The organism is Candidatus Dactylopiibacterium carminicum (assembly GCF_014736495.1).
Taxonomy (GTDB): Bacteria; Pseudomonadota; Gammaproteobacteria; order Burkholderiales; family Rhodocyclaceae; genus Uliginosibacterium; species Uliginosibacterium carminicum.
The window spans coordinates 1-56447 of record NZ_MDUX01000013.1 but is presented as its reverse complement, the minus strand read 5'-3'; the positions used below and the strand labels follow the sequence as shown (position 1 = coordinate 56447).

55 protein-coding genes, 1 pseudogene and 1 riboswitch (1 of these 57 running past the window's edge) are annotated in these 56447 nt (G+C 61.3%); of the genes and pseudogenes, 18 read left to right on the top strand and 38 right to left on the bottom strand.

What is annotated here, in order from left to right; translation table 11 throughout:
* The 10 genes from lexA to BGI27_RS05900 form a co-directional block, all read right to left on the bottom strand.
* A protein-coding gene (lexA, locus tag BGI27_RS05945) for a transcriptional repressor LexA (protein WP_095523978.1) crosses the window boundary here: on the bottom strand, positions 1-638 show its 5' portion. 1 nt of this gene lie to the left of the window's left edge; only the first 638 of its 639 coding nucleotides appear in the window; the start codon lies at positions 636-638; only part of the stop codon is in view: it crosses the left edge, with 2 bases visible at positions 1-2.
* 248 nt (positions 639-886) lie between these two features.
* Complete coding sequence (locus BGI27_RS05940; RefSeq protein WP_095523977.1) at positions 887-1327, bottom strand: hypothetical protein; 441 nt, start codon at positions 1325-1327, stop codon at positions 887-889.
* 10 nt (positions 1328-1337) lie between these two features.
* The gene (flgL, locus tag BGI27_RS05935; RefSeq protein WP_095523976.1) at positions 1338-2555 is read right to left on the bottom strand and encodes a flagellar hook-associated protein FlgL; all 1218 of its coding nucleotides are present in this window, start codon (positions 2553-2555) and stop codon (positions 1338-1340) included.
* Between the two features lie 4 nt (positions 2556-2559).
* Positions 2560-4740: a flagellar hook-associated protein FlgK gene (gene flgK, locus BGI27_RS05930; RefSeq protein WP_095523975.1), complete on the bottom strand. Its 2181-nt coding sequence runs from the start codon at positions 4738-4740 to the stop codon at positions 2560-2562.
* A gap of 201 nt (positions 4741-4941) precedes the next feature.
* Positions 4942-5823: a class I SAM-dependent methyltransferase gene (locus tag BGI27_RS05925; protein ID WP_095523974.1), complete on the bottom strand. Its 882-nt coding sequence runs from the start codon at positions 5821-5823 to the stop codon at positions 4942-4944.
* 19 nt (positions 5824-5842) lie between these two features.
* Positions 5843-6544, bottom strand: a complete 702-nt coding sequence (gene dnaQ, locus BGI27_RS05920; protein ID WP_095523973.1) for a DNA polymerase III subunit epsilon — start codon at positions 6542-6544, stop codon at positions 5843-5845.
* The gene (tpiA, locus tag BGI27_RS05915; RefSeq protein ID WP_223871628.1) at positions 6544-7356 is read right to left on the bottom strand and encodes a triose-phosphate isomerase; all 813 of its coding nucleotides are present in this window, start codon (positions 7354-7356) and stop codon (positions 6544-6546) included. The genes dnaQ and tpiA overlap by 1 nt, the downstream gene beginning before the upstream one ends.
* A gap of 54 nt (positions 7357-7410) precedes the next feature.
* Complete coding sequence (gene radA, locus BGI27_RS05910) at positions 7411-8775, bottom strand: DNA repair protein RadA (RefSeq protein WP_095523971.1); 1365 nt, start codon at positions 8773-8775, stop codon at positions 7411-7413.
* Complete coding sequence (gene alr / locus BGI27_RS05905) at positions 8775-9842, bottom strand: alanine racemase (protein WP_095523970.1); 1068 nt, start codon at positions 9840-9842, stop codon at positions 8775-8777. The genes radA and alr overlap by 1 nt, the downstream gene beginning before the upstream one ends.
* Positions 9839-10798 (bottom strand): LysR family transcriptional regulator, encoded by a 960-nt coding sequence (locus BGI27_RS05900; RefSeq protein ID WP_095523969.1) that lies wholly within the window; start codon positions 10796-10798, stop codon positions 9839-9841. Before BGI27_RS05900 ends, alr begins: the two co-directional genes overlap by 4 nt.
* 181 nt (positions 10799-10979) lie before the next feature.
* On the opposite strand from BGI27_RS05900, the gene lplT reads away from it, so the two are divergent.
* Positions 10980-12242: a lysophospholipid transporter LplT gene (gene lplT / locus BGI27_RS05895; RefSeq protein WP_095523968.1), complete on the top strand. Its 1263-nt coding sequence runs from the start codon at positions 10980-10982 to the stop codon at positions 12240-12242.
* Here the strand turns inward: lplT and BGI27_RS05890 are convergent.
* The 11 genes from BGI27_RS05890 to hisB form a co-directional block, all read right to left on the bottom strand.
* Positions 12194-13372 (bottom strand): MFS transporter, encoded by a 1179-nt coding sequence (locus tag BGI27_RS05890; RefSeq protein ID WP_095523967.1) that lies wholly within the window; start codon positions 13370-13372, stop codon positions 12194-12196. The two genes, lplT and BGI27_RS05890, sit on opposite strands and share 49 nt — an antisense overlap.
* A gap of 22 nt (positions 13373-13394) precedes the next feature.
* On the bottom strand, positions 13395-14117 hold the full coding sequence (tatC, locus tag BGI27_RS05885; protein WP_095523966.1) for a twin-arginine translocase subunit TatC: 723 nt from the start codon (positions 14115-14117) through the stop codon (positions 13395-13397).
* A 5-nt stretch (positions 14118-14122) separates the two neighbouring features.
* Positions 14123-14605 carry a Sec-independent protein translocase protein TatB gene (gene tatB / locus BGI27_RS05880; RefSeq protein WP_095523965.1) on the bottom strand — a complete coding sequence of 161 codons (483 nt, stop codon included), beginning with the start codon at positions 14603-14605 and terminating at the stop codon, positions 14123-14125.
* 85 nt (positions 14606-14690) lie between these two features.
* Entirely contained in the window at positions 14691-14900 is a 210-nt protein-coding gene (gene tatA / locus BGI27_RS05875) for a Sec-independent protein translocase subunit TatA (protein ID WP_095523964.1), read from the bottom strand.
* An 11-nt stretch (positions 14901-14911) separates the two neighbouring features.
* Positions 14912-15256 carry a histidine triad nucleotide-binding protein gene (locus tag BGI27_RS05870; RefSeq protein ID WP_095523963.1) on the bottom strand — a complete coding sequence of 115 codons (345 nt, stop codon included), beginning with the start codon at positions 15254-15256 and terminating at the stop codon, positions 14912-14914.
* A complete protein-coding gene (locus BGI27_RS05865; protein WP_095523962.1) occupies positions 15253-15576 on the bottom strand; it encodes a phosphoribosyl-ATP diphosphatase in 324 nt (107 codons plus the stop codon). The genes BGI27_RS05870 and BGI27_RS05865 overlap by 4 nt, the downstream gene beginning before the upstream one ends.
* A 16-nt stretch (positions 15577-15592) precedes the next feature.
* A complete protein-coding gene (gene hisI, locus BGI27_RS05860; protein ID WP_095523961.1) occupies positions 15593-15994 on the bottom strand; it encodes a phosphoribosyl-AMP cyclohydrolase in 402 nt (133 codons plus the stop codon).
* Positions 15995-16025: 31 nt separating this feature from the next.
* Positions 16026-16784, bottom strand: coding sequence for an imidazole glycerol phosphate synthase subunit HisF (hisF, locus tag BGI27_RS05855; RefSeq protein WP_095523960.1), 759 nt, complete (start codon positions 16782-16784; stop codon positions 16026-16028).
* Positions 16785-16787: 3 nt separating this feature from the next.
* A complete protein-coding gene (gene hisA / locus BGI27_RS05850; RefSeq protein ID WP_095523959.1) occupies positions 16788-17537 on the bottom strand; it encodes a 1-(5-phosphoribosyl)-5-[(5-phosphoribosylamino)methylideneamino]imidazole-4-carboxamide isomerase in 750 nt (249 codons plus the stop codon).
* A 68-nt stretch (positions 17538-17605) separates the two neighbouring features.
* Positions 17606-18241, bottom strand: a complete 636-nt coding sequence (gene hisH / locus BGI27_RS05845) for an imidazole glycerol phosphate synthase subunit HisH (protein WP_095523958.1) — start codon at positions 18239-18241, stop codon at positions 17606-17608.
* A gap of 62 nt (positions 18242-18303) precedes the next feature.
* Positions 18304-18891: an imidazoleglycerol-phosphate dehydratase HisB gene (hisB, locus tag BGI27_RS05840; protein WP_095523957.1), complete on the bottom strand. Its 588-nt coding sequence runs from the start codon at positions 18889-18891 to the stop codon at positions 18304-18306.
* 160 nt (positions 18892-19051) lie between these two features.
* On the opposite strand from hisB, the gene hisC reads away from it, so the two are divergent.
* Entirely contained in the window at positions 19052-20116 is a 1065-nt protein-coding gene (gene hisC, locus BGI27_RS05835) for a histidinol-phosphate transaminase (protein WP_095523956.1), read from the top strand.
* 8 nt (positions 20117-20124) lie between these two features.
* Here the strand turns inward: hisC and pgeF are convergent, their stop codons facing one another.
* Together pgeF and BGI27_RS05825 are read right to left on the bottom strand one after the other, a co-directional pair.
* A complete protein-coding gene (pgeF, locus tag BGI27_RS05830; protein WP_095523994.1) occupies positions 20125-20865 on the bottom strand; it encodes a peptidoglycan editing factor PgeF in 741 nt (246 codons plus the stop codon).
* Between the two features lie 11 nt (positions 20866-20876).
* On the bottom strand, positions 20877-21635 hold the full coding sequence (locus BGI27_RS05825) for a hypothetical protein (RefSeq protein ID WP_095529670.1): 759 nt from the start codon (positions 21633-21635) through the stop codon (positions 20877-20879).
* Positions 21636-21792: 157 nt separating this feature from the next.
* Here BGI27_RS05825 and BGI27_RS05820 point away from each other — a divergent pair, with 157 nt between their 5' ends.
* Both BGI27_RS05820 and BGI27_RS05815 read left to right on the top strand, forming a co-directional pair.
* Entirely contained in the window at positions 21793-22746 is a 954-nt protein-coding gene (locus BGI27_RS05820) for an ABC transporter substrate-binding protein (RefSeq protein WP_095523954.1), read from the top strand.
* A 3-nt stretch (positions 22747-22749) separates the two neighbouring features.
* Positions 22750-24243: a sensor histidine kinase gene (locus BGI27_RS05815; RefSeq protein ID WP_095523953.1), complete on the top strand. Its 1494-nt coding sequence runs from the start codon at positions 22750-22752 to the stop codon at positions 24241-24243.
* A gap of 16 nt (positions 24244-24259) precedes the next feature.
* Here BGI27_RS05815 and BGI27_RS05810 read toward each other — a convergent pair whose 3' ends face one another.
* Both BGI27_RS05810 and purL read right to left on the bottom strand, forming a co-directional pair.
* Positions 24260-24421 (bottom strand): LiaI-LiaF-like domain-containing protein, encoded by a 162-nt coding sequence (locus BGI27_RS05810; RefSeq protein WP_095523952.1) that lies wholly within the window; start codon positions 24419-24421, stop codon positions 24260-24262.
* Positions 24422-24450: 29 nt separating this feature from the next.
* On the bottom strand, positions 24451-28374 hold the full coding sequence (gene purL / locus BGI27_RS05805) for a phosphoribosylformylglycinamidine synthase (RefSeq protein WP_095523951.1): 3924 nt from the start codon (positions 28372-28374) through the stop codon (positions 24451-24453).
* Positions 28375-28590: 216 nt separating this feature from the next.
* Here purL and msrB point away from each other — a divergent pair, with 216 nt between their 5' ends.
* A complete protein-coding gene (gene msrB, locus BGI27_RS05800) occupies positions 28591-28998 on the top strand; it encodes a peptide-methionine (R)-S-oxide reductase MsrB (RefSeq protein ID WP_095523950.1) in 408 nt (135 codons plus the stop codon).
* On the opposite strand, the gene BGI27_RS05795 is transcribed toward msrB, so the two are convergent.
* Positions 28999-29445: a hypothetical protein gene (locus BGI27_RS05795; RefSeq protein ID WP_095523949.1), complete on the bottom strand. Its 447-nt coding sequence runs from the start codon at positions 29443-29445 to the stop codon at positions 28999-29001. It abuts the gene before it with no gap.
* Positions 29446-29553: 108 nt separating this feature from the next.
* On the opposite strand from BGI27_RS05795, the gene BGI27_RS05790 reads away from it, so the two are divergent.
* The 8 genes from BGI27_RS05790 to BGI27_RS05755 all read left to right on the top strand — a co-directional run bounded on the left by BGI27_RS05790 (position 29554) and on the right by BGI27_RS05755 (position 37850).
* The gene (locus BGI27_RS05790; protein WP_095523948.1) at positions 29554-30321 is read left to right on the top strand and encodes a ParA family protein; all 768 of its coding nucleotides are present in this window, start codon (positions 29554-29556) and stop codon (positions 30319-30321) included.
* 59 nt (positions 30322-30380) lie between these two features.
* Positions 30381-31340, top strand: a complete 960-nt coding sequence (locus BGI27_RS05785) for a bifunctional riboflavin kinase/FAD synthetase (protein ID WP_095523947.1) — start codon at positions 30381-30383, stop codon at positions 31338-31340.
* Positions 31333-34131 (top strand): isoleucine--tRNA ligase, encoded by a 2799-nt coding sequence (ileS, locus tag BGI27_RS05780; protein ID WP_095523946.1) that lies wholly within the window; start codon positions 31333-31335, stop codon positions 34129-34131. Before BGI27_RS05785 ends, ileS begins: the two co-directional genes overlap by 8 nt.
* On the top strand, positions 34128-34622 hold the full coding sequence (gene lspA, locus BGI27_RS05775; protein ID WP_095523945.1) for a signal peptidase II: 495 nt from the start codon (positions 34128-34130) through the stop codon (positions 34620-34622). Before ileS ends, lspA begins: the two co-directional genes overlap by 4 nt.
* Entirely contained in the window at positions 34619-35047 is a 429-nt protein-coding gene (locus BGI27_RS05770) for an FKBP-type peptidyl-prolyl cis-trans isomerase (RefSeq protein ID WP_095523944.1), read from the top strand. Before lspA ends, BGI27_RS05770 begins: the two co-directional genes overlap by 4 nt.
* A gap of 181 nt (positions 35048-35228) precedes the next feature.
* Positions 35229-36161: a 4-hydroxy-3-methylbut-2-enyl diphosphate reductase gene (gene ispH / locus BGI27_RS05765; RefSeq protein ID WP_095523943.1), complete on the top strand. Its 933-nt coding sequence runs from the start codon at positions 35229-35231 to the stop codon at positions 36159-36161.
* A gap of 62 nt (positions 36162-36223) precedes the next feature.
* Entirely contained in the window at positions 36224-36838 is a 615-nt protein-coding gene (locus BGI27_RS05760) for a DUF47 domain-containing protein (RefSeq protein WP_223871627.1), read from the top strand.
* 4 nt (positions 36839-36842) lie between these two features.
* Positions 36843-37850, top strand: a complete 1008-nt coding sequence (locus tag BGI27_RS05755; RefSeq protein ID WP_095523941.1) for an inorganic phosphate transporter — start codon at positions 36843-36845, stop codon at positions 37848-37850.
* Positions 37851-37917: 67 nt separating this feature from the next.
* Here the strand turns inward: BGI27_RS05755 and truB are convergent, their stop codons facing one another.
* From truB to BGI27_RS05700, 11 genes and pseudogenes are all read right to left on the bottom strand, one after another.
* On the bottom strand, positions 37918-38820 hold the full coding sequence (gene truB, locus BGI27_RS05750; protein ID WP_095523940.1) for a tRNA pseudouridine(55) synthase TruB: 903 nt from the start codon (positions 38818-38820) through the stop codon (positions 37918-37920).
* A complete protein-coding gene (gene rbfA, locus BGI27_RS05745; RefSeq protein WP_095523939.1) occupies positions 38817-39221 on the bottom strand; it encodes a 30S ribosome-binding factor RbfA in 405 nt (134 codons plus the stop codon). The genes truB and rbfA overlap by 4 nt, the downstream gene beginning before the upstream one ends.
* A gap of 95 nt (positions 39222-39316) precedes the next feature.
* Positions 39317-42148 carry a translation initiation factor IF-2 gene (gene infB, locus BGI27_RS05740; protein ID WP_095523938.1) on the bottom strand — a complete coding sequence of 944 codons (2832 nt, stop codon included), beginning with the start codon at positions 42146-42148 and terminating at the stop codon, positions 39317-39319.
* Positions 42149-42166: 18 nt separating this feature from the next.
* On the bottom strand, positions 42167-43639 hold the full coding sequence (gene nusA / locus BGI27_RS05735) for a transcription termination factor NusA (protein ID WP_095523937.1): 1473 nt from the start codon (positions 43637-43639) through the stop codon (positions 42167-42169).
* Between the two features lie 28 nt (positions 43640-43667).
* Positions 43668-44096, bottom strand: coding sequence for a ribosome maturation factor RimP (rimP, locus tag BGI27_RS05730; RefSeq protein ID WP_095523936.1), 429 nt, complete (start codon positions 44094-44096; stop codon positions 43668-43670).
* 538 nt (positions 44097-44634) lie between these two features.
* Positions 44635-45433 (bottom strand): annotated as a pseudogene (rluB, locus tag BGI27_RS05725) (23S rRNA pseudouridine(2605) synthase RluB); the annotation flags it as partial.
* Between the two features lie 52 nt (positions 45434-45485).
* Positions 45486-46133, bottom strand: a complete 648-nt coding sequence (scpB, locus tag BGI27_RS05720; protein WP_095523993.1) for an SMC-Scp complex subunit ScpB — start codon at positions 46131-46133, stop codon at positions 45486-45488.
* A 43-nt stretch (positions 46134-46176) separates the two neighbouring features.
* Entirely contained in the window at positions 46177-46995 is an 819-nt protein-coding gene (locus BGI27_RS05715) for a segregation and condensation protein A (RefSeq protein ID WP_095523935.1), read from the bottom strand.
* Between the two features lie 5 nt (positions 46996-47000).
* Positions 47001-47225 (bottom strand): site-2 protease family protein, encoded by a 225-nt coding sequence (locus tag BGI27_RS18765; protein ID WP_338140495.1) that lies wholly within the window; start codon positions 47223-47225, stop codon positions 47001-47003.
* Between the two features lie 442 nt (positions 47226-47667).
* Positions 47668-48291, bottom strand: a complete 624-nt coding sequence (locus BGI27_RS05705) for an L-threonylcarbamoyladenylate synthase (RefSeq protein WP_095523934.1) — start codon at positions 48289-48291, stop codon at positions 47668-47670.
* A gap of 33 nt (positions 48292-48324) precedes the next feature.
* Positions 48325-49164 (bottom strand): 3',5'-nucleoside bisphosphate phosphatase, encoded by an 840-nt coding sequence (locus BGI27_RS05700; protein ID WP_095523933.1) that lies wholly within the window; start codon positions 49162-49164, stop codon positions 48325-48327.
* A gap of 52 nt (positions 49165-49216) precedes the next feature.
* Positions 49217-49306: riboswitch (glycine riboswitch) on the top strand.
* Between the two features lie 146 nt (positions 49307-49452).
* Here BGI27_RS05700 and gcvT point away from each other — a divergent pair.
* The 4 genes from gcvT to gcvP all read left to right on the top strand — a co-directional run bounded on the left by gcvT (position 49453) and on the right by gcvP (position 54213).
* The gene (gene gcvT, locus BGI27_RS05695) at positions 49453-50538 is read left to right on the top strand and encodes a glycine cleavage system aminomethyltransferase GcvT (protein ID WP_095523932.1); all 1086 of its coding nucleotides are present in this window, start codon (positions 49453-49455) and stop codon (positions 50536-50538) included.
* A 136-nt stretch (positions 50539-50674) separates the two neighbouring features.
* A complete protein-coding gene (gcvH, locus tag BGI27_RS05690) occupies positions 50675-51058 on the top strand; it encodes a glycine cleavage system protein GcvH (RefSeq protein ID WP_095523931.1) in 384 nt (127 codons plus the stop codon).
* Between the two features lie 53 nt (positions 51059-51111).
* Positions 51112-51282: a hypothetical protein gene (locus tag BGI27_RS05685; protein WP_170942960.1), complete on the top strand. Its 171-nt coding sequence runs from the start codon at positions 51112-51114 to the stop codon at positions 51280-51282.
* Positions 51283-51321: 39 nt separating this feature from the next.
* Positions 51322-54213: an aminomethyl-transferring glycine dehydrogenase gene (gcvP, locus tag BGI27_RS05680; RefSeq protein ID WP_095523930.1), complete on the top strand. Its 2892-nt coding sequence runs from the start codon at positions 51322-51324 to the stop codon at positions 54211-54213.
* 165 nt (positions 54214-54378) lie between these two features.
* Here the strand turns inward: gcvP and BGI27_RS05675 are convergent, their stop codons facing one another.
* A complete protein-coding gene (locus BGI27_RS05675) occupies positions 54379-55305 on the bottom strand; it encodes a malate dehydrogenase (RefSeq protein ID WP_095523991.1) in 927 nt (308 codons plus the stop codon).
* Between the two features lie 259 nt (positions 55306-55564).
* On the opposite strand from BGI27_RS05675, the gene BGI27_RS05670 reads away from it, so the two are divergent.
* Positions 55565-56398: a branched-chain amino acid ABC transporter substrate-binding protein gene (locus BGI27_RS05670; RefSeq protein WP_223871626.1), complete on the top strand. Its 834-nt coding sequence runs from the start codon at positions 55565-55567 to the stop codon at positions 56396-56398.
* Positions 56399-56447 lie beyond the last annotated feature (49 nt).

Genomic DNA, 56447 nt, shown 5'->3' with positions numbered 1-56447 from the left:
CAGAAAGCGGTCACGCCGGCGCGGATCAGGCCCACGGCGATCCCTTCGATGGCGAAGCTCTGACGCGCCGGATCGACGAGGATGGGCGAGAAATCCGGGTTTTCGGCCTGCAGTTCGATCAGGCCTTCGGGCCGGCTGTGCAGGCGCTTGACGGTGACGTCGTCATCCACGCGGGCGACCACGATCTGCCCCTCGCGGGCCTGCGGCGTGGCATGCACGGCGAGCAGATCGCCTTCGAGAATGCCGGCATTGATCATCGACAGGCCACGCACCGTGAGCAGGTAATCGGCTCGCGGCGAAAACATCTGTGGATCGACGGCCACATGACGCTGCACATGAGCCTGGGCAAGGATGGGCGAGCCAGCAGCCACGCGACCGATCAGTGGCAGCCCGGTGGCTTCGTCCTCGACTTCCGCACGCCAGCCAGCCGGCAGGCGGATGCCGCGCGCCGAGCCGGACTCCAGCACGATCACCCCTTTGCTGGCGAGCGCGCGCAGATGGCTTTCGGCGGCATTGGGAGAGGCGAAACCGAAGGCCGCCGAAATCTCCGCACGAGTGGGCGGCATGCCGTTACGTGCGATCTGCTCGCGGATGAAATCGAGAATGTCCTGCTGGCGGCGGGTAAGTTCTTGGCGCATGGCGGCCTCCTTTGAGTGTATTTTTATACAGCACTGTATATAAATACGCAATAGGTGGCGCAAAATTTATCTGCCCGGCCCCCAAAACGTGTTCCTCATCGGCAGGCCGGCTGCGACACGCACCAGTGCAGAACGCGATGTCCACAAGCCGGCATCAGCCTTGCCCGAATGCCGCCGTACATGGCGCACAGCCGCAGGCCTTGGCTTGCGGATCCGCCAATATGACCAGGCACTGGATGGAGGAAATCTCAGAGCAGACGGACTTCCGCGTAGGCTGTACGGCGCGGCAGCCAGAGGCGGGAGTCGATGGCCTCTTCGTAGCGCTCGATGCGATAGCCGCTCAGCCCTTGTTCGCGCGCCAATGCTTCGGCACGCCGGGCCACCACGTAGCGCGCCTCGCCGTCCCCGCCCTGACTGAGATACTGCTTGTCCAGCGCGTAGAGCACGCGCTGGTCCGGCAGGCGGGTTTCGGTGATCGCCCAGGTCGGTGCGGTGGGATCGGTGATCATGTAGACCGCGCCCACCAGCAGGCCGACGTTCACCATGTCGGCATAGGCGATGCTGTAGTTCGGGAGAAGATTCACGCCTCCCTTGGGAACGATGGAGTGCTTGCCCGGGATGTTGCCCGAGAAGATGTTGCATGCTGGCAGCAGCAATGCGATCAACAGGCAGGGCAAGTACCGGCGCATGGCAGAGGCCTCAGGAGATAAAGTTGAACAGCGACAGCCCGGAGATCTTGGAGAAGGTATTGCGTGCGGCCTCCAGGTAGGTGCTCTGCTGCTGGAAGTCCGAGATGGCCTCGACGTAGTCCAGCCCCACCAGCCGTTCCAGTCGATCCGCGTACTGGATCTTCAGGTCAGCGCCGATGTTCTGCAACGCTTCGACCTCAACCTGACGCGAGCCGACCTGGGAACGCAGCCGCAACACGTTCTCCAGGGCATTGTCGAGTTGCCCGAGGGAGTCGGCAACCATCTGCTTGTACCCCTCCGGGTCGGTAACGCTTTCCAGACCGACGACGATGTTCTGCAGAATGCCGAACATGTCGGTACTGCTGCCCGGGGTGACATTGAAAGTATCCCCGACGGCTGGAGAGCCGGAGATGCTGATCTGGATCTGGGCCGTGGCCGCATTGCCGGGATCGGGCAGATTGATGGCTTCACCGTCGGTATAGGTGCCGGTCAACAGCGGCGTGCCGCTCATGGTCGGGTCCGCCACAGTGTCGAATACCTCGAAGGTCGTCGCCGAGGTGAAACGGATCCCGTATTGCCCGCCGTCGTAGGCCACCGGACCGGACACCTTGCCATCGCTGATCGCCGCGGTCATGGACGTGCCGCTGGTGCTGAACACGCCATTGACCGACGAGATGTTCATGAACAGCTCGTTGCCACTGATGCTGGTCGGAATATGGCGAGTACTGGAAACCTGCAGGGTACGGGTCCCCTGATCGCCCTGATAGCTGACACCGGCAATGCTGCCGGTGAAGGGCTGGACTTCCCCCTGATAGCCGGAAAACAGGTATTCGCCATCCGAATCTCGGGTGTTGGCCACGCCCATCAGGCTTTCGAACTGGGAACGGATGTCGGTCGCCATGGTCTTGCGATCTTCGTCGCTGAGCGAGCCATTGCCCGCCTGCACCAGGCGTTCGCGCACATAATTGAGCACGTCCGAGACTGCCCCGAGCTGACTGTCCAGATTGCGCAGGGAATCCATCGCGGTGCCCTGGTTCTTCGTTTCCAGACCTACACGGGCGATCGACTGGCTAACTTCGAGCGCGCGTGCGGCTGCCACTGGATCGTCGCTGGGGGAAACCACGCGCCGCCCGGTGGACAGTTGCTGCTGTTTGTGGAGCAACGAGGATTGCTGGCGGTTGATGCTCGATACGTTGGTGCTGTAGAGCATGGATGTGCTGATACGCATCACATCACCTCATGATCGAAAGGATGTCGTCAAACAGCGTCTGAGCAATGCTCAGCGCCTTGGCACTGGCCTGATAGGCCTGCTGGTAGCGCAACAGGTTGGCGGCTTCTTCGTCCAGGCTGACGCCTGAGAGGCTCTGCTGCTCGGCCACCGCCTGGTCCAGCAGGCCCTGCTGGACTTCCGCGTTGATCTTGGCCTGGTTGGTCTGGGTGCCTACCTTGCTGACCATCTGCGAATAGGCGTAGCCAATGGTCGCAGTCCCCCCCAGCATGTTCTTGGTGCTCTGCAGGCCATACAACGCGCTGGCGTTGCGCGAATCGGTCACGCCGCCGACATTGGTGTCGATGGTGAAGCTGTCACCATTCGACGGCGTGCCCGCGATGGTGAATTTCAGCGCGGGATCGTCCAGCGTGAATTCAGTACCCACAGCATTGCTGACCGGGTCATAAGGAATCGTGGCCGGCGTGGCGCCGGTGACGACAAACTGCTTGTTGGCGGCATCGAAGGTCAGCGTGATCGGCGTGGCGATGTGGGCCGCCGCATCGGGCAGGATGCCATTCAGGCTGGTAGCCACAGGCTGTGTCAGTGAGCCGGTGCCCGAGTTGGTGTTGGCCGCCGTGGCACGGACTGGCGAACCGGCGGCGATCAGGGAGGTATCCTTGATCGCCAGAGAGATGTCCCGCGCGGCATAGCGCGTGGGCTGGATCAGCACGCGGTCGCCCGCGCTCATGGTGCCGCTGATCGAGAGGCCATCGACAGCCGGTTGCAGGCTGAAACTGTCGCCGGCAACCGGCGTGCCGCTGGCCAGATTGATGACGATGCCTTCCACCGTGGCTGGCAGCGCGCCCGAATAGACCACCCCACCGCCATTGGCCTTGCTGATCGTGTAGTTCGTACCGTCGTAGCTGATGTTGTAGTTCTGCGCGCCGCCCGTGGCATTGCTTGTGGGCGTCATGCTGAAGACGGCACCGGACGTCCCAGCGGTCTGGGTACTCGCCTGACCGGGCATCTGGCTACCGGAATACACCACCTTGCCCGTGTAGGCCTCGGCCAGGGTATAGGTGCTACCGTCGTAGCTGAGCACATAGTCGCTGTTGGTCAGCCCGGCCACGCTGGTCACACTGACCGACAGATTGGCCGTCGAGGTATTGCCGGTGGTGAGATTCGGCAAATTCTGCATGGCAGCCTGCAGCGCCACGAAATAATTGCCGCCCATGTCACCGTTGAGGTCCTGGCCGAGCTTGTGCTGCGCATTGAACAGGGTGACCAGGCTCAGTGCGATACGCCCCAGGGAATTCTCGGCCGCATCCAGCGCTTCCGCGCGATAGCTGATCAGGCCACCCAGTTCGCCGCCAGTCAGCAGATCCTCGGGAATGGTCACCACACCGCCGCTTGCCAGCTGAACGCCGACCTGCACACGGTTCTGGTCCACCGACGAGGGGGCCGTGGAAAGCTTGAACACGTCGGTATTCATCACCAGGGGCTGACCACTGCCGATGAAGATGTTCACCGTGCCGTCCGCGTTGTTGGTCGTGGTGGTGACCTTGATCTTGGCATTGAGATCCGCCACGGCGCGATCCCGCGCATCTAGCAGATCGTTTGCCGGCACACCCGTACCTGCGGCCTGCGCCATCACGATCTTCTGGTTCAGATCCGCGATCTTCTGTGCCAGGACGTTGATTTCATCGACGACCTGGGTGATCTGAACTTCCACACCGTCACGGACTTCCTGCAGGCGTGCGGACATGGCCTGGAAGCGCGAGACGAGGGATTCCGAGGACGACAGCATGGACTGGCGCGAGGGCACGCTGGAAGGGGCGGCCGCCACCTGCTGCACACCTTCGAAGAAGGAGTCCAGCGCGGGGTTCAACCCGGCGGTGGTATCGGAAAGCAGGTTGTCGACCTGCTTGATCTGGTTGTAGTAGGTCTCGTACTGGGCGCGCGCGGTATCTGCCGAGAGCACCTGTGAAGCCAGGAACTGGCTGTAGACCCGCTGTACGGTATCAACCCGGGTGCCCTGGCCGAAGAAGCCAACACCCGAGAACATCGGATCCGCAGTGCCCTGAACCACCTGCTGACGGTTATAGCCATCAACCTTCGCGTTCGCGATGTTGTGCGCGGTGGTGCTCAGCCCCGCTTGGGCTGCGTTGATACCGGTAAGCGAAATACTGAGTAGGCCGGCCATGATCCGGGTCTCCTGCTGCTATCTACGCACTCGAATAGCAAAAGGATTGCCAGATCAAAAAAAACCCAATAAAAACAAACAACAACAACGTGTTTTCAGAAAAAAAGCAAGCAAAGCCATGCTTAGGCCCACTCAGCGAACCCCAATCGCATCAAAACCGGCAAATCCTGCCGCCATATGCGAAAAACAAGGGCGGCAACCTCACCAGGGCTTGCAGGCAAGCGGGAAACCACCCATCTGAAAGAAGCGCAAAAAATCACGAAAATCCTCGCGACGCTCCGTCGACAATGCTTCGTAGAGCGCAGCCACACGCGCAGGTACCTCTGCTGCATTTGGTTCGGCACGGACCGGACCACGCAGCACCAGCATCAATGGCGACAGCATGTTGCGATAGATGCGCGCTCGTGGGCGCAACGGAGCAGCCGCCCCCAGCAACTCTGCCTCACTGAAGGCGGCACGCAACGAGTTACGGAAATCATCGGTGAAAGCGGCAGACTGCTCCCCTGCCCTGTCCGTTGCGAAATATTCCTGCGTTGCCGCGCGCTTGAAACGGCAGAAATCGGAGATGTAGACGCTGCCTTCGGGTTTGAGCACGCGTGCTATGCAGGTGAATGCCGTGTGCAGGGCCGCGAGATCCGGCAGGTGATGCAGGGAAAGATTGCAGGTGAGCCCATCTACGGATGCAGCGGGCAGCCCCTCCAGCCGGGTAATGTCTCCTTGATGCAGGTCGACATTGCGTACACCGTATTGCGACAGGGTCCGTTCGGCCAGTGTGAGCATGGCATCCGAAGCATCCACACCGATGAAGCGCACCTGCGGGTGCAGCCTGGCGAGTTGCGTCAACAGTGTAGCCGGCCCGCAAGCAAGATCCAGCACCACGTCTCCAGCCTTGAACAATGGCAGAGTCTGGATGGCATGAAAAAGGTTGATGGCGGTCAGGATGCCATCGGTTTGCCCTGCCTCGCGGAAGGCATCGACCTGCACGGGGTCCGTCATCACCAGGTCCGGCTCCGGGACCCTCGCCACCGTTTGGCGTGCAAGGCGTTCGCAGGCCAGGTGCCAGAGCATTCGCGGCAGTGACATGGGGGGTACTCCGCGTGAATCAGCCCTGAGACACTGGCGGCCGCCAGAGGCAGGGGCCTTTTCCCGCCATCTGATCCAGCACCGCTTCATGCGCGGCCAGTTCGGCCTCACTGGCGTGCAAGACACGCAAGGGTTTGCGGTCGCTGCGAGGCCCGCTGTGCGCGCCCCCCAGTTCGAGCGGCTGCTCGAAGACATCCATGAGGCTTTCCTGGCCCCGCGTCATGGCGAGGTAGACCTCGGCCAGCAGTTGCGCATCAAGCAAGGCGCCGTGCAGCACGCGATGCGCGTTGCTGATCGCATAGCGTTCGCACAAAGCGTCCAGCGAAGCTTTCTTGCCCGGGAACATCTCCTTGGCGAGCTTGACCGTGTCCACCACCGCCGGGCACAGCTCGGCAATCCGGGGCCGCCCCAGGCGCTCCTGCTCCATGTTGAGGAAGCCGACGTCGAAACTGGCGTTATGGATGATCAGTTCAGCATCCGCGACGAAGATCTCGAATTCGCTGGCCACGCTGGTGTAAAGCGGCTTCCCGGCGAGAAACTCGTCGGAAAGCCCGTGAATCCGTTCGGAGTCACCAACATCCCGTTCCGGATTCAGGTAGACGTGGAAGGTACGCCCCGTCTGCCGTCGATCGATCATTTCGACGCAACCGATCTCGACGATGCGATCTCCGGTGCGCCAGTCCAGCCCGGTGGTTTCGGTGTCGAGAACGATCTGGCGCATCAGGCGGCCTCGTCAGCAGGAATGGTCTGCAGCAGCTCGCGGTAGATCGCCACGAACTCGGTGGCATTCAGCGCGGCCGAACCGATCAGGCCACCGTCGACGTCGGGCATGGAAAACAGCGAAATCGCATTGGCTGCCTTCACGCTGCCGCCATAGATGATGGGCAGGCGCGCGGCGAATTCCTTGTCACGGATGGCGATGCGCTGACGCAGGAATTCATGCTCGGCCTGCACGATTTCCGGTGTGGCGGCAATCCCGGTGCCGATGGCCCAGCGAGGCTCGTAGGCCAGAATGATTTTGTCATGCGCGGTACGGATGTAGCCAAAGGCAGCATCCAGCTGGCGGGCCAGCACTTCGTGGGTGCGCCCCGAATCACGCTCTTCGGCAGTCTCACCCACGCAGATCACGGGAATCAGGCCGGCATCGATGGCAGCCAGGGATTTGCGGCCCATCAGACCATCGTTCTCGCCTTGATATTGGCGCCGCTCGGAGTGGCCGATGATGGTGAATGAACCACCCAGCTCCTTGATCATCAGAGGCGAAGTCTCGCCAGTGTAGGCACCTTGCAGGTGATCGGAAGCATTCTGGGCACCAACATAAATACCGGTGCCGGCAGTCAGATCCTTGAGCTGGTAGAGATAAGGGAAAGCCGGACAGACGACCAGCTCGGCACGCGGATCAGGTTCGGGCAGTTCGGCGCGGATTCCCTCGATCAGGGCCTTGTTGCTGGCCAGGTTGCCATGCATTTTCCAGTTGCCGATCAGCCATTTCTTCTTCATCACGCCTTCCTTGTCCGGGCCTTGCGGCCCCATCCGTGTTTGCCAAGGCCGCGAAGCTTACACCAGCAGCCCGCTGCTTTCATCCCGTCATAACTCACGCAGCGCCGTCAGCGCGCCTTCAATGCGCTCCGCCGTGATAACGCGCAAGCCCTTAATTGGCTGACGCGGCGCATTCGCCGCAGGGATCAGAGCCAATTCGAATCCAAGCTTAGCGGCTTCCTTCAGACGCTCCTGGCCACGTGGCGCCGGGCGGATCTCGCCAGCCAGGCCGATCTCGCCGAAGGCGATGAGTTTCGCGGGCAAGGCGCGCCCGGTCAGCGAGGAAACGATTGCCAGCGAGACAGCCAGATCGGCAGCCGGCTCGGCGATCTTCACACCACCGACGGCGTTGATGAACACATCCTGATCGGCACACTGGATACCGGCGTGCCGGTGCAACACCGCCAGCAGCATGGCCAGACGGTTTTGCTCCAGGCCGACAGAAAGTCTCCGGGGATTCATGTGCGCGGAATCGACCAGCGCCTGGATCTCCACCAGCAACGGCCGCGTGCCTTCCTGCGTGACCAGCACGCAACTGCCCGGCACGGGCTGCGCATGCTGCGAGAGAAACAAGGCGGACGGATTGCTCACGCCGCGCAGCCCCTTGTCGGTCATGGCGAAGACGCCCAGCTCGTTGACCGCGCCGAAGCGGTTCTTGAAGGCCCGGACGAGACGGAAGCTTGAATGCGTGTCACCCTCGAAATACAGCACGGTATCGACGATGTGCTCAAGCACGCGCGGCCCGGCCAGCGCACCATCCTTGGTGACATGGCCGACAAGCACCATCACCATGCCAGCAGCCTTGGCATGGCGTGTGAGCTGCGCCGAGCATTCGCGCACCTGCGCCACGGAACCGGGCGCGGACTGCAGGGTTTCGGAATACAGCGTCTGGATGGAATCGATCACAGCCACGTCGGGCTGGCTCTCGCGCAAGGTGGCGACGATCTTTTCGAGCGAGATCTCCGGCAGCAGCGGCAATTCACCAGCTTCGTCCAGCTGCAGCCGGCGCGCGCGCAAGGCGACCTGCTCTGCCGACTCCTCACCGCTGACGTACAGGACCTTCTGTCGGCCCACGAGATTCGCCAACGCCTGCAACAACAGCGTGGATTTACCGATGCCGGGGTCGCCACCGATCAGCACCACCATGCCGGGCACGAACCCTCCGCCCAGGACACGATCCAGCTCATCGATGCCGGTGGCCTGACGCGGTGATTCACTCGGATCAATTTCGGCAAGTTTCTGCAACTTGCCCACATTCGCCGCCAGTGCGGCAAAACGAGGGCTCGCAGGCTCGCGCTCGATCACGCTTTCGCCCAGGGTGTTCCAGGCGCCGCAACCAGGGCATTGCCCCTGCCATCGCGGGCTTTGTGCCCCACACTCGCTACAAACGTGTGCGGTCTTGGCCTTTGCCATCAGCAGCTCGTGACCGGCACACGTTGTGCCAGTGCACAGAACAGCTCGTAGCTCACGGTGCCGGCAGCCGTAGCCACTTCATCCGCCGGCAGCCCTTCGCCCCAGAGGGTCACCAAACTGCCCACGCCAGCTTCCAGCCCGGTAATGTCGCAGCAAAGCATGTCCATCGACACCCGGCCGATGGTGCGCGTGCGCTGACCATTCACCAGGATGGGCGTACCGGTGCCGGCATGGCGCGGATAGCCGTCTGCATAACCGCAGGCCACCGTGGCGATACGCATGGGTTTATCGGCTACGAACAGACCGCCATAACCGACAGCATCGCCCGGTTGCAGATCCTGCACGGAGATGATCCGGCTGAAAAAGCTCATCACCGGACGCAGACCGATCTGCTCGGCGCTCTGTAGATCCGGCATCGGCGAACCGCCATAGAGTACGATGCCTGGCCGCACCCATTCGTAGCGAGCCTCCGGATTGCGCAGCAAAGCAGCCGAGTTGGCCACGCTGCGCGGCAGACCGCTACCTGCCACGGCAGCGTCGAAGCAGGCCAGCTGGGGGGTGATACCCGCAGCATCGGCACAGGCGAAATGCGTCATCACACCGATCTCGCCCACCCTGCCGCAGGCCCGCACACGAGCCAGCACTTCGGCGAAGCGCTCGGGCGGAAATCCCAGGCGCTGCATACCGGTATTGAGCTTGATGAAGACATCCAGCGGCGCCGGCAGCTCGGTCATCTCCAGCAAACCGAGCTGGGCGTCGGAATGCAGCGCCACCTGGATGCGCGCTTCACTGGCCATCAGCAGATCAGCCTCGGCGAAGAACCCCTCCAGCATCACGATGGGTTGTGTGAAGCCGGCATTGCGCAACTGCAACGCCTCGCCGATTTCCAGCAACCCGAAGCCGTCGGCCACGTCGCGTACGGCTTCGGCACAACACAGCAAGCCATGCCCATAGGCATTGGCCTTGACGATGGCCAGGGTCTTCGCACCGGCGGCACGTTGCTTGCAAAGCAGATAGTTGTGACGGAAAGCCTGCGGATCGATCCGCGCAAAGATCGGACGACTCACGATGCGCGGTTCTCCCCGGATTCGACAACCGAAACCACTTCAGCCGGGGTGTCAGCATCGCGCTCGAAGCTGGAAAACAGCTTGATCGCGAATTCCGCAAAGGTGGAATGCAAGCGCGCGCGGAAGCGATCCTTGGGCACCAGCACGTTAAGCGAGGAATAGAGCGGCGGATCCAGTGAGATACCGACCAGACCGCGGTTGTTGTAATCGTTCAGTGCCGCCTTGGCAACGATGGCAAAGCCCAGCCCCTGCTTCACCAGATGCAGGATGGAGGGCAAGGATCCCAGCTCGGCACGACGATTGAGATTTTCCGGCGGCACGCCGTTGCGGCGGAAGAAATCTTCAGCCAACGCGCGGATGGCCGCACCGGGATCGCGATCGACAAAGGAATGTCCTTGCAGATCGGTGGCCTTCAACGAGGTCGCCTCGGCCAACGGATGGCCGTGCGCCACGATGACCTTCAGCTCATCCTGGCAAGCCAGGCTGCATTCCAGGGTGGGATCGGACGACTGCTTCTCGACCAGCCCCACATCCAACTCATGCGAAGCCACACGGTTTTCGATGTTCTCCGAGTTGGCCACAAAGACCCGCGGAATCACGCGCGGATGCAAGGCCATGAACTTGTGCAGCAACTGCGGTAGCCAGTAGCCGGCAATCGTCTGACTCGTTCCGATGGTGATCACGCCGGTCAGCTCATCGGTCAGCTCGGCAATGCGCGTCTCCATCTCGTCCGAGAGCCCGAGTATCCGCTCTGCATAGGCAAACACGATCTCGCCCGCAGGCGTCAGGGTGACCCGGCCATGCCCTCGATCCAGCAGGCGAATATTGAACTGCTCCTCCAGTTGCTTGATCTGGAAGGTCACCGCGGGTTGAGTCATGTACAGCGTTTCCGCAGCACGGGTAAAGGATCCGTGCTTGGCCACGGCATAAAAGACCTGCAATTTGCGATCAGCCATTTGTCACCTTTCGATAAACGCTGTTTATATTCTACGTCGCGCTTTCACGCGCGTCGAGTGGGAAAAGCCCCCACCCATGTGAAAATTTCCGGCACACCTTCATGGATCAAGGAGCCGTAGGAGCAATGTGTTATAACGTCCAGCCGCCGGATCGGTTGATCCGCCAATTGTCGGGATTTGCATGGGTTCTGGTTTCTATCTGGTCATGGCCGCGCAGTTCTTCTCAGCCTTGGCCGACAACGCATTGCTGATCGCTGCCATCGCCCTCCTCATGCAGACTGGCGCACCCGCAGAACAGATCCCGTTGCTGAAGTTCTTCTTCACGATCTCGTACGTGGTGCTGGCCGCCTTTGTGGGTGCATTCGCCGACTCCATGCCCAAGGCACGGGTGATGCTGATCAGCAACACGATCAAGATCGGTGGCTGCGCGCTGATGTTCTTCGACGTCCATCCGCTGGCGGCCTATGCCGTGGTCGGTCTGGGGGCCGCAGCCTACTCCCCGGCCAAGTACGGCATTCTCACCGAGATGTTGCCGCCGGGGAAACTGGTGATCGCCAACGGCTGGATCGAGGGGCTCACGGTGGGTGCCATCATCCTGGGCACCCTGTTGGGTGGCGTGCTGATCCATCCACACATCAGCAACGCGATAGCGCATCTCGGCATCCCACAGATCGGCCCTATCTTCGACAGCCCCTTCGATCTCAGCATCCTCGGCATCGGTCTGCTCTATCTGATAGCCGCCGGTTTCAATGCCTACATTCCGGATACCGGCGTCGATCACAAACCGCTGCGCAACAATCCGCTCTATCTGATTCACGAGTTCTCGCATTGCGTCGCCCTGCTCTGGCGAGACAGGCTGGGGCAGATATCACTGGCCGTTACCACCCTGTTCTGGGGCGCTGGCGCCACCCTGCAATTCATCGTGCTCGACTGGGCTGCAGCCAACCTTCAGCTCAATCTCTCGGAGGCGACCAGCCTGCAAGGCGTGGTTGCCCTCGGTGTGGCAGTAGGCTCCGTGCTAGCAGCCAAATTCGTGACACTGCGCCGCTCCCCGTCCGTGATTCCCCTGGGCATCGCCATGGGCATCGGCATCAACATCATGGTTTTCATTCACCATATTCCGCCGGCCATGCTGCTGATGGTGGCAGTGGGTACATTGGCGGGTTTCTTCGTGGTGCCGATGAATGCCCTGCTGCAACATCGCGGCCATGTGCTGATGGGAGCGGGTCACTCGATCGCCGTACAAAACTTCAACGAGAACCTCAGCATCCTGGCCATGACGGGTCTGTATGCACTACTGATCCGTAGCGGTCTCTCGGTCAATGTCGTCGTCGTGATGTTCGGTATGTTCATCGCAGGCAGCATGTGGCTGGTACGCCTGCGCCATCTGGCAAATCAGCGCGAGTTCGACGCTGTCTCGCTGCTTGAAGACCGCCACCACTGAGGCCGGCCCGGTTTCGTCACAACGACCAGCACGCCGACTCCGGCCAGCACGGCACATGCCGTGAAAGCCCAGGCGCCACCGGCTGCCTGCCACACCCAACCGCTGACGAGGCTGCCTAGGATTCCGCCGGCACCGTAAGCCACACTGCCATACACGGCCTGGCCACGCGAAGCCTGTCCTTCGCCAAAATACTGGCTGATGGCCGAAACGGCGACGATATGCGTAAGCCCGAAGGTGATGCCATGCGCCAGTTGCGCCAGCAGCAGCAACACCAGGCTGTCTGCGGTCCAGCCGATCAGCGCAAAACGGATTACCGCCACGCACAGAGCAAAACGCAACATGCCGGTCACGCTGTATCGGCGCATCAAACTGGGCGCCCACTGAAACATCGCGATCTCGGCAAGCACACCCAGCGTCCACAAGGCACCGATCACCGTCTTGGAGTGGCCTGCATCGACCAGATGCATCGAGTAGAAGACGTTGAACGCACCGTGCGCGCCCGTCATCAGAAGGCAGGCCAGCAGCAGCTTCCAGACCTCCGGACGCAATAGAATTTCACGCAGGGGCGCGGGCGGCGTGGCATTGCTGCAGACTGAAAGGCGTGGCGACGGCAGCAGCCAAGCACAGGCAAAGATCGCCAGCAGACAAAGAAGGCCTCCATGATAGATGTGTTCCAGACTGGCCTGTTCCAGCCAGAACCCCATGAGCAGCACGGCACAGACGAAGCCTGCAGATCTCCATCCCCGTACCCTGCCGTAACCCCCTTGCCGCTCACGCAGCAGATCAAGCGTCAAGGCTTCCGCCAGGGGACTCTGCGCCGTCCAGAAGAAGGACATCACCGTCACACAGGCAGCAATGGCGAACAGCCCATTCCCGGCGACCAGAGCAGCAAAGCCCAGACTGGATATCAAGGCGGCCAGACGCAGCACCATCAGGGATTGCCCACTGCGATCAGCCAGCCATCCCCAGAGGTTGGGTGCCAGCAGGCGCATCACCTGCATCAACGCCATGACCATGCCGATTTCGCCACCACTCAGCCCCCGGTGATCGAGGTAGAGCGCGAAATACGGCATGAACACGCCGATGAAGGAAAAATAGGCAAAGTAATACAGCGACAGGCGTGCCAGCATGGACGCAGCGGCTGGCGGATGCTCAGTCCGACGACTGCCTGCGCTCGATCAGCCGGCCGACCAGCAGCCCAACCTCGAAGAGCAGGCACATGGGAACTGCCAGCATGAACTGCGACGCCACATCGGGCGGAGTCACCACGGCAGCGACAACGAAGGCCCCTACGATCACATAGCGGCGTGCGGCGGCAAGCTTCCGTGTATCCACGACCCCCAGCAACACCAGCAGGACCACCACCACCGGCACCTCGAAAGCGGCGCCGAAGGCCAGGAACATGCCCATCACGAAACCCAGGTACTTGTCGATATCGGTCATCCACGCCACACCTTCCGGCGTGAAGCTGGTCATGACCTTGAACATGCCCGGAAAGAACACGAAATAGGCGAAACACATTCCGAGCACGAACAGCACACAACTGGAAACCAGCAATGGCAGCGCCAGCCGACGCTCATGGGCATACAGCCCTGGGGCGACGAACGCCCAAGCCTGATAAAGCACGAACGGCATGGCAATCAACAGCGAAACCCATGCCGTGACCTTCATGGGCACCAGGAAGACGCCGACCACATCGGTCGCGATCATCTGCCCGCCCTGCGGCAACACAGCCAGCAAGGGAGCAGCCAGCAGGGAATAGAGATCCTTGGCCCACCAGACCAGGCACAGAAATACCGCCAGCACGGCCAGCAAGGAATAGATCAGCCGATTGCGCAACTCGACCAGATGAGAGATGAAACTTTCTTGCTCCACGCGAACTACTCCTTGCGCAATTCGCCCGGGGCGGCAAAAAGATCGAGTTGCTTATCGTCGGACTCCGCCTGTACCTCATCCGGCGGAGTATCCGGCACGACAGGAACGTCCTGAACAGAGGTTTCCGCTATGACCTGAGGAGCTGCTTCATCGATACGGAGAGACTGCTGAATCTCCTGTTCAAGGGCGCGGGCTTCTGCCGCCACGGGAGTCACTTCCCTGCTCAGCTCGGCTTCGAAGGCGCTTGCCTGCTCCGTAAGCGAAGCCTGCAACTTGCGCGCGGAGGATTGCACGTCATCTACCAGCGTCTTCAGCTCGGCGGCTTCGATCTCGCGGTCGATATCGGCCTTCACGGCGCTCACATAGCGCCGCAACTTGCCCAGCCAATGGCCAGCGGTACGCGCCACGCGCGGCAGTTCCTCGGGGCCGAAAACCACCAGCGCGACGATTCCGATGACGAGGATCTCGGAGAAACCAATGTCAAACATGTCTTACCTGTCGGCTTGCTGCGAGCGCTCGAAAAAACAAAAATAAAGGGGCGCTGCATGCGCCCCCTTCAGGCACGAGTTCCGGTCAATCCTTCTTCTCGCGTGCCTCGCCTTCCACGGTATCGGAGGCGATCTGCTGTACGGGCTTCTCGTCGGCGCCTTCCTTCAGGCCTTGCTTGAAACCCTTCACGGCGCCGCCCAGATCCTCACCGATGTTGCGCAGCTTCTTGGTGCCAAACACCAGCAAAACGATCACCAGGACAATCAGCCAGTGCCAGATGCTAAACGAACCCATGTGTAATCTCCTCAGTGCTTCAGCATGGCTGGCAAGGGCTGCCCGCCCAAGATATGGAGGTGCAGATGATACACCTCCTGCCCACCATGCCGACCGGTGTTGATGATGGTACGGAAGCCCTCTTCAGCCCCATGTTCCCTGGCAATGCGAGGTGCCAGCTCCAGCATTCGGCCAAGCAGCGGAACGTCTTCCGCCGAGGCTTCCGCCAGTGTGGAGATATGTTTTTTCGGGATGATCAGGATGTGCACCGGCGCCTGCGGGTGGATATCCTTGAACGCCAAGAACTCTTCGTCTTCATAGACCTTGTTGCTGGGAAGATCTCCCCGCGCGATACGACAGAAGATGCAATCGCTCATGCTTGGCGTGCCTTTTTTTCTTCGATGCCCGAAACCCCTTCGCGACGTTCGAGTTCGCGCAGCACGTCCTCGGGCGAAAGTCCGAAATGCGTGAGCAGGATCATGCTGTGAAACCACAGATCCGCCACTTCGTATACCAGATGCTCGCCACCACCATCCTTGGCCGCCATGATGGTTTCGGCCGCTTCTTCGGCCACTTTCTTGCAAATGGCGTCCGTCCCCTTGGCATACAGCCCCGAGACATAGGAAGCGGTGGGAGCGGCCTGCTTGCGCTGGGCCAGCGTGGCCGCCAGACGCTGCAGGATATCGATCTGAGTCATGTCAATCCTGAAGGAGTCACTTGGGAGAGTAGATCTGGGCAGGGTCCTTGAGCACAGGCTCGACTTCCTCCCAGGTTCCCTCACCCAGCAGTTTATGGAAGAAGCAGCTGCGCCGACCAGTGTGACAGGCGATACCGCCCACCTGTTCCACACGCAGCAGGATCACATCGCCATCGCAATCCATGCGGATCTCGCGGACTTTCTGGATGTGCCCCGATTCCTCGCCCTTGTGCCAGAGTTTGCGCCGCGAGCGGGACCAGTACACCGCTTCCCCGCGCTCGGCGGTCAGCGCAAGCGCTTCGCGGTTCATCCAGGCGAACATCAGCACCTCGCCCGTATCGGCATCCTGGGCGATGGCAGGAAGCAATCCCTGCTCATCCCAGACCACTTCGTTCAACCAGCGTGTACCGGCATTCATCTCATCTACTCCAGGCAGCAGCCTCAGTGGCTCACAGGCGTACTTCAACCCCACGCGCGCGCATGTATTCTTTGGCTTCGCGCACGGTGAACTCGCCGTAGTGGAAGATGCTGGCAGCCAGCACTGCATCTGCACGGCCATCGATCACGCCATCGGTCAGATGCTGCAGATTACCAACTCCGCCACTGGCGATCACGGGAATGTTCACCGCATCGGAGATGGCACGCGTCAGCGCCAGATCGAAACCACTCTTGGTGCCATCGCGGTCCATGCTGGTGAGCAGTATCTCGCCAGCCCCCAGCGATTCCACCTTGCGTGCCCATTCGACGGCATCCAGCCCCGTCGGCTTGCGGCCACCGTGCGTGAAGACCCCCCATTGCCCCGGTGCAGTCTGCTTGGCATCGATGGCCACCACGATGAACTGGTTGCCGACCTTGGCAGAGGCTTCAGCCACCAGATCAGGGTTGACCACGGCCGCACTGTTCATGCTGACTTTGTCGGCACCGGCATTGAGCAAGCGCCGGACATCGGCCACGCTGCGCACACCGCCGCCAACCGTCAGGGGGATGAAGACCTGCTCGGCCACCCGCTCGACAATGTGCAGAATGATGTCGCGCTCGTCGGAACTGGCGGTGATGTCCAGAAAGGTCAGCTCGTCGGCGCCTTGCTCGTCATAACGACGGGCGATCTCGACCGGATCGCCAGCATCACGAAGCTCCAGGAAATTGACCCCCTTGACCACGCGTCCGGCAGTCACGTCCAGGCAAGGAATGATGCGTTTTGCCAACATCGCTCAGGCTGCCTCTCCGTTGAGCGCATCGGCCCGCGCCTGCGCAGCAGCGAAGTCCAGCGAACCTTCGTAGATGGCACGTCCAGTGATGGCACCGATCACGCCTTCGGATTCGACTTCGCACAGAGCGTCGATGTCTGTCAGATCGGTGATGCCGCCACTGGCGATCACCGGAATACGCAAGGACTGGGCGAGTTTCACTGTCGCTTCGATATTCACCCCGCTCAACATGCCGTCACGGCCGATATCGGTGTAGATCACGGACTCCACGCCGTAATCCTCGAATTTCTTCGCCAGATCGACCACATCATGCCCAGTCAGCTTGGACCAGCCATCCACGGCCACCTTGCCGTCCTTGGCATCCAGACCAACGATGATGCTGCCCGGGAAAGCGCTGCAGGCGTCATGCAGGAAGCCTGGATTCTTGACCGCCGCAGTACCGATGATGATGTAAGAGATCCCGGCATCCAGATAGCGTTCGATGGTATCCAGATCACGGATGCCACCGCCGAGCTGAACCGGAATCTCGGCACCGACCTCATCCAGGATGGCCCTGATGACGGCCTCGTTTTTCGGCTTGCCGGCAATGGCACCATTGAGGTCCACCAGATGCAGGCGGCGGGCGCCCTGGTCGAGCCAGTGGCGTGCCATGGCGCGGGGGTCTTCGGAAAACACGGTTGCATCGTCCATGTCGCCTTGGCGCAGACGTACGCAGTAGCCGTCCTTGAGATCGATCGCGGGAATGAGCAGCATGATGGATAGATTGAAGCGCTGATACAGGGAAATCGAGGATACGACCGGAGGCCGTGCGGAATTCTCGCTCAGGGCTGCCAGGTCACGAAATTGGACAGAAGCTGCAGCCCGGCGGCGGCGCTCTTCTCGGGGTGAAACTGGGCCGAAAAGATATTAGCTTGGGCTACTGCCGAGGTAAAGCGATGCCCGTACTCGGTCGTGGCAGCCGTCGCCGCCCCGTGCTCGGGCTGGCAGTAATAGCTATGCACGAAATAAAACCTAGCGTCCGGCGCAATTCCCTGCCAGAGAGGGTGTGTTGTGGTGGCGTGCACTTCATTCCAGCCCATGTGCGGCACCTTCAGGCGGGCGCCATCAGGACCGCTCATGCCGTCAGCAAACCGACGAACACGCCCCGAAATGAAGCCCAAACCGGGGGTATCGCCCTCTTCACTATGCTCGAAAAGCATCTGCATGCCTACGCATATACCCAGAAAAGGTTTGGACTGGGCTGCCTGCCGTACGGTTTCGCGCAGATCGCGCGCCAGAAATTCGCGCATGCAGTCATGCATGGCGCCCTGCCCCGGCACCACCACGCGGTCTGCGGCAGCGATCCTTCCGGCTTCAGCGGAGATTTCCACTCTGGCACCGGCAGGCGCTACCTTCTCGATGGCTTTGGCAACCGAACGCAGGTTACCCATGCCGTAATCGACAACGACAATCTTCATGTTTGAACCGGAGCAAATCGAAAAAGAGAGATGACGCGAAGGACGGAATCTCCGCCTCGAAATCAGAGGCAGCCTTTGGTGGAAGGCATCTGCCCCAGGGCACGCTCGTCGAATTCGACTGCGGCACGCAAAGCACGACCAAAAGCCTTGAACACGGTTTCGCACTGATGGTGAGCATTCTCGCCACGCAGATTGTCGATATGCAGCGTCACGCCGGCATGGTTCACGAAGCCTTGGAAGAATTCGCGCACAAGATCCACGTCGAAAGCACCGATCGTCGCCCGAGTGAAAGTCACGTCGAAGATCAATCCGGGGCGCCCGGAAAGATCAATCACCACTCGCGACAAGGCTTCATCCAGTGGCACATAAGCGTGACCATAGCGACGCACGCCCTTCTTGTCGCCCACCGCACGCGCAAATGCCTGTCCCAGGGTGATACCTATGTCTTCCACCGTATGGTGGGCATCGATATGCAGGTCACCCCTGGCTTTCACACTCAGATCGACCAGACCATGCCGTGCAATCTGATCCAGCATGTGATCCAGGAAGGGCACCCCGCTATCAAGCTGGGCGACCCCGCTGCCATCCAGATTCAAGCTGATGCTGATCTGGGTTTCCAAGGTGTTGCGAGAGATCTCGGCTTGCCGCATGACGGAACTCGGAAAATAAGTCGAAAAAGGAGAAAGCACCCACCAGAAGGCCGCGGCACGGCCCTATGATAGCATCCGCGAACAGCGCGGACGCCAGCCAATGAGCACGATGGCCGCATTTCCCGCACCTCATTTCCCGAGCAGAATACCGAGCATTACCATGAGCCGATACTGGAGCGACACGGTCCGTCGCCTGACCCCCTATGTACCAGGCGAGCAGCCCAAGCTCACCAACCTCGTCAAACTCAACACCAACGAGAACCCTTACGGCCCCTCGCCCAAGGCTCTCTCGGCGATCGCAGCAGAGGCCGGTGATTCGCTGCGCCTCTATCCCGATCCGAATGCGGATCGTTTCCGTGAAGCTGTGGCAGCCTTTCACGGGGTTCCCAGCCAGTGCATCTTCGTGGGCAACGGCTCCGATGAAGTCCTCGCCCACGCATTCCTTGCCCTGCTCCAGCATTCACGCCCCCTGCTGTTCCCGGACATCACCTACAGCTTCTATCCGGTCTACTGCGGTCTGTACGGAATCCAGTACGAGACGGTCGCGCTGAGCGAGGATTTCAGTATCCGCGTGGAAGACTACCTGCAGCGCGAAGCGGGCGGCATCATCCTGGCCAACCCGAACGCACCGACTTCCCGCCTGCTGGCGCTGGGCGAAGTTGAACGCCTGGTTGCCGCCAGGCAGGACCTAGTGGTGGTCGTCGACGAGGCCTACATCGATTTCGGCGGCGAGAGCGCCGTCGCATTGACACAACGCTACCCAAACCTGTTGGTGATCCAGACGCTGTCCAAGAGCCGTTCGTTGGCTGGTTTGCGTGCAGGATATGCCATTGGCAACCCTGCTCTCATCGAAGGTCTGGAACGCGTGAAGAACAGCTTCAATTCCTACCCGCTGGATCGGCTTGCTATCGTTGGCGCTAGCGCGGCCATGGCCGATGTCGACTGGTTCGAGGAAACACGCCGCAAAGTGATGGACAGCCGGGCATGGCTGACCCGGCAGATGCAGGCGCAGGGCTTCGAAGTTCTGCCCTCCGCGGCAAACTTCATATTCGCCTGCCATCCTGAACAGGATGCCGCCGAGCTCGCTGCAGCCCTGCGCACGCGCAGCATCATCGTGCGCCATTTCAAACTGCCGCGTATCGATCAGTACCTGCGCATCAGTATCGGCACCGACACGGAATGCCAATTGCTGGTCAAGGCGCTGACTGAAATCCTGGCGGCCTGAGCGTCGATCTACGCATCAATCCAGACCAATCCAGCCATCCGGCCGGATTGCGTGCCATCGCGACGCGCAGAGAAGAAGCGCCTGCTGTCTGAATAGGTGCATAGACCGCCACCGAAGATCTGACTGACGCCCGCAGCACGCAGGCGTTGGCGCGCCAGTAGGTACAGATCCGCATGCCACTTGCCAGGGCCGGTCGCCACGAATGCTTCGGCGGCCGCTGGCAAACGACCAACAAAAGCTTCTCGCACTTCGGTACCGACCTCGAATGCCGTCTGGCTGATTGCCGGCCCCAACCAGGCCATCACGCCCGTAGGCGCTGCCTGCAGCGCCGTCAGTGTGTTTTCCAGCACACCAGCGGCCAACCCGCGCCAACCCGCGTGTGCGGCACCCACCGCACGGCCATCGGCAGTACAGAACAGCACCGGCAGACAATCCGCGGTCATGACGGCACAGACCACTCCCGCCTGACGTGATATCGCGCCGTCGGCCCGCGCACCATTGGCAGCATGCGTAGCGTCTACCACCGTGGCTCCATGGACCTGCTCAAGCCAACAGGGGCCTGCTGGCAAATGGGCCTGCAGACGGGCCCGGTTCTGTTGCACCGATTGCGGATCATCACCCACATGCGTCGCCAGGTTCAGCGCGGCATACCTGCCCTGGCTGACGCCCCCGACACGCGTACTGAAGCAGGCTCGCACATGGCGCGGTGCCGGCCAATCAGGAAGAATCAATTCCAGAGACTCCGGCATGATCCGCACACTCAATGCTTCGGCTGAGAAGCATCACGCCAAGCACGTGCAGCCTCCGCAGCGTGATCAACGACCTGGGCACGAGCGGCCTCCGGCAAGGCTTCGCTCAATGAGGCGAAAAGGCCTTCCGTCAGATCGCGTGAAAGCCCTTCCACCGCCAGCCCATGCTGCAAGCAACGGATCTGGATGGAGGCCATGGCATCGGCGATCAAGCGCCAGCCAAGCTGCGGCATCGCCTGCACCAGGGCCAACAACATCCCTACCAGCAGACGCATGACAGGTTCTGCCTCTTCGCGCGAATTGCAGGAAATCAGTGCATGCCACAAGGACAGATGCAGTTCCCGGCGCAAGAGGATCTTGTAACTCAGGGCACTCGCCTCATCCTCGCGCAAACCATCCAGAAAACGCTGGCACAAGGCCTCGGCGGAAAGATCCAGGCCAGCGCGTAAATCCCCGATCAACATGGACACCCCCGCCAACTCAGTCGCGGTGAGCAACTGACTGTAGGCCAGCCCCCATTGATCCAGCCCTCCCAACAGCATGGCCATGCGCAACTGCGTCTGCTCACTGCTGCTCAACGCCGTCCATTCCCGCAGATGGCCCGCCAGGCGGTTGATCGCCTCTTCTCGCGGCAGGCCCTGAGAAGTTGCAAGGCGCAAGGCTACGCCAAAGGCTTCCTGCACAAGCCTTGCGGCCTGCTGCTGGACGTCCTCCGGTGCGAGTTCCGCAAGCGTATCTGTGGGCAGGTTGTGTGAAACGGATGTCTGCATAACGGTAGCCTGAAGGCACATTGGGTCTGGAAAAGGACGCCAATTCTGCAGCAAAGCGGCGCTCACCGCGACCTGTCCGTGCATGGCTTTGCCATACAGGAGCAAGGCTTCGTTGCCGCAGGCGCTCTGAGTACCGACCAACCACCGGAGTTCTGACGTGATCCGCCAGTTCCTTGCTGCAGTTCTGATCATCCTGCCGTTCGCATCGTCCGTCCCCACGTACGCACAGGATGCCAGCCAGCCAGCGCAGCAGGGGTTCCGCATCCTGCACATCATGAGTTTCAACTCACCCTATCGCTGGACGGACGCCCAGCTTGATGGTTTCAAAGCTGGCCTGGGCAGCGATGTGAAGGTCGAATACAAGATCTATCAGCTCGACACCAAGCGCAAGAGCTCACCCACGGAAATGGCACAGACCGCACGTGAAGGGCGCGAACTGGTCGAGCGCTGGCATCCCGATCTGGTATTCACCTCGGATGACGACGCCCTTGAGATGGTGGCCCGACACTTCTACAACACCCGCATTCCATTCGTCTTCAGCGGAGTGAACAAGACTGCAAGTGCCCATGGCCTGGACAACGTGCAGAACGTTACCGGGGTCCTGGAACGGGAACACATCCTGGAAACCATTCGGCTTCTGCAAGCACTGAAACCAGGCGTCAAACGCATCCAGGTCATCTCGGACAATGCCGCTTACTGGCCTCAGGTCATCGGCCGCATCCGCATACTTTTCCGCGAGCATCCGGACCTGGAACTGGCGGGCGTTGCCCAACCCATCACTTTCGCGGAATTCCAGCACATCGCCCTGGAGAACCCCAATCAGGCGGATGCCAACCTCATGCTGGGGAATTTCAATTTCAAGGATGAAAAAGGCGCTGATGTTCCCTATCCGGTGCTGCAGCGCTGGTACGTCGAGAATGCCCGCTTGCCTGATGTTTCCTTTTGGGAAGACCGCATGTATCACGGCACGCTCGCTGGCGTGGTGGTCTCCGGGCATGAGCAGGGGCTGGCTGCCGGCAAGCTGGCACGCGCACGCCAACTCGGTATCACGCCCCGCTCGACCGTGCTGCTGTCAGCCACGGTGGTCACGAATTTCGAATGGGCCAAATAGATCATGAAGTTCGGCCTGCGCAGCAAGATCATCCTGAGCGCAGCGCTCATGACATTCGCCACCACGGCCTCCATCGCGATCACGGCGACCTGGCTCTATGTCTCTCATCACGTGGAAACCCTGCAGTCCCGCTCCAGCGCGGTGGCGCGCAGCCTGGCAATCCAGCTTGAGCGACTGGCGGGGCTCGGTATTGCTGTCGGCGACATCGTCGGCTTCGAAGAGCAATGCCAGGAAGCGGTGCGTGCCTATCCTGGCGTGGCTTTCGCACAGATCGTCGGCCTGGACGGTATCGTCCTGTTCGATAACCGGCCCGGCCATACCGGCACCCGGCTGCAGACCCCTTTGCTCGGAGAGAGCCTGCAAATCGGAGAGCTGGTCGCACAGCGACCGGAGGACGGCCACTATCTCGTACTGATGCCGGTCTATGATCCCGCCGGCAGTCGGGTGGCCACCAGTGTCGTCGGTTTTCCAAGTTCACTGGTCGAAGCAACGATATCGCACACGATGGCGCTGGGAGGCTCTGTCGGCCTGCTTGTCGCTGGTTTCAGCCTGCTTCTGCTCTACAAACTGCTGCAGCATTTCGTGATCAAACCGATCGATGCGCTGGTCGCAGCCATGTCCCATGTGCGGGACAATCCAGGGGATTATTCCGTCCGCGTACCTGAACAGCGCGAAGACGAATTCGGGGTACTGGTCAATGGATTCAATCAGCTGCTACGCAATATCGAGGAGCGCGAAAAGGAGCTGATCCTGGCGCGGGATGCTTCCGACAAGGCCAACCGCATGAAGTCCGATTTCCTGGCGGCCATGAGTCATGATCTTCGCACGCCGATGCACGCTATCCTGAGCATGAACGAGCTGCTCCAGGGCACCCATCTGACAGACAAACAACGCCGTTATGCGTTCAATGTCCAGAAAGCTGGCCAGTGGCTGTTGGGGATCATCAACGACATTCTCGCCTTCGCGAAAATCGAAGCCGGCAAACTGGAACTGATGTCCTCTCCCTTCGATCTGCACCAACTGGTCGAAGACACCGTCACGCTGCAAGAAGATTTTGCTCGCAGCAAGAATCTGGGACTGAGCTTCAGGATCGCCCCGGACCTCTCCGCGCAAATGCTGGGTGACGGCCCACGTCTGATGCAGATGCTGACAAACCTCATCAGCAATGCGATCAAATTCACCGACGCTGGCAACATCCATCTGGACGTCATGCAAGCCAACAACTGCGTCGCCTTTTCCGTGACCGATACCGGAATCGGCATCGATGCCGACAAGGTGGCCCAGCTGTTCGAACCTTTCGTTCAGGTCGCCACGCCAGACAGTCATCGTCGTTCGGGCAGCGGCCTCGGACTTTCCATCGTCAAGCAGCTCGCCGAAGCCATGGGAGGTGAAGTCGGCGTCGACTCCGCCCCTGGCAACGGCGCGACATTCTGGTTCACCGCCAGACTAGAAGCGATTGACGAAAACGTCCCGCTGACAAGTAACGCCAAGGGCTGAGGCAAAGAACCTCTTCTCAACCCTTGCGTGCCAAACCGATAGCGCCCACGACGATCAGGGCCAGCGGCCACCAAGTCTGCAACAACTGCCCGATCTGCGCGAAACGCAGAAACCCCAGGTTATGCAGCAGAAAGAAGATCCCCACCAGGATCAACACGAGTGAGCCGGTCTTCGACATCGAAGTCTCTCCTTCTGTCTTGAGGGTTGTCAGCCGAGCCAGACACGCGCGTTGCGGAACATACGCATCCATGGCGAGTCCTCACCCAGCGTCGCCGGCGCCCAACTCATCTGCACCGTGCGGCGGCAGCGTTCGGGGTGCGGCATCATGATGGTGAAGCGCCCATCCGCCGTGGTGAGACCCGTGATGCCGGCTGGAGAACCGTTCGGGTTGGCCGGGTAACTATTTGCCACCTCGCCGTTGTTGGTGATGAAACGCATCGCCTGCAGAACTTCAGCCTGATTGCCATACTGGCTGAAATCCGCCCGGCCTTCGCCGTGGCTGACCACGATCGGCATGCGGCTACCGGCCATGCCGGCGAGCAGGATGGAGGGCGATTCCAGCACTTCCACCATGGCCGTACGCGCCTCGAACTGCTCGCTGCGGTTGCGCGCAAAACGCGGCCAGGCATCCGCGCCCGGAATGATCCCGGCGAGGTTGCTCATCATCTGGCATCCGTTGCACACGCCCAGCGCGAAAGTATTTTTGCGCTGGAAGAAGGCCGAGAACTGCTCGCGCAACTGGTCGTTGAAGAGGATGGACTTGGCCCAGCCCTGCCCCGCGCCGAGCACGTCGCCGTAGGAGAAACCGCCGCAGGCGGCCAGACCGTGGAAATCCGCGAGATTGACACGGCCGGCCATTAGATCCGACATGTGCACGTCGAAGGCTGCGAAGCCGGCTGCCTCGAAGGCCGAGGCCATCTCGTTCTGTGAGTTTACGCCCTGCTCGCGCAGGATGACGATCTTCGGGCGTATGCCCTTGGCAATGTAGGACGCGGCCACGTTTTCGGCGGCATCGAAACTCAGCGCCACGGAGAGTCCCGGATCGGCCCTGTCGGCCAGCGCCGCGAATTCCTGATCGACGCTCTCGGCATCGTCGCGGAGGCGGGCGATCTCGTGGCTGACCTCAGACCAAGCCTGCAGCAGCTCGAACACATCGGCCTCGAACACCATCTTGGCGTTGCGGCGGATGCGCAGTTCGCGCTTGTCGTTGGGGAAACCGATGAAATGACTGCAGGCGCCGAGACCCGCATCCGACAGGGTCTTCAGCACCTGATTGCGATCCGCGCGACGGATCTGCACCACGCCCCCCAGCTCTTCGGCGAACAACGCGCCGAAGATACGGTCGTTGAAACGGCCGCGGAGCATGTCCGGACGTTTTTCGCTGCCATCCACATCGGAAAGCATTTCGTCATAACAGACCGAATCCAGCTCGATGGAAAGGCCACAGCGCGAGGCGAAAGCCATTTCGGCTAGAGTCGCGAAGAGGCCGCCGTCCGAGCGATCGTGATAGGCCAACAGCAGGCCGTCGCGCTTCAGGGCGGTCACGCCCGTGAAGAAGGCCTTGAGCGTCTCGGCATCCACGTCCGGTGCATGCTCGCCAACCGAGTTGTAGGCCTGGGCCAGCACCGAACCTCCGAGGCGATGATGCTGCTTGCCCAGATCGATCAGTACCAGCTGGGTTTCCACGCCTGCTTCGAGCTGCAACTGCGGCGTGAGGGTCTTGCGGATGTCCTGCACCGGCGCGAAGGCGGTAGCAATCAGCGATAGCGGCGAGGTCACGGATTTCGCCTCTTCGCCTTCCTTCCAGGTGGTGCGCATCGACAGCGAATCCTTGCCGACCGGGATCGACAGGTCCGCGCCGATACAGAATTCGGACACGGCCTTGACGCCCTCGAACAGACGCGCATCTTCGCCGCGCTGGCCACAGGCGGCCATCCAGTTGGCGGAGAGCTTGATGTCACCGATCTCGGCCACGTCGGCAGCGAGCAGGTTGGTCACCGCCTCGCCGATGGCCATACGGCAGGAAGCAGCCGGGCTCACGCAAGCCAGCGGAGTGCGCTCTCCCATGGCGAAGGCGTCTCCCTTGTAGCCGTGGAAGCTCATCGCCGTCACGGCCACGTCGGCCACCGGAGTCTGCCAGGGGCCGACCATCTGGTCGCGCGCGGTCAGCCCCCCCACCGAGCGGTCGCCGATGGTGATGAGGAAGTTCTTGGAAGCCACGGCCGGCATGCGCAGCACGCGCAGCGCGGCGTCCTTCACGTCGATGTCGGCTACTTCGAAAGGTGGCAGATGGATCGCGCGGGAGGCCACATCGCGCAACATCTTCGGCGGTTTGCCGAGCAGCACCTGCATGTCCATGTCGACCGCGTTGTTGCCGAAGTGCGCGTCACTCACGATCAGACGACCATCGGTCGAGGCCGTACCCAACACCGCGAAGGGGCAGCGCTCACGCACGCAGAAGGCTTCGAAGACCGGCAACGACTCGGGCGCAACGGCCAGCACGTAGCGCTCCTGAGACTCATTGGACCAGATCTCTCGCGGGCTCATGCCCGGCTCCTCGATCTGCACGTTGCGCAGCTCGAAATGCGCGCCGAGGCTGGCGTGGTCGGCCAGCTCGGGCATGGCATTCGACAGGCCGCCAGCGCCCACATCGTGGATCGCCAGGATCGGGTTCTTGTCGCCGAGCTGCCAGCAGGCGTCGATGACTTCCTGCGCGCGGCGTTCGATTTCCGGGTTGCCGCGCTGCACCGAGGCGAAGTCCAGATCGGCGGTGTTGGTACCGGTGGTCATCGAGGAAGCCGCACCGCCGCCCAGGCCGATCAGCATGCCCGGCCCGCCGAGCTGGATCAGCAAGGTGCCGGGTTCGAAGTGGGCTTTGAAGGACTGCTGATCCTGGATCATGCCCAAACCGCCGGCGATCATGATCGGCTTGTGATAGCCACGTACCTCGCCTTCGACTTCCTGCTCGAAGGTGCGGAAGTAACCGGCCAGGTTCGGACGGCCGAATTCGTTATTGAAGGCAGCCGCACCGAGCGGGCCTTCGATCATGATGTCCAGCGCGGAAGCGATGCGCTCGGGTTTGCCATAGGCCTTCTCCCAAGGCTGCACGGCCCCCGGGATGTTCAGGTTGGACACCGAGAAGCCAGCCAGGCCAGCCTTCGGACGCGAGCCGCGGCCGGTCGCGCCTTCGTCACGGATCTCGCCGCCAGCGCCGGTCGAAGCGCCCGGAAAAGGAGAAATCGCCGTCGGATGGTTGTGGGTTTCCACCTTGGCGAGAATGTGGGTCAGCTCCTGGCGGTACTTCCACTCGCCCTGCGAATCCGGGTAGAAACGGTCGATCTCGAAACCCTCGATCACAGAGGCATTGTCCGAGTAGGCCACCACGGTGCCTTCGGGGTGGGCTCTGTGGGTGTCCTTGATCATGCCGAACAGCGACTTCTCTTCCTTGCGGCCGTCGATGATCCAGTCAGCATTGAAGATCTTGTGGCGGCAGTGCTCCGAATTCGCCTGCGCGAACATCATCAGCTCCACATCCGTCGGATTGCGCTGCATCTTGATGAAGTTGTCGACGAGGTAGTCGATCTCGTCGTCCGACAGCGCGAGGCCCAGCTCGACGTTGGCGGCTTCCAGCGCGGAGCGACCGCCGGTGAGGATATCGACCGAAGTCAGCGGCTGCGGTGCGTAGTGGGCGAAAAGGCCTGCGGCGGCGTCCACGGAATCCAGTACCGACTCGGTCATGCGGTCGTGCAGCAAGGGCAGCACTGCATCCCGCTCGAACTTGCCGTCCAGGACGAACTGGATGCCGCGCTCGATGCGAACCACCTTGGTAAAGCCGCAGTTGTGGGCGATGTCGGTAGCTTTCGAGGACCACGGCGAGATCGTGCCCAGACGCGGGGTCACCAGCAGGGAGGCGCCGGCAGGCCGCGTGGCACTGGTCGGGCGGGCATCGAGCAGATCGACCAGACGCTCCGACTCCTGCGCGGAAAGAGCCTCCTTCAGCTCCACGAAATACCAGAACTCGGCAGACAGGCCGCGCAGCTTCACGCCGGCGCCAGTCAGTGATTCGGAAAGACGGGACAGGCGCGTGGCCGAAAAGGCCGGTGCGCCGCGAAGACTGAGGATGTCGGACATGGAGCGGTACTCGGGGATTGAATCCGGCACAGGCCGGTGTTGGCAGGCTCCCGGCTCGACAGACAGATATCGAGCCGCCCCAAAGGGGCCGGGAAGATCCGGCGGCAAGCCCAAGACCTCCCCTCAAGGGAGGGCGGATTATAGCGGAAGCGCCCTTCCAAAACCGGACCAGAATGCCGTAAGGTCTGACACACCCATAAAACAGAGAGCCTCGAAATGACACGAAAAATCGAGAAAACGGATGCCGAATGGCGTGAGCAATTGAGCCCGGAAGAATTCCGGATCACGCGCCAGGCTGGCACGGAACATCCGTTCACCGGCAGGTACTGGAACGAATGGTCTGCGGGCGACTATCGCTGCCGCTGCTGCGGCGTAGAGCTGTTCGATTCGACCAGCAAGTTCGACGCAGGCTGTGGCTGGCCAAGCTTTCACTCCACGGCGGAACCTGAAAACGTAGAGCAGCGTGAAGATTTCTCTCACGGTATGTACCGCATCGAAGTCGTATGCCGCCAGTGCGGCGCACACCTGGGCCACGTCTTCGACGATGGCCCGGCGCCAACAGGGCTACGTTATTGCATCAATTCAGCCTCCGTCCTGCTGGAGCCAGTGAAGCCTGACGAATGATCAGCGCCGGAACTGATACTTGACCTGCACAACCACTGCGCCATCTACATAAGGTTTGATCGTAGGCACCACATAAGCCTGCAACGCCAGGCGCTCTCCGCGCCATTCCAGCGTGGGCATCAAGGTGCCGATGACGGGGGACTTGTGATATCCCGTCATCAGGCCGCCGGAAAGGCCGGCACGGATACCGCTATCCCACGCCCAGGGATACCAGTTGGCCAGGCCATAAAAAGTGGCCCGCCGGATGCTGTTCTTATAGACGCCGACCGACCAGGAGATATCCTCGCTCCAGTCGCGCTCATACCCCAGACCGTAATTGAATTCGTTATGCCCGAGATCGCGCTCGAAATGTAGCGAACCACCGCCGAAAGACAACAGCTCGGCAGCCTGCACTCCACTCACCAAGCCCGCACAGAGCGCGAACACTCCCCAGACGCGTGTTTTCATCCAACCTCCCTCCAGTTCGCTCATTCTAGCCCGTCCGGGCTGCCCCACGTACCAACCCGGGTTTCTGGCAATATGTGCAGTGCAGCATTTCCATCCGGGGAGGCAGGCATGAAACGCGTGGTATTCAACCAGAAGGGCGGCGTCGGCAAATCCACCATCACTTGCAACCTGGCCGCCATCTCGGCCGCACAGGGTCTGCGCACACTGGTGGTGGATCTCGACCCCCAGGGAAATTCCACACATTATCTGCTGGGCGATGCTGCCGAAGGTGCAGGCCCCGGCCTCGCCGACCTCTTCGAGCAAACGCTGGCACTGCGCTTCGAGCAACGTCCCTCTCAGGGTTACGCTCAACCAACGCCCTTTCCGGATCTTTTCCTGCTGCCTTCCTCGCCACGCCTGGAGGAGCTGATGAGCAAGCTGGAATCCCGGCACAAGATCTACAAGTTGCGCGAAGCACTGGATGAGCTGGACGAAACTTTCGACCAGATCTACATCGACACGCCACCGGCACTGAACTTTTTCACGCTCTCCGCACTGATCTCTGCCGACACCTGCCTGATCCCCTTCGATTGCGATGACTTCTCACGCCGCGCGCTGTATGCGCTGCTCGACAGCGTGGACGAGATCCGAGCGGACCATAACCCGGCGCTCAGGGTAGAAGGCATCGTGGTCAACCAGTTCCAGCCCCGGGCCAGCCTGCCACAGAAACTCGTACAGGAACTCCGTGACGAGGGGCTACCCATACTGCCGGCCTACCTCTCGGCCTCGGTGAAAATCCGGGAAAGCCATCAGTCGGCGCGTCCGATGATCCACCTGGACGCCCGCCACAAGCTGACGCAGGAGTTCATCGCATTGCATCAGCACCTCACCGGATGACGCAACGCGCAGAAGCCTGTCTGACCGGGCTATAATTGTCCCTTTTTTCAGCGGCTTCCATGCGTATTTACAGGAGCGTCCGGGCACACCTGAGCGAGCCCTGCGTGCTGACCATCGGCAACTTCGATGGCGTGCACCTGGGGCATAAAGCCTTGCTTGCCCAGCTCCGCGCACGTGCGGACGCCACCGGGCTACCGGCCACGGTACTGTGCTTCGAGCCGCATCCGCGCGAATTCTTTGCGCCCGACTCCGCGCCTCCCCGTCTATGCAGCATGTGGCGCAAGATGGCGCTGCTGCAGGCAGCCGGAGTCGATCAGATCTGCATGCAGCGCTTTGATGCGCGGTTCTCCGGTCTTTCAGCACAGGAATTCATCGAGCAGGTGCTGGTGCAGGGCATGCAGGTCCGACATCTGATGATCGGTGACGATTTCCGCTTCGGTCGTGGCCGTGACGGGGATTTTTCCACATTGCTTGCAGCGGGCGAACGTCATGGCTTCGCGGTGGAAGCCATGACGACGCAGACCGTTTCCGGAGAGCGCGTATCCAGTTCGGCTGTCCGCGAAGCTTTGCAAGGTGGAGAAATCGAACATGCTACCCGCCTGCTCGGCGAGCCCTTCGTGGTCGAAGGCTGGGTGCAGCACGGTGACAAGATCGGCCGCACCATCGGTTTTCCGACTGCCAACATCCGCATGCGCCAGCAGACGCTGCCACTGTCCGGCATCTTCGCGGTAACCGTGGATGGCGGACCGCTGCGGCACGCGATCGGCGCGGCCAGCATCGGCTATCGGCCAACCATTGGCGCCGGGCTTGGCCTTCGTGTGGAAGTCTTTGTGCTGGACTTCTCCGGCGATCTTTATGGGGAACGTCTGTCCGTACGTTTCTGGCACAAGCTGCGCGACGAAAAGAAATACGACACGCTGGACGCGCTGAAAGCCGCGATCGGCAAGGACTGTGACGATGTACGTGCGTGGTTTTCCACGCACCCCGAATACCTGAGCTTGCGAGAACAACATGGCTGATTACAAAACCACGCTGAACATGCCCGATACCGCGTTTCCCATGCGCGGCGACCTGCCCAAACGCGAACCCGGCTGGATCCAGCAGTGGCAGCAACAGAAGCTCTATCAGAAGATCCGCGAGGCCAGCGCAGGCCGACCAAAGTTCATCCTGCACGATGGCCCTCCCTACGCCAATGGCAGCCTGCACCTGGGACACGCACTCAACAAGGTGCTCAAGGACATCATCGTGCGCAGCAAGACGTTAGCCGGTTTCGACGCCCCCTATGTGCCGGGCTGGGACTGTCACGGCCTGCCGATTGAGCACAAGATCGAAGTCACCCACGGCAAGAACCTGCCCGCCGACAAGGTGCGCGAACTGTCGCGTGCCTACGCTGCCGAACAGGTCGAAATCCAGAAAAAGGGCTTCATCCGCCTGGGAGTGCTGGGCGACTGGGACAATCCCTATCTGACCGTGGCCTACGCCAACGAAGCCGGCGAGATCCGCGCACTCGCCGAGATCGTCAAGAAAGGTTTTGTCTTCAAGGGGCTCAAGCCGGTGAACTGGTGCTTCGACTGCGGCTCTGCACTGGCGGAAGCCGAAGTCGAGTACGAGGACAAGAAGTCCGACGCCATTGATGTTGCGTTCACCTGCACTCAGCCCGAAGCGCTTGCCGCAGCCTTCCGCCTCGATAGCCTGCCCAAGCCGGCCGCCGTTGTGATCTGGACCACTACGCCCTGGACCATCCCGGCCAACCAGGCGCTGAACATCCACCCTGAATTCGACTACGCGCTGGTCGATGTCGGCGATCGTCTGCTGATCCTGGCGGCCGAGTTGGTGGAGCCCTGCCTCAAGCGCTACGGCCTGCAGGGCACGGTGATCGGCACCGCCAAGGGCACGCGTCTGGCCGGGCTGGAGTTCCGTCATCCGTTCTACGACCGCGTCTCGATCGTGTATCTGGCCGAGTACGTCGGCGTCGATGCGGGTACCGGCATCGTGCACTGCGCCCCGGCCTACGGCGTGGACGACTTCAACATCTGGCGCGCCAACGGCCGCAGCTTCGACGAGATCCTGAGTCCGGTGCAGGGCAACGGCGTATATGGCCCCAGCCTGGAATTCTTCGGCGGCCAGCACATCTGGAAGGCCAATCCGCAGATCGTCGAGAAGCTGCGCGAAGTCGGCGCGCTGCTGAAGCACGAGACGATCTCGCACAGCTACATGCACTGCTGGCGCCACAAGACGCCGATCATCTACCGCGCCACCGCGCAGTGGTTCGTCGGCATGGACAAGCAGCCGAACGAAGGCCCGACGCTGCGCGAACGCGCGCTGGCCGCAATTGAGGACACCGCGTTCTACCCCGCCTGGGGCCAGCCGCGCCTGCACGCGATGATCGCCGGCCGGCCGGACTGGTGCATCTCGCGCCAGCGCGACTGGGGCGTGCCGATTCCGTTCTTCCTGCACAAGGAGACGGGCGAGCTGCATCCGCGCACCGTCGAGCTGATGGAGGAAGTCGCGCAGCGCGTCGAGCGCGAAGGCATCGAAGCCTGGTTCAAGCTCGACGCCGCCGAGCTGCTCGGTGCCGAGGCGGCCCAGTACGAGAAGACCACCGACATCCTTGACGTCTGGTTCGACTCCGGCACCACGCACTGGCATGTGCTGCGCGGCTCGCACAACGACGGCCACGCGCAAGGTCCGCGCGCCGACCTGTATCTCGAAGGCTCGGACCAGCACCGCGGCTGGTTCCACTCTTCGCTCCTGACCGGCGCCGCCATCGATGGCCACGCGCCGTACCGCGCCCTGCTCACCCACGGCTTCCTGGTGGACGAGAAGGGCTACAAGATGAGCAAGTCGCTCAAGAACACCATCGCGCCGGAAGAGATCACCGACAAGATGGGCGCCGAGATCCTGCGTCTGTGGGCGGCCAGCACCGACTACTCGGGCGAAATCGCCGCCTCGAAGGAAATCCTGGCCCGCGTGGTCGAGGTCTATCGCCGTGTGCGCAACACGCTGCGCTTCCTTCTCGCAAACACCGCCGACTTCAATATCGACACCGACGCATTGCCGGTCGAACAGTGGCTCGAGATCGATCGCTATGCACTGGGCCTTACCCGCGATCTGGTGGCCCGCGCCGAGACCGATTACACGAAGTACGAATTCCATCGCGTGGTACAGGCATTGCAGTTGTTCTGCTCGGAGGATCTGGGTGCCTTCTATCTGGACATCCTCAAGGATCGCCTCTACACCAGTGCCCCGAAATCCGTGGCACGACGTTCGGCACAAACCGCGCTGTGGCACATCACACAGACCGTGGTAAAGCTGATGGCACCGATCCTGGCCTTCACCGCCGAGGAAGCCTGGGCGGTGATGAGCGGCAACGCCGAGGACAGCGTGATGCTGCACAGCTTCCACAAGCTGCCGCAGACCGCCTCGGATTCCGAGCTGGAGGCCCGCTGGAGCCTTATCCGCGCCGTGCGCGCCGAGGTCATGAAAGAGATCGAAGCCGTTCGCACGGCAGGCCAAGTCGGCGCCTCGCTGCAGGCAGAGATCACTGTTCAGGCTGCGGGCGACAAATACGCTGCGCTGGCCTCGCTGGGTGAGGATCTGCGCTTCGTATTCATCACATCTGCCGCGCAAGTCGTACAGGTCGCCAGCGAAGCGGACGAGAAGATCACCGTCACGCCCAGTACTCACCAGAAGTGTGGCCGTTGCTGGCACTACCGCGCCGATGTCGGCCGCAATCCTGCACATCCCGAACTGTGCGGACGTTGCGACGACAATCTCCACGGTGCCGGCGAAGCACGGAGCCACGCATGAAGCGCTTCGCGCTCTGGCTTGGCCTCTCCTTGCTGGTGATCGCGTTCGATCAATGGAGCAAATTCACGGTACTGGCGCATTTCATGGAATACGAGGCGCGCCCGGTTACGGATTTCTTCAATCTGGTGCTGGTTTACAACCTGGGTGCGGCCTTCAGCTTTCTGGCCGGGCATGATGGCTGGCAGCGCTGGTTCTTCGTGATCCTGGCCGCTGCCATCTGTTCCTGGTTGTTACGCCTGACCTGGATACATCGGTCGGAGCGCTTGCAACCTTCCGGGTTTTCGCTGATCACAGGCGGTGCGATCGGCAATGTGATCGACCGTCTGATCCACGGCCGCGTGGTGGATTTTCTCGACTTCCATCTTGGTGGACAACACTGGCCAGCCTTCAACCTCGCCGATTCGGCTATCTGTCTGGGTGTCGTACTGATGCTGCTGGCCCAGATCCAGGAAAACCGGCGCGAGAAACAACAGAGGATCCAGCAGCCATGAACGTCGACTCTCACAGCCTGGTCACCTTGAATGTGCGTATAGCGGATGCAGACACGGGTACAGTCTTCCATTCCAGCTTTGAATCGACACCGATGACACTGCAGGTCGGTGCCGGCGAGCTGATGCCGGCGCTGGAAAGCCGGCTGATCGGCCTGTCGACAGGCGCGCGTGAAACCTTGCTGTTCGCACCTGGCGAAGCCTTTGGTGAATACACCGACGCATTGATCGAGCGGGTAGACCGCAAACATGTACCGGAAGGCATGGCACTTGAGGTCGACACCCTCTTCTCTTTCATCGCCCCCGATGGCAGCCGTTATCCCGGACTGGTGCGCGAGCTCTCCGACGACTACGCTGTGATCGACTTCAACCACCCACTGGCCGGTAAGGCCGTCAGCATCGAGGTGGAAATCATCGGCGTGATCTGAGAACCTGTTCAGAGTCTCTGTCGCGAGAGTCCCTCAGCAGGGTGAAGCGTGGCGCAGGAACCGAAGTGCATTCAGACACATGAGGATTCCGAGCAGCACATCAGCCCTGATCAGGAGTTCGCAGCAAAACCATGAATAGGTTCTGACGCCTCCCCAACCCTCAAATCGTCATCCGGAGTCCATGAGCTCAGAAATCCTCCTCGCCAACCCTCGCGGCTTCTGCGCCGGTGTGGAACGTGCCATCGAGATCGTCGAACGCGCCCTGCGCCAGTACGGTGCCCCGATCTATGTGCGTCACGAAGTGGTTCACAACAAGTTCGTGGTCGAAGACCTGCGCGCCAAGGGAGCCATCTTCATCGAAGAACTCGATGAAGCGCCGAGAGGCTCTACAGTGATCTTTTCCGCTCATGGTGTCTCGAAGGCGGTGCGTCAAGAAGCTGACACACGCGGCCTGCGCGTGTTCGACGCCACTTGCCCCCTGGTGACCAAGGTGCACATCGAGGTCGCCAGGATGCGCGATGCTGGCCGCGAAATCGTGATGATCGGCCACAAGGGGCATCCGGAAGTGGAAGGCACTATGGGCCAGGCAGAAGGCGGCATGTATCTGGTTGACTCGGTCGAGGATGTAGCCGCCCTGCAGGTCCGTGACGAAAACATGCTTGCCTACGTGACCCAGACCACGCTGTCTGTCGATGATGCCCAAGTGATCGTCGACGCGTTGAAGGCGCGCTTCCCGGCCATCGTCGGACCAAAGAAGGATGACATCTGCTATGCCACGCAGAATCGCCAGGATGCCGTGAAATTCATGGCTCCCCAGGTGGATCTGGTCATCGTGGTCGGCTCCAGAAACAGCTCCAACTCCAATCGCCTGCGGGAAGTGGCAGCGCTGCGTAACGTGCCTGCCTATCTCGTAGACAACGCTGCCGGCGTGGATCCTACCTGGCTGGCTGGCGTACGCCGCGTGGGTATCACAGCCGGAGCCTCGGCCCCCGAGGTGCTGGTACAGGAAGTCATTGCCCGCCTGCGCGAGCTTGGAGCCGGCAATGTACGCTCGCTGGATGGCGCACTGGAGAACGTGACCTTCCCCATCCCCCGTGAATTGCACGCAGAATGAAGCCCGCCGCCGAAACCCACCGGCGGCCCTTACCGCGATATCAAGCCATGTTCGGTCGTTTCATGCCCCGTGAAGGTCGATTCTTCGAGCTGTTCAATGCGCATGCGGAACAGGTCGTACTTGCCGCCGAACAACTGGTGGCGCTGATGTCTGCCTCTCAGGAAGGCATGGCGCCCATCGTCGCGGCCATCGACGAGATCGAGACGCAAGCAGACAAGATCACCCACGATACCGTGGCATTGCTGCACACCACCTACATCACGCCCTTTGACCGCGACGCCATCCATGCGCTGGTCAACGAGATGGACGACATCGTCGATGCAACGCAGGACGTGGCCGAAGGCATCAGCCTCTACAATCTGCGCCGCCTCACGCCAGATGCCGTGCAGCTTGCCGAGCTGACCCTTTCCTGCGCCACCCGCGTGCGCCACATCGTCGGTCTGCTCAAGGATCTTGATCACGGGCGTGACATCATCTCCACTTGCCGTGAGATCGAGCGATTGGAATCCGACTGCGACCGCGTGATGCGCACGGCACTGGCCCGCGTCTTCAGGGATGAACGCGATCCGCTTCAAGTCATCAAGCTGAAAGCCATCTACGAAGGACTGGAGAAGATCAGCGATGCCTGCGAGAACGTCAGCAAGGTGATCGAAGGCCTGGTGCTGGAAAACCTCTGACACCATGGAAATCGCTCAGCAAAGCCTGTTGCTGGTGGTACTGCTCGTCGGCCTGGTGCTGTGTTTCAGCTTCATCAACGGCTTTCACGACGCGGCCAACTCAGTTGCCACCATCGTCTCCACCGGCGTCCTCAAGCCCGGGCAAGCTGTGATCCTGGCTGCCTGCTTCAATTTTCTGGCGATCTTCATTTTCCATCTGACGGTCGCGGAAACAGTGGGGCGCGGCATCGTCGATCCAGCGGCCATCGATCATTACGTGGTGTTCGGCGCATTGATCGCGGCCATCGGCTGGAATCTCGTCACCTGGTATCAGGGGATTCCATCCAGTTCGTCGCATGCGTTGCTGGGCGGCATCCTGGGAGCAGCGCTGGCCAAGGCCGGCACCACTCCCTTGATCTGGGACGGTGTGATCAAGACACTGGCTTTCATTCTGCTGTCTCCGTTGCTGGGTTTCTTCCTCGCTTCTCTGCTGATGCTGGCAATGTCCTGGCTGGCCGTCGGGCGCTCGCCGATGCGCGTGGACAACTGGTTCCGCCGTCTGCAGCTGGCCTCCGCTGCAGCCTACAGCATTGGCCATGGCGGCAACGATGCACAGAAAGCCATCGGCATTCTCTGGCTGCTGCTGCTCACTACCGGTTATGCGCACACGGGCGACGCCCTGCCCGGCTGGGTCAGTGTGATCTGCTATGCCGCGATCGCGCTGGGCACGCTCTTCGGTGGCTGGCGTATCGTGCGCACGCTGGGCCAAGGGATCACACGCCTCAAACCCATCGGCGGTTTCTGCGCCGAAACCGGCGGTGCACTCTCCTTGTTCATTGCCGCAATGCTGGGCATCCCGGTATCCACGACACATACCATCACAGGCGCCATCGTCGGCGTAGGCTCGTCGCAACGCTTCTCGGCAGTACGCTGGGGGCTGGCTGGCCGTATCCTGTGGATCTGGATCTGCACCATCCCGGCCTGCGCACTGATTTCGGCACTCGCCTGGTGGCTGGCACAGCAGCTACGGTGAACGATGATGCCGGGGGACGAAGGTTCGTCATAACCCCCCCGGTCAAAAACCCCCAGTAAATCCCGATTCAGGTCCTGCTGGCGATCAGCCGTACCGGCTGCAGTAGTCCCTCACCATCGGCGCGGCCGAGACCGACGAAAGTCTCGCCATAGATCCGGTATTCCCCAGTCTCCAGCATCTGCGGCACGGCCTGCCCGTGCAGGAATGAGGCTGTCTGTGCAGCGTCGAGCTGTACGGCGGGCAGATTACCCAACAAGGAATCCACTGGGGCCAGCAAAGGCCCGCGCGCATCTTCCGGCAACTCGTTCAGAGCATCCAGCGTGAATGCGCCTTCCAGCGTCAGCGGGCCAATGGCTGTACGCCGCAAGGCTGTCAGATGGGCACCGCAACCCAGGGCATTGCCGATATCCTCGGCCAGGGTCCGTATGTAGGTCCCCTTGCTGCAACGAACCAGAATGTCCACCTCGGCCCCCGAGATCCGCTTCACCTCCAGGGCATAGATGGTCACGCGTCTCGCTTCGCGGGCGATTTCGACGCCCTGGCGTGCGTACTCGTACAAGGCCTTCCCTTGATGCTTGAGCGCGGAATACATCGGCGGCACCTGTTCGATCTCGCCAAGAAAACCGGCACAAACCGCATGGATGGCAGCAGGTTCGGCCATCACCGGTGCCTGACGAATGATCTCACCTTCGGCATCTCCGGTACTGGTGCTCACACCAAGCAGCATCGTCGCCAGATAGGTCTTGTCGGCATCCAGCAGACGATTGGAAAACTTGGTGGCCTCACCGAAACATAATGGCAGCAAGCCGGTCGCCATGGGATCCAGCGTACCGGTATGCCCGGCCTTGGCCGCCGAAAACAGACGCCGTGCCTTCTGCAACGCATCGTTGGAGCTCAGCCCCCCCGGTTTGTCCAGCAACAGCACACCATCCACGATCTGCCAGCGCTTGCGCGCCACAGGCTGACTCATGCTTTCGGCTCTTCCTGATTACTGTCGTCATCCTCGCCACGCAAGGCACGATCCTCGCCAACAGCCTTGTCGATCAGGGCAGAGAGGTAACTGCCGTGCTCAACCGAGCGGTCATAGACGAAATGCAGATCCGGCGTGGTATGGATGCGTACGCGGCGCCCCAGTTCCCGCCTCAGGAACCCCTTGGCCCGGTTCAGGCCGACCAGCAGTTCCTCCAGCCCCTGTTCGCCTTGCATCGAGGTGAAGAACACCTTGGCGTGCGCGTAATCGGGCGTGAGCTCCACATCGGTCAGCGAGATCATGCCGACACGTGGATCCTTCACCTCAAGACGGATCAGCTCGGCCAGTTCGCGTTTGATCTGCTCGGCCACACGGGCCGAGCGGGAAAATTCCTTTGCCATCTTCTCTCCAGTACAAACGGGCCCCGCAGGGCCCGCTTGGCTGTCTGTGCCACCCGCATCGCAAGGACGGCGGGCGACCGAACAGATTTACACACTTACAGCGTGCGGGCGATTTCCTGGATTTCGTAGACTTCCAGCTGATCGCCTTCCTTGATGTCGCTGAAATTCTTCAACGACAGACCGCACTCGTAGTTCGCCTTGACTTCCTTGACGTCATCCTTGAAGCGACGCAACGAATCGAGTTCACCGTCGAATACCACGACGTTGTCACGCACCAGACGGACACGCGAATTGCGACGCACCACACCGTCAAGCACATAACAACCGGCGATGGTCCCGATCTTGGAGATCACGATCACCTGGCGGATTTCCACCGTACCGATCACCTGCTCGCGCTTCTCGGGCGCCAGCATGCCGGACAGCGCCTGCTTCACCTCGTCGACCGCGTCGTAGATGATGTTGTAGTAGCGGATATCCACGCCGAAGTTTTCGGCCAGCTTGCGCGCACCGGCATCGGCACGGGTGTTGAAGCCGATGATGACAGCCTGCGAAGCCTGCGCCAGGTTGACGTCGGATTCGGAGATACCGCCCACCGCACCGTGGATGACGTTGACACGCACTTCCTCGTTGGAGAGCTTCTGCAGCGACTGAACCAGCGCTTCCTGCGAACCTTGCACGTCGGCCTTGACGATGAGGGCCAGCGCCTTGACCTCGCCTTCGGTCATCTGCTCCATCAGATTCTCGAGCTTCGCGGCCTGCTGCTTGGCAAGCTTCACGTCGCGGAACTTGCCCTGACGGAACAGTGCGATTTCGCGGGCACGGCGCTCATCGGTGATCACCATGGCTTCATCGCCAGCGGACGGCACTTCGGAAAGGCCCAGAATCTCCACCGGAATGGAAGGACCCGCCTCGGCGATCTGCTTGCCATTCTCATCGAGCATCGCACGCACCTTGCCGAAGGTGGCGCCAGCCAGCACCACATCGCCACGGCGCAGGGTGCCCGATTGCACCAGCATCGTTGCCACTGGGCCACGCCCCTTGTCCAGACGAGCCTCCACGATCAGGCCTTTGGCCGGCGCTTCGATCGGGGCAGTCAGTTCCAGCACCTCTGCCTGCAGCAATACGTTTTCCAGCAGCTCGTCGATACCCAGGCCTGCCTTGGCCGAAACCAGGCAGAAAGGCGAATCACCGCCGTACTCCTCAGGGATCACGCCTTCGGCCACCAGTTCCTGCTTGACACGATCAGGGTTAGCTTCAGGTTTATCGATCTTGTTGACCGCCACCACGATGGGCACACCAGCCGCCTTGGCGTGGTGGATCGCTTCCTTGGTCTGCGGCATCACACCATCGTCAGCGGCCACCACCAGAATCACGATGTCGGTCGCCTTGGCGCCGCGAGCACGCATGGCCGTGAAGGCTTCGTGACCCGGGGTATCCAGGAAGCAGATCATGCCGCGCGGCGTTTCGACGTGATAGGCGCCGATGTGCTGCGTGATGCCCCCTGCTTCGCCTGCCGCCACCTTGGTACGACGGATGTAGTCGAGCAAGGAGGTCTTACCGTGGTCGACGTGACCCATGATGGTCACTACCGGCGCACGTGGCGTGGCCTCAAAGTCCTTGGCTTCGTCACCTTCGATCAGGAAGGCTTCCGGATCGTCCAGCTTGGCAGCCACAGCCTGGTGCCCCATCTCTTCCACCACGATCATCGCGGTTTCCTGATCCAGCACCTGATTGATGGTCACCATCTGGCCCAGCATCATCATTTTTTTGATGACTTCAGTAGCCTTCACGGACATTTTGTGTGCCAGATCGGCAACCGAGATGGTCTCGGGCACGTGGACCTCGCGTACCACCGGCTCGGTAGGCGCCTGGAAGTGCTGTTGTGCGTTGTCATTGCCATGGCGACCGCCGCGCCCCTTGGGGCCTGTCCGCCAGCCGGCATTTCCGCCAGCCGTATCGCCACGCGTCTTCAGGCCGCCTCGCTTGCTGCGTGAATCATCTTCACGAGCCGTGCCACGCGCCGGAGCTGCGCCCTTTTTGGCGGTATCACCAGCCGCAGCCTTGACTGGGCGGTGCAGCGTATTGCTTGTTTCCTTGCGTTGCGGAGCAGCTGCTTCACGCGCCTTGGCTGCAGCAGCCTCCTCGGCCTCTTGCTTGGCACGTACGAGACGAGCCTCTTCGGCGGCCTTGCGGGCAGCGGCCTCATTCTCGCGGGCACGCTTGTCCGAAGCCTGGCGTTCGAGCAACTCGCGATGACGACGTTCCTCACGTTCACGCGGCGTTTCCTCACGCGGAGCAACCTGGGCCTTCTTGACGACTGGCGCGGGTGCGACCACGGGAGCTGGTGCAGGAGCAGGTACCGGCTCGACCACCGGAGTGGGCTCGGGCTCAATTGGCGCCGGCTCCGGAATAGGCTCGGGCTCGGGTTGTGGCTCCGGCTGGGGTTCAGGTTCAGGCTCTGGAGCAGGTTCGGGTTCGGGAGCAACCGCTACAGGCTCCGGAACGGGTTCGGGCGGCGGCACAAAGGCTTCCACCGGCTCGATATTGGGCTCCTCCACTACCTCTTCAGGTGCAGACGATGCCAGGGCTACGCGTTCTTCCGCCCCAGACTCCAGCCCGCCATCCATTTCATCGCGTTTGACGAAAGTACGCTTCTTGCGCACTTCGACCTGGATCGTACGTGCCTTGCCGGAAGCGTCCGCCGCCTTGATCTCGGTGGTCTGCTTGCGCGTTAGGGTGATCTTTGACTTGCCGGAAGTATCGCCATGCGCCTTGCGCAGGTATTCGAGCAGGCGTGCCTTGTCCTGTTCGCTGACTACATCGGCAGCCCCGGATTTTGGTACACCGGCCTTCTCGAATTGTTCGAGCAGGACCGGGGCCGGCATTTTTAGTTCGGTGGCAAACTCCGCCACGCTCATTTGCGCCATCGTGTGCTTCTCCCCCTCTTACTCGAACCAGTGCGCACGCGCCTTGGTGATCAGATCCTTGGCTGTGGGCTCATCGATCTCCCCCAGCTCCATCAATTCGTCGACGGCCAGATCAGCCAGGTCGTCACGACTCTTCACGCCGCCGCTCGCAAGTTTGGCAGCCAGCGCCTTGTCCATGCCTTCGAGATCGAGCAGATCGTCGGATACACCTTCGAGCTGTTCTTCGTTGACGATGGCTTCGGTCAGCAATACGTTGCGCGCGCGCTGGCGCAACTCGTTGACCGTATCTTCGTCGAAGGCCTCAATCTCCAGCATCTCGGCCAGTGGTACGTAAGCCACTTCCTCAAGCGAAGAGAACCCTTCCTCAATCAGGATGTCGGCCACTTCATCGTCGACATCCAGCTTGTCGCCGAACAGGCGGCGCAGACGCTCCTGCTCTGCTTCAGTACGCTCGGCGGCAGCTTGTTCGGTCATCAGGTTGATGTTCCAACCGGTCAATTCGGTAGCCAGTTTGACGTTCTGACCACCACGGCCGATGGCCATTGCGAGATTGCTCTCATCGACCACCACGTCCATCGAATGGCTTTCCTCATCCACGACGATGGAACTGACTTCAGCAGGCGCCAGTGCATTGATCACGAACTGTGCAGCCTCGGGAGACCACAGCACGATATCGACGTTCTCGCCGCCCAGCTCGTTGCGCACGGCGGTCACACGCGAACCACGCAGGCCGACGCAGGTGCCGATCGGATCGATACGCGGATCGTTGGCCTTGACTGCAATCTTGGCACGCAGGCCGGCGTCACGAGCCGCCGCCTTGATTTCCAGCAGACCATCTTCCATTTCCGGCACTTCAAGCTCGAACAGCTTGACGATGAATTCCGGCGCGCTGCGCGACAGGATCAGTTGCAGGCCACGGGCACCGCGGTCAATACGCAGAAGATAGGCACGGACGCGGTCGCCCACGCGCAGGTTCTCCTTCGGAATCTGCTGTTCACGCGGCAGCAAAGCCTCCAGGCGACCGACTTCGACAATGGCATTGCCGCGCTCGATGCGCTTGATGCTGCCATTGACGAGATGCTCGCCACGATCCAGAAAATCATTGAGGATCTGTTCGCGCTCGGCATCACGGATTTTCTGCAGGATCACCTGCTTGGCGGCCTGGGCACCGATACGGCCGAAATCGATGGGTTCCAGGGGCTCCTCGACGAATTCGCCCACCTCGATATCCGGGAACTGTTCGCGCGCATCGATGATGCCCATCTGCGCTTCGTCGTTCTCCACCTCGGCGTCAGGCAGGACCTGCCAACGGCGGAAGGATTCATAGTCACCGGATTCGCGGTCGATGGACACGCGGACGTCGGCATCGTCATGAATCCGCTTCTTCGTGGCGGAAGCGAGCGCCATTTCCAGCGCGGTAAAGACGATCTCCTTGGCGACGTTTTTCTCACGCGCCAATGCGTCTACAAGCAGCAAGACCTCGCGGCTCATCGTTTCATTCCCCTGAATGCGAATTCAATCAAAACTTGGGCACCAGGCGCGCACGCTCCACCTGATCCAGCGGCAATGCACGCTCCCCCTTTTCGGTCAGCAGGATCACCGCGCCTTCGCGCACGCCCTGCAGTACCCCAACAAAATTGCGTTGATTCTCGATAGGCAGACGGATACGGATCTGGGCCTGTTCTCCGGCAAAACGCTCGAAATCGACCTGCTTTTTGAGCGGTCGATCCAGCCCCGGAGACGAAATTTCCAGGCGGTCGTAATCCACCCCTTCCACTTCGAACACCCGTTGCAATTGGTTGCTCACCGTAGCGCAATCATCGACCGTGATGCCACGTTCGATATCGATGAACACGCGCAACAGACGCGAGCGCGGCGACACTTCAATGTCCACCAGCTCGTAACCGAGGCCTGCAAGGGTTTGTTCGACTAGCTGTACGAGATCCATTCCGACGCCACAAATAAAAAATGGGCTAAAAGCCCATCTCGATCACCCGCCTCGGCATGCAAACCGCACGCGGATCAACAAAATCGCGAGGATTATAACATGCCACGACAGGCAAGGTAAATCCTGGACTGGAAATGGCGACAGCATCCCGCCGCCATTTCCAGCCGACGACTGACTCACTACTGCGGAGCAGCCTCCACCGCACGCGGCTTGCGCGGACCACGCCGACGCGGACTCTTGCGCACGGCAGGCGCATCCTGAGTAGCGACCGGAGCATCCACGACTGCAGCAACCACCGCTGCCGGAGCACCATCCTGCGACGCCGCACCGCCCTGTTCGTTGCGACGCGAACGACTACGCCGCGAACGCTTGCGCGCAGGCTGCTGCTCACCTTCGCCCGGAGTGCCTTCAGTCTTGGGCTTATCGTGCGGTCGTGTACTGCGCGGCCCCTGGTGTTTGGCCGCACGCCGCTTTTCCTCGGGGCGCTGCTGACGCTTTTCCATCGGCTGACCGGTGAGTACCGCAACCTGCTCAGCTTGCATTTCCTCGTACATGCCGCGTTTGAGACGGCTGGGCAGTTCCACCGCGCCGTAACGCACGCGCATCAGACGGCTGACCGTCAGACCAATGGCCTCGAACATCCTGCGCACTTCACGATTACGCCCTTCGGACAAGGTGACGCGATACCAGTGATTAGCGCCCTCGCCGCCTTCATCGCTCAGCGTGGTGAATTTGGCAACCCCATCCTCAAGCGTGATGCCATCGGTCAGTTGTTGCTTCTGTTCGTCCGTCAGCTCACCGAGCAGGCGCACTGCGTATTCGCGCTCGATCTCGTAGCGCGGATGCATCATGCGGTTAGCAAGCTCACCGTTGTCGGTAAACAGCAACAGTCCGGATGTATTGAAATCCAGGCGACCGATGGCGATCCAACGACCCTTGTTGATCGTCGGCAAACGATCGAACACGCTGGGACGGCCCTCCGGATCGTCCTTGGAAACGATCTCGCCTTCCGGCTTGTGATACATCAACACCCGAGGCCCACGTTTCTTCTGCTCGGCCGCGAAGCGCAGGTTCACCAGCTTGCCATTGACCTTGACGCGATCGCCCGGGCCGATCTTCTGCCCCAGGAATGAAGGCTCGCCATTCACGCTCACACGTCCGGCGACAACCCAATCTTCGATCTCGCGGCGCGAACCATAGCCGGCCTCGGCTAGCACCTTCTGAATACGTTCGCCCGGCGCCGTGATCACTTTCTTGACGCCATTCCCCTGCCCCCAGCGCCCACTACCGGTAGGTACGCCGAGATCCAGATCACGGGTCTGTTCGAGACGATCAATGAAGGCCAACTGACCGTCGTCTTCGCCCTCAATGAAATCGGGCGAATCGAAATCAATTTCCGGAGCCGGGGCCAGCGTCTTCGGCTGGGGACGGCGCAACGGACTGTTCTTCTTCTGGTTGTGCGGACGCGGACGACGCGGCTTCTGCGGTGTCGACAAGGTCTAATACTCCTTCAAGCTCGGCCAGTGGAGGCAACTCGGTCAGGCTACGCAGGCCGAGATCATCGAGAAATTTTCGGGTGGTGGCATAAAGGGCCGGGCGGCCCGGAGTGTCGCGATGGCCGATCGTGTCGATCCAGCCCCGGGTTTCCAGCAATTTTATGATCTGGCTGGAAACGGTCACGCCGCGAATATCTTCGATGTCTCCACGCGTGACGGGCTGACGATACACGATGATTGCCAAGGTTTCCAGCACTGCGCGCGAATAACGCGGCGCCCGGGTGTCCTTAAGACGCTCTAGCCAAGGCTGCAGATCCTCGCGTGTCTGGAAACGCCAGCCGCTGGCCAGCCGGACAAGCTCCGCCGGTCGGCCACGCCAGTCGGCTTGCAGATCGGCCAGCAAGCGCTGCAGCACGGGAGTTCCAAGATCCGGTTCGAAAGCGCGGCGCAAGATACTCAGCGGCAACGGCTCGGCCGTGGATAGCAGCGCGGCCTCCAGCACCTGCTTGGCAAAGGCCACGTCAATGCCGGCCGATAGCATCTCCTCGGCACTGGCCAGCAGATCATCCGCCGGTTCGGCTTCCTCAGACAGCAGGGACGGGTTCGGTGGCGTCGTTGAGTCGGACATAGATCGGTTCCATCGGCGCCAATTGTGTCACCCGCACCAGGCGCTCCTTGCATAGTTCCAGCACAGCCAGAAAGCCCACGACGAGGCTGGCCACACCATGCGTCAATTCGAACAGCTGCTCGAAGGGTAGATCGCCGGCGCCCTGCAGCCGGCGCAGGATGCCTGTCATGTGCTCGCGCACGGACAACTCCTCACGCTGAATGCGGTGATGCTGATGCAGGCGCGCCCGTTGCAACAGGGCCAACCAGGCGGTCTGCAGATCAGCAAGGCTGACCTCGGGCAAGCGCTCCACGGTTTTCTCGGCCACATGCACCGCAACCCATTCGAAATCCCGCTCGACGCGTGGAATGCCATTGAGCATCTGGGCGCCACGCTTGATCTGTTCATACTCCATCAACCGTCGCACCAGCTCGGCGCGCGGATCCTCTTCTTCGGTCTCCGTCTCGCGCGGCGGCCGGGGCAACAACATGCGCGACTTGATATCCAGCAGCGTCGCTGACATCAGCAGGTAATCCGCAGCCAGATCCAGATTGCTCGAGCGCATCGCTTCGACATAGACCAGATACTGCGCTGTCAGCGGAGCCATCGGAATGTCGAGGATATCCAGATTGGCGCGCCGGATCAGATACAGCAGCAGATCCAGCGGTCCCTCAAAGGTTTCCAGAAAGACCTCCAACGCATTCGGCGGGATGTAGAGATCCGTGGGCAGTTCGCGCAAGGGCTCGCCGTGGATGCGGGCGAGCACCAGTTCGCCTTGCTGCGGCACCTGCAACATGGAACTCAGGCCCCGGCGAAGAACAGCAGGAATTTCAGGATCGGCTGCGCCACATGGCGGAATAGATAGTCCAGAGCGCCGAAATACAGCAGGCCAATCAGGATGAAGAAGCCATAAGGCTCCAGACGCGACCACGCGATGGACTGGCGCATGGGAAGCAGGCTCACCGCAATGCGGCCACCATCCAGCGGCGGAATAGGCACGAGATTGATCAAGGCCAGCCCCGACATTGACCAGCATGCCACGCAAGGCCAGATCAGCCCAGAAGCTGTCTGGCCCCATCTGCATGCGTTGCAGAAAGCCGATGCACACGGCCCACGCGAACGCCTGTACAAAATTGGTCGCAGGCCCTGCCGCAGCCACCCAGAACATGTCTGCCTTCGGGTTGCGCAAACGACCGAAATCCACGGGCACCGGCTTGGCCCAACCAAAGGGTGGAAAGGCTGCACCAGTGACGGCATTCATCAGCACGATGCAACCCGGCACTACCAGCGTGCCGATCGGATCGACGTGCTTCAGTGGATTGAGCGTGATGCGCCCGAGCACGTGTGCGGTCGGATCGCCGAACATGCGTGCCACGTAGCCGTGAGCCGCTTCGTGCAGCGTGATTGCCAGTATCACTGGAATCGCCCAGACGGCGATGTTGTAGATGATTTCATTCATGGTGCGATTCTACAGGCCGAGAGGTGCAAGAGCGCCTTTGCCCGCACGCAGCAGCTCGGGAGCGCCCGAACTCAGATCCACCACCGTGGTGGCCTCGCGACCGCACCGGCCGGCATCGATGACCAGATCCAGCAGTTTCTCGAGACGGGAACGGATCTCGTCGGCCTCGTCCAGCGGCTCGTCCTCATCCGGCAGCATCAGTGTGGACGACAGCAGGGGTTCGCCCACTTCGGCCAGCAAGGCGCTGATCACGGCGTGTTCGGGCACGCGCAGGCCGATGGTCTTGCGCTTGGGGTGGAGCACCCGGCGCGGCAATTCACGCGTCGCTTCGAGAATGAAGGTGTAAGGCCCCGGCGTGGTGGCCTTGAGCAGACGATACTGGGCATTGTCCACACGCGCATAGGTGGCGATCTCGGAAAGATCGCGACACATCAGCGTGAAGTGGTGCCGATCATCCACGCCACGGATGCGGCGGATACGATCCAGCACATCGGCATTTCCCGTCAGACCGACGAGCGAATAGGCGCACTCGGTGGGCACAGCGATCAGGCCGCCGTGACGCAGGATCTCTGCCGCCTGACAGATCAGGCGGGGCTGGGGGTGCTCGGGATGGATCTCGAAGAACTGAGCCATGATGGATTCACACGGCGGCGGAAAGCGCGCACCTTACACCAAACGCGACCAGACCGGCGTCAGATCCGGCGGCAACACCTCGGCCCGGCCGAGATCCACGCTGCTCTCACCCGGGCCATGAAAATCCGAGGCACGCGAGGCGAGGAAATCATAACGACGTGCCACACGGGCAAATTCCAGCGCAGCCGCGCCACACTGAGTGCTGGAGACGACCTCGATAGCCTCCCCTCCCAGGTCCTTGAAACGGGCAAACAAGGCCTCCATGCCGGCCTTGTCGACCCGCGTGCGCCCCGGATGGGCGATCACCGCAATGCCGCCGGCGCCATGGATCCAGCCCAACGCCTCTTCCAGACTGGCCCATTCATGCTCGACGAAGCCGGGCTTTCCACGCACCAGATAATGATCGAAGACGCTGGCCACGTCGCGCGCGATACCGATCTTCACCAGATGGCGTGCGATATGGGCACGCGAGACCAGGGCCGGGTTGCCAGCGTAGGCCAATGCCCCTTCATACACGCCCTTGATGCCGATCTTCGCCAACGCATCTCCCATGCGCTGCGCACGTGCATCACGCCCGCCCCGCACCTGCGCCAACCCGGCCAGCAGCGCAGGATCGGCTGCATCGAATCCCAAACCGACGATATGAACCGACTGGTCCAGCCAGGAAACGGAGATCTCCACGCCATTCACGAAACGCAAACCTAGGATTTCCGCCTCGGCCCGAGCCTGAGGAAGGCCGCCGGTTTCGTCATGGTCGGTCAGTGCCAGCAGGCTGACGCCATTGGCGTGAGCGCGGCGTATCAGCTCTGCCGGCGGCAAGAGCCCGTCCGAGAAGGTTGAATGACAGTGCAGATCAGCATTGAAGGCTTTCATGGAAACAGTTTAGCGCAGCCCCTTGAGTTCGGTCCGGGCTCGGGTTAGAGTCGCGGCTCGTTCGGGAGAGAGCTGGCATGATTCAGGCCGCCGAAGGCGCAACCCCCCGGGAACGCTCAGGCAAAAGGACCGAACGAAAAACAGCAAATCTGGAGAGCGATGCGCTCAGCGCATCCACCGAAGGGGCACTCAACGCAGAGGCGTTGAAATCTCTCAGGTACCAAAGACAGATGGGGGCCGCGCTCGCATGACGAGTCCGGCCCTTTTCATTTGTCCTGGAAGAGAACCATGCCCAAGCAGACTCCTCTGTATGCCCTTCATCTGGCCGCAGGCGCCAAGCTCGTCGATTTTGCCGGCTGGGATATGCCCATCCATTACGGTTCCCAGCTCGAAGAGCACAAGACGGTACGTGCAGATGCCGGCATGTTCGATGTTTCCCACATGCTGCCGGTCGACATCACTGGCGCGGGCGCCCAGGCTTTCCTGCGCCGTCTGCTCGCCAACGACGTGGCCAAGCTCACCGAACCGGGCAAGGCGCTGTACGCCTGCATGCTCAATGAGAGCGGTGGCGTCATCGACGACCTGATCGTCTATTTCTTCGCATCCGACGACTATCGCATCGTGGTCAATGCTGGCACCGCCGACAAGGATGTGGCCTGGATGCGCGAAGTGGCGCGCAAGCTGCCCTCGGGGGGCAACGTCAGCATCACACCACACCGCGATCTGGCGATCATCGCCGTGCAGGGGCCAAACGCACAGTGCAAGGTCTGGGCCGCCCTGCCCGGTACTGAAGCCGTCACCGCACCGTTGAAATATTTCCAGGCTGCCCGGCTAGACGATCTGATGGTCTGTTTCACTGGCTATACCGGCGAGGCCGGCTATGAGCTGATCTTCCCGGCCGAGCGTGCCGCCAGCGTCTGGCAGGCCTTGGCAGCCCAGGGTGTGGCGCCAGTCGGCCTGGGAGCGCGCGACACCTTGCGCCTGGAGGCCGGCATGAATCTCTACGGCGCGGACATGGACGAGACGGTCGGCCCGCTGGAATCCGGTCTAGGCTGGACCGTAAATTTCGCCGCCGACCACGATTTCATCGGCCGCAGCGCGCTTCAAGCCACTCCACCGCAACGCCAGCTTGTCGGCCTGCTGCTCGAAGACCGTGGCATTCTTCGCAGCCACATGCGAGTGTTCACCCCGCATGGTGAAGGTGAAACCACCAGTGGCAGTTTCGCCCCCAGCCTGAATGCCTCGATCGCTTTCGCCCGCGTACCGGTCGCAGTAGCCATAGGTGACACGGTGGAGGTGGACATCCGCGGCAAGCGCCTGCCTGCCCGGGTCGTCAAACTGCCGTTCGTGCGTCGGGGCAAGATCCTTGTTTGAATGCAGAGGGAAGGGATAGGGGGAGAGATACAAACGCCCCCGACTTTCGATCCTCACTATTTTTGATCGCCGGGACAGGCTACGGATGCGGGTTTCACCCCTATTCCTTTACCTTCCCCCATCTCTGGAGAAACCAATGAGCATTCCCGCCAACCTGCGCTACACCGAATCCCATGAGTGGATCCGCAAAGAGCCCGACAACACCCTGACCATCGGCATCACCGACCATGCCCAGGAAGCCCTTGGCGACATCGTGTTCCTCGATCTGCCAACTGCCGGTCGCAGCGTTACAGCTGGTGAAGAAGTGGCCGTGGTCGAATCCGTCAAGGCAGCCTCCGACATCTATGCACCGGTAGCCGGCGAAATCATCGAAGCCAACAGTGCCGCCATCGACTCGCCCGAGAGCGTCAACAGCGATCCGTACGGTGCCTGGCTGTTCAAGCTGAAGCCGGCCAATCTGGATGACATCGATGCCCTGCTCGACGCAGCCGGCTACGCCAAGGTTATCGACGAAGCCTGATCCAATCAGCCCCTTCATTCCGGTGCCAGCCGGAATGAAGGGGCCTGACCCTGATGCCCAGCCGCAAATCACTCGATGAACTGCTCAGATACCTGCTTGTGGCGGGTGGCATGAGTGTCGTCATGCTCGTGCTGACACGTGGCAAATGGCTCACGGCACTGCTCATCGGCGGCTGGCTCGCCCTTTTCGTGCTGCGCTTCCTGCGCCGGCACCGGAAGCACTGACAGCGTACCGAAGCTTCTTCCCCAGAAACTGCTAAAACTATGCCCCAGACCACCGCCCCCATCACGCTCGCCGATCTCGAACAGCGCAATGCATTCATCGCCCGCCACCTTGGCCCGGATGCCGCGGCTCAACGCGACATGCTGGCAGCCATGCAACTCGATTCGATCGATGCACTGATCGCCCAGACCGTGCCCGCCGGCATCCGCCTGGCAGCCCCTCTGCCGATCAATGGCCCGACCCCGGAAGAAGAAGCGCTGGCCGACCTCAAGCGCATCGCCAGCCGGAACGTGCTGAAGAAATCGCTGATCGGGATGGGCTACTACGGCACCTACACGCCGACGGTGATCCTGCGTAACGTGATGGAAAACCCTGGCTGGTACACAGCCTATACACCCTACCAGGCCGAAATCTCGCAAGGACGCCTGGAAGCACTGCTGAACTGGCAGCAGATGATCATCGACCTCACCGGGCTGGAACTGGCAAACGCCTCGCTGCTCGATGAAGCAACGGCCGCCGCCGAAGCGATGACGATGGCGCGGCGTGTGTCGAAATCGAAGAGCAACGTGTTTTTCGTCGATGCGGCCTGTTTCCCGCAGACCATCGACGTAGTAAAGACCCGTGCCGCCTGGTTCGGTTATGAACTGGTGATCGCTCCGGCAACACAGGCCGCGGACCAGGATGCCTTCGGCGTGCTGCTGCAGTATCCGGACGTTACTGGCACGGTCGCCGACCACGGCCCCCTGATCGCTGCCGCCAGGGCACGTGGCGCCTGTGTGGCCGTTGCCACCGATCTGATGGCGCTGGTGCTGTTGAAGAGCCCTGGCGAAATGGGTGCGGACATCGCTTTCGGCTCGGCCCAACGCTTCGGCGTGCCGATGGGATTCGGTGGCCCTCATGCCGCCTTCTTTGCTACCCGCGAAGCCAATTCGCGCGCCATGGCAGGTCGCATCATCGGCGTATCGAAGGACGCACGCGGCAAGACCGCGCTGCGCATGGCCCTGCAGACGCGCGAGCAACACATCCGTCGCGAGAAGGCCAACTCCAATATCTGTACCTCGCAGGTTCTGCTTGCCAACATGGCCGGTTTCTACGCCGTCTGGCACGGCCCGGAAGGCCTGCGGGCCATCGCCCGCCGCATCCACCGGCTGGCCAAACTGTTCGCGGCCGGGCTCAGTGCCTCGGGTTTCACGCTGCGGACTGACAATTTCTTCGATAGCTTCGATATCGAAACAGGCGAAGAAACCGGCACGATCCTCCAGGCGGCGCTGGATGCTGGCTACAACCTGCGCCATACCGGCGCGGCCACGCTGGGCGTGAGCTTCGATGAAACCCACGCCCGCGAGGATCTCATCGCGCTGTTCGCTGCCTTCGGCGTAGCTGCCGACATCGATGCGCTCGACCAGGCCGTGGCCGGCACTCCGCTGCCCGAAGCCCTGCTGCGTACCGATGCCATCCTCACGCACCCAGTATTCAACAGCCATCACACCGAGCACCAGATGGTGCGCTACCTCAAGCGTCTGCAGAACAAGGATCTGGCGCTCGACCACTCGATGATCTCGCTGGGCTCCTGCACCATGAAGCTCAATGCCACCAGCGAGATGATTCCGGTGACCTGGCCCGAATTCGGTGCCATGCACCCCTTCGCGCCGCACGATCAGGCCGCAGGCTATCTGGAAATGATCGAAGGGCTGGTCGATTACCTGCGCGCCGTTACCGGTTTTCCGGCGATCTGCATGCAGCCCAACTCCGGCGCTCAGGGGGAATACGCAGGTCTGGTCGCCATCCGCCGCTATCAGGCGGCGCGGGGTGAAGCGCATCGCAACATCTGCCTGATCCCGAAATCCGCCCATGGCACCAATCCGGCCACGGCCCAGATGTGTGGGCTGGAAGTCGTCGTCGTGGCCTGTGACGACAACGGCAACGTCGACGTCATCGACCTCAAGGCCAAGCTCGCACAGCATGGCGAACACCTGGCCGCACTGATGATCACCTATCCATCGACGCATGGCGTGTTCGAAGAAGCCATCCGCGAGATCTGTGAACTGGTGCACGCGGCCGGTGGCCAGGTCTACATGGACGGTGCCAACCTCAACGCGCAGGTCGGCCTCACCTCGCCGGCCACCATCGGCGCCGATGTGAGCCACATGAACCTGCACAAGACCTTCTGCATCCCGCACGGCGGCGGTGGCCCTGGCATGGGCCCGATCGGCCTGGCCGCACATCTGGCGCCTTTCATGGCCGACCACATGGTCTCCCCCACCGGCGGTGAAGCACGCTCCAATGCGGGTCAGGGCGCCGTAAGCGCCGTCCCCTTCGGCTCGGCCAGCATCCTGCCGATTTCCTGGATGTACATCCGCATGATGGGCGGCACGGGCCTGAAACAGGCTACTGAGGTGGCGATCCTCAACGCCAACTACGTTGCCAATCAACTCAGCGGCGATTACCCGGTGCTCTACGTCGGCTCGCAAGGCCGGGTGGCACACGAATGCATCCTCGACATCCGCCCGATCAAGGCCGCCACTGGCATCACCGAGGTGGATATCGCCAAACGCCTGATGGACTACGGCTTCCATGCGCCTACGATGAGCTTCCCGGTACCCGGCACGATCATGATCGAACCGACCGAGTCGGAAGACAAAGGCGAACTTGATCGCTTCATCGCCGCGATGCGCGCCATCCGCAGTGAAATCCGCAGCATCGAGGCAGGTGAGTGGCCGGCAAACGACAACCCGCTCAAGCATGCACCACACACGCAGGCAGATGTGATCGGTGACGAATGGAATCGCCCCTATTCGCGCGAGCAGGCCGTATTCCCGCTGGCCTTTGTGCGGGAGAACAAGTTCTGGCCCAGCGTGAACCGCATCGACGACGTGTATGGCGACCGCAATCTCTTCTGCGCCTGCGTGCCGGTGGAAGAGTACGAAGCCTGAGATTCGTGGCTTCAGTCGTTCAGAAAGCTGTCGTAAGGCCAATGCCGGCCAGTCGAGATCAGGCGCTTTCATATTGACGTCATCCCGGCGAGAGCCGGAATGACGACATGGTCTTGGCTGATCGACTAGCAGGCCACGGGGCAGCCTTTTCTATTCATTTCTTGCTCAGGCCAGCGCCAGCAAATCGCGCAGATGGCGCTCCGACTCGTGGAAGGCGGCATTCTCTTCAGGTGCGAATTCGTGGCACAGGATGCGTTCCACACCGCCCCGCCCGACCACGCAGGGTACGCTCATCACCAGATCGTCCACACCATATTCGCCCTGCAGCAACACCCCCAGAGGCAGGATGGACTGCTCGTTGCCCTCGATGGCGCGGATGATGCGGAATACGCTGGCAGCAATGCCATGGTTGGTATTGCCCTTGCGTTCGAAGATGCGGAACCCCGCCTCCAGCGTCTGGAGCCGTACCGCCTCACGATCGACCGGCGGCAAGCCGTTGAGACGGCAAAAGGTATCCACTTCCGTGCCACAGACACGGCACAGGCTCCAGGGGATGAAGCCGGTCGCCCCATGATCGCCAAGCATGTAGCCGTACAGATTCTTGGGATCGATCTTCACATGGTCGCTCAGGATGCGCAGGAATAGCGCCGTATCGATCAGTGTGCCCGCCGAGATGAGGCGCTCGCGTGGATAGTTTGATGCCCTCAGCATAACCTGCGTCATCACATCGACCGGATTGGTCACGTTGATGACGATGCCCTGCGGCGAATGCCGTTCCACCGAGGCAATCAGCCCCTGCAGGATGCCACTGTTGATGCGCACCAGATCATCACGCGTCTGACCTTTCTGCAACTGGGCGCCGGCCGTGATGACGACGATATCGCTGCCTGCCGTCTCCTCGAAGCCACCCGCGACCAGCGTGGGGTTCTTGGCATAAGTGAAAGGCGTCGTGTGCGAAAAATCCCAGAGCTCCGCCTCAGCCTTCTCGCGGACCTTGTCGACCGCAACGATCTCGGTGACCTCACTCATATTGACGAGAAAGCCCACTATTTCGGTGCCTACTGCACCCATTCCGATCACTGAAACCTTCATGCCATTCCTCCCAGCCTGCACCTTGGAGGTGCCTCTCTTCGCCACGGCGCGAAGCAATCCGTCCGCATTTTCCTCCTTTGCGGCCTGATAAAACATACGGCACGTTTCTGGCTTTCCAAAAAACCTTGGGAACAACCGGGGTTTTCCGTTCCTGCAAAGCAGCCTGCACCGATCGGGCCGGGCTGGCGGTCCGCCTGCCCTCCAACTGCAGGCCCATCATGCAGTATCCTGCGCAACTCATTTCCTTGGGAGTGCTTACATGTCGCAAAAAATGAAAACGGTGGTCGCATCAGCGCTCGCGCTGACGCTGGTTCTAGGGGCCTGCAGCAAAAAGCAGGAAGAGCCTGCGACCACCTCCTCTGGTAGCGCTCCGGAAGTCGCCGCCCGCGTCGTCAAGATCGGCTTCTCAGCGCCGCTGACCGGCCCGCAGTCGCACTATGGCAAGGGTTACCAGAATGGCGTTCAGCTCGCACTCGATGACGCCAACGCGCTCGCACCGAAGATTGGCGGCGAGCCCGTGCGCTTCGAACTCGTCGTGGAAGACGACATGGCTGATCCGAAGACAGCCACCCAGGTCGCCCAGCGCGTACTCGACAATGGCGTGGTCGGTGTGATCGGCCACTTCAATTCAGGCACCTCGATTCCTGCCTCCAAGGTCTACTCCGACGCGGGTATTCCGCAGATCGCCATGGCTACAGCCCAGGCCTTCACGCAGCAGGGATTCAAGACCACTTTCCGCTCCATGACCTCCGACACCCAGCAAGGCTCCGTGATGGGGCGCTTCGTTGTCGAAAAGCTTGCAGCTAAGCGCATCGCGGTGATCGACGACCGCACGGCCTACGGCCAGGGCCTCGCCGACGAGTTCGAAAAAGCTGCCAGGGCTGCTGGTGGCACGCTCGTGGCACGCGAGTTCACCACTGACAAGGCCACCGACTTCATGTCGATCCTTACGCGCATCAAGAGCAAGCAAGCTGATGTCATTTTCTACGGTGGCACGGATGCCCAATCCGGTCCGCTCGTCAAACAGTTGAAGCAGATCGGCATCAAGGCGCCGCTCGTCTCGGGCGAAATGACGCGTTCCGACACGTTCTGAATCGCCCCGGGTTTCCTAGACAGCCCCGAGCTTCATGAAATACTGTTTT

Excerpts from the sequence above, each read along its gene's own strand:
- BGI27_RS05940 (WP_095523977.1), bottom strand. The coding sequence starts at position 1,327 with ATGCGCCGGTACTTGCCCTGCCTGTTGATCGCATTGCTGCTGCCAGCA.
- flgL (WP_095523976.1), bottom strand. The coding sequence starts at position 2,555 with ATGCGTATCAGCACATCCATGCTCTACAGCACCAACGTATCGAGCATC.
- flgK (WP_095523975.1), bottom strand. The coding sequence starts at position 4,740 with ATGGCCGGCCTACTCAGTATTTCGCTTACCGGTATCAACGCAGCCCAA.
- BGI27_RS05925 (WP_095523974.1), bottom strand. The coding sequence starts at position 5,823 with ATGTCACTGCCGCGAATGCTCTGGCACCTGGCCTGCGAACGCCTTGCA.
- dnaQ (WP_095523973.1), bottom strand. The coding sequence starts at position 6,544 with ATGCGCCAGATCGTTCTCGACACCGAAACCACCGGGCTGGACTGGCGC.
- tpiA (WP_223871628.1), bottom strand. The coding sequence starts at position 7,356 with ATGGGGCCGCAAGGCCCGGACAAGGAAGGCGTGATGAAGAAGAAATGG.
- radA (WP_095523971.1), bottom strand. The coding sequence starts at position 8,775 with ATGGCAAAGGCCAAGACCGCACACGTTTGTAGCGAGTGTGGGGCACAA.
- BGI27_RS05900 (WP_095523969.1), bottom strand. The coding sequence starts at position 10,798 with ATGGCTGATCGCAAATTGCAGGTCTTTTATGCCGTGGCCAAGCACGGA.
- lplT (WP_095523968.1), top strand. The coding sequence starts at position 10,980 with ATGGGTTCTGGTTTCTATCTGGTCATGGCCGCGCAGTTCTTCTCAGCC.
- BGI27_RS05890 (WP_095523967.1), bottom strand. The coding sequence starts at position 13,372 with ATGCTGGCACGCCTGTCGCTGTATTACTTTGCCTATTTTTCCTTCATC.
- tatB (WP_095523965.1), bottom strand. The coding sequence starts at position 14,605 with ATGTTTGACATTGGTTTCTCCGAGATCCTCGTCATCGGAATCGTCGCG.
- tatA (WP_095523964.1), bottom strand. The coding sequence starts at position 14,900 with ATGGGTTCGTTTAGCATCTGGCACTGGCTGATTGTCCTGGTGATCGTT.
- BGI27_RS05870 (WP_095523963.1), bottom strand. The coding sequence starts at position 15,256 with ATGAGCGATTGCATCTTCTGTCGTATCGCGCGGGGAGATCTTCCCAGC.
- BGI27_RS05865 (WP_095523962.1), bottom strand. The coding sequence starts at position 15,576 with ATGACTCAGATCGATATCCTGCAGCGTCTGGCGGCCACGCTGGCCCAG.
- hisI (WP_095523961.1), bottom strand. The coding sequence starts at position 15,994 with ATGAATGCCGGTACACGCTGGTTGAACGAAGTGGTCTGGGATGAGCAG.
- hisF (WP_095523960.1), bottom strand. The coding sequence starts at position 16,784 with ATGTTGGCAAAACGCATCATTCCTTGCCTGGACGTGACTGCCGGACGC.
- hisA (WP_095523959.1), bottom strand. The coding sequence starts at position 17,537 with ATGCTGCTCATTCCCGCGATCGATCTCAAGGACGGCTACTGCGTACGT.
- hisH (WP_095523958.1), bottom strand. The coding sequence starts at position 18,241 with ATGAAGATTGTCGTTGTCGATTACGGCATGGGTAACCTGCGTTCGGTT.
- hisB (WP_095523957.1), bottom strand. The coding sequence starts at position 18,891 with ATGCGGCAAGCCGAGATCTCTCGCAACACCTTGGAAACCCAGATCAGC.
- hisC (WP_095523956.1), top strand. The coding sequence starts at position 19,052 with ATGAGCCGATACTGGAGCGACACGGTCCGTCGCCTGACCCCCTATGTA.
- pgeF (WP_095523994.1), bottom strand. The coding sequence starts at position 20,865 with ATGCCGGAGTCTCTGGAATTGATTCTTCCTGATTGGCCGGCACCGCGC.
- BGI27_RS05825 (WP_095529670.1), bottom strand. The coding sequence starts at position 21,635 with ATGCAGACATCCGTTTCACACAACCTGCCCACAGATACGCTTGCGGAA.
- BGI27_RS05815 (WP_095523953.1), top strand. The coding sequence starts at position 22,750 with ATGAAGTTCGGCCTGCGCAGCAAGATCATCCTGAGCGCAGCGCTCATG.
- BGI27_RS05810 (WP_095523952.1), bottom strand. The coding sequence starts at position 24,421 with ATGTCGAAGACCGGCTCACTCGTGTTGATCCTGGTGGGGATCTTCTTT.
- purL (WP_095523951.1), bottom strand. The coding sequence starts at position 28,374 with ATGTCCGACATCCTCAGTCTTCGCGGCGCACCGGCCTTTTCGGCCACG.
- msrB (WP_095523950.1), top strand. The coding sequence starts at position 28,591 with ATGACACGAAAAATCGAGAAAACGGATGCCGAATGGCGTGAGCAATTG.
- BGI27_RS05795 (WP_095523949.1), bottom strand. The coding sequence starts at position 29,445 with ATGAAAACACGCGTCTGGGGAGTGTTCGCGCTCTGTGCGGGCTTGGTG.
- BGI27_RS05790 (WP_095523948.1), top strand. The coding sequence starts at position 29,554 with ATGAAACGCGTGGTATTCAACCAGAAGGGCGGCGTCGGCAAATCCACC.
- BGI27_RS05785 (WP_095523947.1), top strand. The coding sequence starts at position 30,381 with ATGCGTATTTACAGGAGCGTCCGGGCACACCTGAGCGAGCCCTGCGTG.
- ileS (WP_095523946.1), top strand. The coding sequence starts at position 31,333 with ATGGCTGATTACAAAACCACGCTGAACATGCCCGATACCGCGTTTCCC.
- lspA (WP_095523945.1), top strand. The coding sequence starts at position 34,128 with ATGAAGCGCTTCGCGCTCTGGCTTGGCCTCTCCTTGCTGGTGATCGCG.
- BGI27_RS05770 (WP_095523944.1), top strand. The coding sequence starts at position 34,619 with ATGAACGTCGACTCTCACAGCCTGGTCACCTTGAATGTGCGTATAGCG.
- ispH (WP_095523943.1), top strand. The coding sequence starts at position 35,229 with ATGAGCTCAGAAATCCTCCTCGCCAACCCTCGCGGCTTCTGCGCCGGT.
- BGI27_RS05760 (WP_223871627.1), top strand. The coding sequence starts at position 36,224 with ATGCCCCGTGAAGGTCGATTCTTCGAGCTGTTCAATGCGCATGCGGAA.
- BGI27_RS05755 (WP_095523941.1), top strand. The coding sequence starts at position 36,843 with ATGGAAATCGCTCAGCAAAGCCTGTTGCTGGTGGTACTGCTCGTCGGC.
- truB (WP_095523940.1), bottom strand. The coding sequence starts at position 38,820 with ATGAGTCAGCCTGTGGCGCGCAAGCGCTGGCAGATCGTGGATGGTGTG.
- rbfA (WP_095523939.1), bottom strand. The coding sequence starts at position 39,221 with ATGGCAAAGGAATTTTCCCGCTCGGCCCGTGTGGCCGAGCAGATCAAA.
- infB (WP_095523938.1), bottom strand. The coding sequence starts at position 42,148 with ATGGCGCAAATGAGCGTGGCGGAGTTTGCCACCGAACTAAAAATGCCG.
- nusA (WP_095523937.1), bottom strand. The coding sequence starts at position 43,639 with ATGAGCCGCGAGGTCTTGCTGCTTGTAGACGCATTGGCGCGTGAGAAA.
- rimP (WP_095523936.1), bottom strand. The coding sequence starts at position 44,096 with ATGGATCTCGTACAGCTAGTCGAACAAACCCTTGCAGGCCTCGGTTAC.
- scpB (WP_095523993.1), bottom strand. The coding sequence starts at position 46,133 with ATGCTATCGGCCGGCATTGACGTGGCCTTTGCCAAGCAGGTGCTGGAG.
- BGI27_RS05715 (WP_095523935.1), bottom strand. The coding sequence starts at position 46,995 with ATGTTGCAGGTGCCGCAGCAAGGCGAACTGGTGCTCGCCCGCATCCAC.
- BGI27_RS18765 (WP_338140495.1), bottom strand. The coding sequence starts at position 47,225 with ATGTCGGGGCTGGCCTTGATCAATCTCGTGCCTATTCCGCCGCTGGAT.
- BGI27_RS05705 (WP_095523934.1), bottom strand. The coding sequence starts at position 48,291 with ATGGCTCAGTTCTTCGAGATCCATCCCGAGCACCCCCAGCCCCGCCTG.
- BGI27_RS05700 (WP_095523933.1), bottom strand. The coding sequence starts at position 49,164 with ATGAAAGCCTTCAATGCTGATCTGCACTGTCATTCAACCTTCTCGGAC.
- gcvT (WP_095523932.1), top strand. The coding sequence starts at position 49,453 with ATGCCCAAGCAGACTCCTCTGTATGCCCTTCATCTGGCCGCAGGCGCC.
- gcvH (WP_095523931.1), top strand. The coding sequence starts at position 50,675 with ATGAGCATTCCCGCCAACCTGCGCTACACCGAATCCCATGAGTGGATC.
- BGI27_RS05685 (WP_170942960.1), top strand. The coding sequence starts at position 51,112 with ATGCCCAGCCGCAAATCACTCGATGAACTGCTCAGATACCTGCTTGTG.
- gcvP (WP_095523930.1), top strand. The coding sequence starts at position 51,322 with ATGCCCCAGACCACCGCCCCCATCACGCTCGCCGATCTCGAACAGCGC.
- BGI27_RS05675 (WP_095523991.1), bottom strand. The coding sequence starts at position 55,305 with ATGAAGGTTTCAGTGATCGGAATGGGTGCAGTAGGCACCGAAATAGTG.
- BGI27_RS05670 (WP_223871626.1), top strand. The coding sequence starts at position 55,565 with ATGTCGCAAAAAATGAAAACGGTGGTCGCATCAGCGCTCGCGCTGACG.